66 protein-coding genes and 2 pseudogenes (1 of these 68 only partly in view) are annotated in these 55,857 nt (G+C 42.0%); 41 read left to right on the top strand and 27 right to left on the bottom strand.

Annotation, left to right across the window (positions count from 1 at the left end; all coding sequences use genetic code 11):
- The 6 genes from ACYQ3A_RS00340 to ACYQ3A_RS00315 all read right to left on the bottom strand — a co-directional run.
- On the bottom strand, positions 1–1,635 hold the 5' portion of the coding sequence (locus ACYQ3A_RS00340; protein ID WP_459894403.1) for a hypothetical protein. Its footprint begins 471 nt before the window's first position; the window shows 1,635 of its 2,106 coding nt (coding positions 1–1,635); it begins with the start codon at positions 1,633–1,635; the stop codon falls past the left edge of the window.
- Positions 1,636–1,654: 19 nt separating this feature from the next.
- On the bottom strand, positions 1,655–2,440 hold the full coding sequence (locus ACYQ3A_RS00335; RefSeq protein ID WP_459894401.1) for a TrbC family F-type conjugative pilus assembly protein: 786 nt from the start codon (positions 2,438–2,440) through the stop codon (positions 1,655–1,657).
- Entirely contained in the window at positions 2,425–3,405 is a 981-nt protein-coding gene (locus tag ACYQ3A_RS00330) for a TraU family protein (RefSeq protein ID WP_459894399.1), read from the bottom strand. The genes ACYQ3A_RS00335 and ACYQ3A_RS00330 overlap by 16 nt, the downstream gene beginning before the upstream one ends.
- Positions 3,406–3,469: 64 nt before the next feature.
- Complete coding sequence (iscB, locus tag ACYQ3A_RS00325; RefSeq protein ID WP_459894396.1) at positions 3,470–4,663, bottom strand: RNA-guided endonuclease IscB; 1,194 nt, start codon at positions 4,661–4,663, stop codon at positions 3,470–3,472.
- Entirely contained in the window at positions 4,664–4,915 is a 252-nt protein-coding gene (locus ACYQ3A_RS00320; RefSeq protein ID WP_459894393.1) for a hypothetical protein, read from the bottom strand.
- 53 nt (positions 4,916–4,968) lie between these two features.
- Entirely contained in the window at positions 4,969–5,658 is a 690-nt protein-coding gene (locus ACYQ3A_RS00315) for a hypothetical protein (RefSeq protein WP_459894391.1), read from the bottom strand.
- A 72-nt stretch (positions 5,659–5,730) separates the two neighbouring features.
- Here ACYQ3A_RS00315 and ACYQ3A_RS00310 point away from each other — a divergent pair, with 72 nt between their 5' ends.
- From ACYQ3A_RS00310 to mazF, 4 genes are read left to right on the top strand one after another with little or no spacing between them, the layout of a single operon-like run.
- The gene (locus tag ACYQ3A_RS00310) at positions 5,731–6,333 is read left to right on the top strand and encodes a hypothetical protein (protein WP_459894389.1); all 603 of its coding nucleotides are present in this window, start codon (positions 5,731–5,733) and stop codon (positions 6,331–6,333) included.
- Between the two features lie 11 nt (positions 6,334–6,344).
- Positions 6,345–9,977, top strand: a complete 3,633-nt coding sequence (locus tag ACYQ3A_RS00305; protein WP_459894386.1) for a conjugal transfer protein TraG N-terminal domain-containing protein — start codon at positions 6,345–6,347, stop codon at positions 9,975–9,977.
- 58 nt (positions 9,978–10,035) lie between these two features.
- Positions 10,036–10,272 carry an AbrB/MazE/SpoVT family DNA-binding domain-containing protein gene (locus ACYQ3A_RS00300; RefSeq protein ID WP_459894383.1) on the top strand — a complete coding sequence of 79 codons (237 nt, stop codon included), beginning with the start codon at positions 10,036–10,038 and terminating at the stop codon, positions 10,270–10,272.
- Entirely contained in the window at positions 10,253–10,603 is a 351-nt protein-coding gene (gene mazF, locus ACYQ3A_RS00295) for an endoribonuclease MazF (protein WP_459894381.1), read from the top strand. The genes ACYQ3A_RS00300 and mazF overlap by 20 nt, the downstream gene beginning before the upstream one ends.
- 13 nt (positions 10,604–10,616) lie before the next feature.
- Here the strand turns inward: mazF and ACYQ3A_RS00290 are convergent, their stop codons facing one another.
- The 8 genes from ACYQ3A_RS00290 to ACYQ3A_RS00255 form a co-directional block, all read right to left on the bottom strand.
- Positions 10,617–10,955, bottom strand: a complete 339-nt coding sequence (locus tag ACYQ3A_RS00290; RefSeq protein WP_459894378.1) for a hypothetical protein — start codon at positions 10,953–10,955, stop codon at positions 10,617–10,619.
- Positions 10,956–10,969: 14 nt separating this feature from the next.
- On the bottom strand, positions 10,970–11,275 hold the full coding sequence (locus ACYQ3A_RS00285; RefSeq protein ID WP_459894375.1) for a hypothetical protein: 306 nt from the start codon (positions 11,273–11,275) through the stop codon (positions 10,970–10,972).
- Between the two features lie 22 nt (positions 11,276–11,297).
- Positions 11,298–11,582, bottom strand: a complete 285-nt coding sequence (locus tag ACYQ3A_RS00280) for a hypothetical protein (RefSeq protein WP_459894373.1) — start codon at positions 11,580–11,582, stop codon at positions 11,298–11,300.
- Positions 11,557–11,934 (bottom strand): HEPN domain-containing protein, encoded by a 378-nt coding sequence (locus ACYQ3A_RS00275; RefSeq protein ID WP_459894371.1) that lies wholly within the window; start codon positions 11,932–11,934, stop codon positions 11,557–11,559. The genes ACYQ3A_RS00280 and ACYQ3A_RS00275 overlap by 26 nt, the downstream gene beginning before the upstream one ends.
- A gap of 139 nt (positions 11,935–12,073) precedes the next feature.
- Positions 12,074–12,586: a hypothetical protein gene (locus ACYQ3A_RS00270; RefSeq protein ID WP_459894369.1), complete on the bottom strand. Its 513-nt coding sequence runs from the start codon at positions 12,584–12,586 to the stop codon at positions 12,074–12,076.
- Between the two features lie 8 nt (positions 12,587–12,594).
- Positions 12,595–13,137 carry a lytic transglycosylase domain-containing protein gene (locus ACYQ3A_RS00265; protein WP_459894366.1) on the bottom strand — a complete coding sequence of 181 codons (543 nt, stop codon included), beginning with the start codon at positions 13,135–13,137 and terminating at the stop codon, positions 12,595–12,597.
- Entirely contained in the window at positions 13,130–13,621 is a 492-nt protein-coding gene (locus ACYQ3A_RS00260) for a hypothetical protein (RefSeq protein WP_459894363.1), read from the bottom strand. Before ACYQ3A_RS00260 ends, ACYQ3A_RS00265 begins: the two co-directional genes overlap by 8 nt.
- On the bottom strand, positions 13,593–14,609 hold the full coding sequence (locus tag ACYQ3A_RS00255; RefSeq protein WP_459894361.1) for a hypothetical protein: 1,017 nt from the start codon (positions 14,607–14,609) through the stop codon (positions 13,593–13,595). The genes ACYQ3A_RS00260 and ACYQ3A_RS00255 overlap by 29 nt, the downstream gene beginning before the upstream one ends.
- A 345-nt stretch (positions 14,610–14,954) precedes the next feature.
- On the opposite strand from ACYQ3A_RS00255, the gene ACYQ3A_RS00250 reads away from it, so the two are divergent.
- A complete protein-coding gene (locus ACYQ3A_RS00250; RefSeq protein WP_459894359.1) occupies positions 14,955–15,191 on the top strand; it encodes an antitoxin in 237 nt (78 codons plus the stop codon).
- A 5-nt stretch (positions 15,192–15,196) separates the two neighbouring features.
- Positions 15,197–15,589 carry a type II toxin-antitoxin system tRNA(fMet)-specific endonuclease VapC gene (gene vapC / locus ACYQ3A_RS00245; RefSeq protein WP_459894607.1) on the top strand — a complete coding sequence of 131 codons (393 nt, stop codon included), beginning with the start codon at positions 15,197–15,199 and terminating at the stop codon, positions 15,587–15,589.
- A gap of 32 nt (positions 15,590–15,621) precedes the next feature.
- Here the strand turns inward: vapC and ACYQ3A_RS00240 are convergent, their stop codons facing one another.
- From ACYQ3A_RS00240 to ACYQ3A_RS00225, 4 genes are all read right to left on the bottom strand, one after another.
- The gene (locus ACYQ3A_RS00240) at positions 15,622–17,331 is read right to left on the bottom strand and encodes a DUF4209 domain-containing protein (protein ID WP_459894357.1); all 1,710 of its coding nucleotides are present in this window, start codon (positions 17,329–17,331) and stop codon (positions 15,622–15,624) included.
- 260 nt (positions 17,332–17,591) lie between these two features.
- Positions 17,592–18,164, bottom strand: a complete 573-nt coding sequence (locus tag ACYQ3A_RS00235) for a hypothetical protein (RefSeq protein ID WP_459894353.1) — start codon at positions 18,162–18,164, stop codon at positions 17,592–17,594.
- The gene (locus tag ACYQ3A_RS00230; protein WP_459894350.1) at positions 18,149–19,321 is read right to left on the bottom strand and encodes an HD domain-containing protein; all 1,173 of its coding nucleotides are present in this window, start codon (positions 19,319–19,321) and stop codon (positions 18,149–18,151) included. The genes ACYQ3A_RS00235 and ACYQ3A_RS00230 overlap by 16 nt, the downstream gene beginning before the upstream one ends.
- A 12-nt stretch (positions 19,322–19,333) precedes the next feature.
- Positions 19,334–21,601 (bottom strand): type IV secretory system conjugative DNA transfer family protein, encoded by a 2,268-nt coding sequence (locus ACYQ3A_RS00225; RefSeq protein ID WP_459894347.1) that lies wholly within the window; start codon positions 21,599–21,601, stop codon positions 19,334–19,336.
- A 646-nt stretch (positions 21,602–22,247) separates the two neighbouring features.
- Here ACYQ3A_RS00225 and ACYQ3A_RS00220 point away from each other — a divergent pair.
- From ACYQ3A_RS00220 to ACYQ3A_RS00110, 23 genes are all read left to right on the top strand, one after another.
- Positions 22,248–22,610: a hypothetical protein gene (locus ACYQ3A_RS00220; RefSeq protein WP_459894344.1), complete on the top strand. Its 363-nt coding sequence runs from the start codon at positions 22,248–22,250 to the stop codon at positions 22,608–22,610.
- A gap of 49 nt (positions 22,611–22,659) precedes the next feature.
- Positions 22,660–23,220, top strand: a complete 561-nt coding sequence (locus tag ACYQ3A_RS00215) for a hypothetical protein (RefSeq protein WP_459894342.1) — start codon at positions 22,660–22,662, stop codon at positions 23,218–23,220.
- A gap of 79 nt (positions 23,221–23,299) precedes the next feature.
- Entirely contained in the window at positions 23,300–24,409 is a 1,110-nt protein-coding gene (locus ACYQ3A_RS00210; protein ID WP_459894339.1) for an SWIM zinc finger family protein, read from the top strand.
- A 48-nt stretch (positions 24,410–24,457) separates the two neighbouring features.
- A complete protein-coding gene (locus ACYQ3A_RS00205; RefSeq protein ID WP_459894336.1) occupies positions 24,458–25,114 on the top strand; it encodes a hypothetical protein in 657 nt (218 codons plus the stop codon).
- Positions 25,115–25,159: 45 nt separating this feature from the next.
- Positions 25,160–25,327, top strand: a complete 168-nt coding sequence (locus ACYQ3A_RS00200; RefSeq protein ID WP_459894334.1) for a hypothetical protein — start codon at positions 25,160–25,162, stop codon at positions 25,325–25,327.
- A gap of 52 nt (positions 25,328–25,379) precedes the next feature.
- Positions 25,380–26,192 (top strand): class II glutamine amidotransferase domain-containing protein, encoded by an 813-nt coding sequence (locus ACYQ3A_RS00195; RefSeq protein ID WP_459894331.1) that lies wholly within the window; start codon positions 25,380–25,382, stop codon positions 26,190–26,192.
- Positions 26,193–26,545: 353 nt separating this feature from the next.
- A complete protein-coding gene (locus ACYQ3A_RS00190) occupies positions 26,546–27,211 on the top strand; it encodes a hypothetical protein (RefSeq protein ID WP_459894329.1) in 666 nt (221 codons plus the stop codon).
- Positions 27,212–27,545: 334 nt separating this feature from the next.
- A complete protein-coding gene (locus ACYQ3A_RS00185; RefSeq protein ID WP_459894326.1) occupies positions 27,546–27,986 on the top strand; it encodes a hypothetical protein in 441 nt (146 codons plus the stop codon).
- A gap of 12 nt (positions 27,987–27,998) precedes the next feature.
- Positions 27,999–28,715, top strand: a complete 717-nt coding sequence (locus ACYQ3A_RS00180; RefSeq protein WP_459894325.1) for a hypothetical protein — start codon at positions 27,999–28,001, stop codon at positions 28,713–28,715.
- 79 nt (positions 28,716–28,794) lie between these two features.
- Positions 28,795–29,052: a hypothetical protein gene (locus ACYQ3A_RS00175; protein ID WP_459894322.1), complete on the top strand. Its 258-nt coding sequence runs from the start codon at positions 28,795–28,797 to the stop codon at positions 29,050–29,052.
- Between the two features lie 13 nt (positions 29,053–29,065).
- Positions 29,066–29,200, top strand: coding sequence for a hypothetical protein (locus tag ACYQ3A_RS00170; RefSeq protein WP_459894320.1), 135 nt, complete (start codon positions 29,066–29,068; stop codon positions 29,198–29,200).
- A gap of 66 nt (positions 29,201–29,266) precedes the next feature.
- Positions 29,267–29,398: a hypothetical protein gene (locus tag ACYQ3A_RS00165; protein ID WP_459894318.1), complete on the top strand. Its 132-nt coding sequence runs from the start codon at positions 29,267–29,269 to the stop codon at positions 29,396–29,398.
- Positions 29,399–29,476: 78 nt separating this feature from the next.
- Entirely contained in the window at positions 29,477–31,246 is a 1,770-nt protein-coding gene (locus ACYQ3A_RS00160; protein ID WP_459894316.1) for a hypothetical protein, read from the top strand.
- Positions 31,247–31,608: 362 nt separating this feature from the next.
- Positions 31,609–31,989: a hypothetical protein gene (locus ACYQ3A_RS00155; RefSeq protein ID WP_459894314.1), complete on the top strand. Its 381-nt coding sequence runs from the start codon at positions 31,609–31,611 to the stop codon at positions 31,987–31,989.
- Complete coding sequence (locus tag ACYQ3A_RS00150) at positions 31,986–32,318, top strand: hypothetical protein (protein ID WP_459894312.1); 333 nt, start codon at positions 31,986–31,988, stop codon at positions 32,316–32,318. Before ACYQ3A_RS00155 ends, ACYQ3A_RS00150 begins: the two co-directional genes overlap by 4 nt.
- Before the next feature lie 38 nt (positions 32,319–32,356).
- Positions 32,357–32,671, top strand: a complete 315-nt coding sequence (locus ACYQ3A_RS00145) for a hypothetical protein (RefSeq protein WP_459894310.1) — start codon at positions 32,357–32,359, stop codon at positions 32,669–32,671.
- A gap of 2 nt (positions 32,672–32,673) precedes the next feature.
- Positions 32,674–33,249, top strand: a complete 576-nt coding sequence (locus tag ACYQ3A_RS00140; RefSeq protein ID WP_459894308.1) for a TraE/TraK family type IV conjugative transfer system protein — start codon at positions 32,674–32,676, stop codon at positions 33,247–33,249.
- Positions 33,246–33,956, top strand: coding sequence for a hypothetical protein (locus ACYQ3A_RS00135; protein ID WP_459894306.1), 711 nt, complete (start codon positions 33,246–33,248; stop codon positions 33,954–33,956). Before ACYQ3A_RS00140 ends, ACYQ3A_RS00135 begins: the two co-directional genes overlap by 4 nt.
- A complete protein-coding gene (locus ACYQ3A_RS00130) occupies positions 33,956–35,188 on the top strand; it encodes a TraB/VirB10 family protein (RefSeq protein ID WP_459894304.1) in 1,233 nt (410 codons plus the stop codon). The genes ACYQ3A_RS00135 and ACYQ3A_RS00130 overlap by 1 nt, the downstream gene beginning before the upstream one ends.
- 9 nt (positions 35,189–35,197) lie before the next feature.
- Positions 35,198–35,680, top strand: coding sequence for a TraV family lipoprotein (locus ACYQ3A_RS00125; RefSeq protein ID WP_459894302.1), 483 nt, complete (start codon positions 35,198–35,200; stop codon positions 35,678–35,680).
- Positions 35,680–36,375 carry a glycosyltransferase family 2 protein gene (locus ACYQ3A_RS00120; RefSeq protein ID WP_459894299.1) on the top strand — a complete coding sequence of 232 codons (696 nt, stop codon included), beginning with the start codon at positions 35,680–35,682 and terminating at the stop codon, positions 36,373–36,375. Before ACYQ3A_RS00125 ends, ACYQ3A_RS00120 begins: the two co-directional genes overlap by 1 nt.
- Positions 36,362–38,077 (top strand): class I SAM-dependent methyltransferase, encoded by a 1,716-nt coding sequence (locus ACYQ3A_RS00115; RefSeq protein WP_459894296.1) that lies wholly within the window; start codon positions 36,362–36,364, stop codon positions 38,075–38,077. The genes ACYQ3A_RS00120 and ACYQ3A_RS00115 overlap by 14 nt, the downstream gene beginning before the upstream one ends.
- Positions 38,078–38,187: 110 nt before the next feature.
- A complete protein-coding gene (locus ACYQ3A_RS00110; protein ID WP_459894604.1) occupies positions 38,188–38,487 on the top strand; it encodes a single-stranded DNA-binding protein in 300 nt (99 codons plus the stop codon).
- A gap of 65 nt (positions 38,488–38,552) precedes the next feature.
- On the opposite strand, the gene ACYQ3A_RS00105 is transcribed toward ACYQ3A_RS00110, so the two are convergent.
- Genes ACYQ3A_RS00105 through ACYQ3A_RS00095 form a run of 3 tightly spaced genes read right to left on the bottom strand, consistent with a single transcriptional unit; the run spans position 38,553 to position 39,533 of the window.
- Positions 38,553–38,948 (bottom strand): hypothetical protein, encoded by a 396-nt coding sequence (locus ACYQ3A_RS00105; protein WP_459894294.1) that lies wholly within the window; start codon positions 38,946–38,948, stop codon positions 38,553–38,555.
- Positions 38,929–39,120, bottom strand: coding sequence for a hypothetical protein (locus tag ACYQ3A_RS00100; RefSeq protein ID WP_459894292.1), 192 nt, complete (start codon positions 39,118–39,120; stop codon positions 38,929–38,931). Before ACYQ3A_RS00100 ends, ACYQ3A_RS00105 begins: the two co-directional genes overlap by 20 nt.
- Positions 39,121–39,134: 14 nt before the next feature.
- Positions 39,135–39,533: a hypothetical protein gene (locus ACYQ3A_RS00095; protein ID WP_459894290.1), complete on the bottom strand. Its 399-nt coding sequence runs from the start codon at positions 39,531–39,533 to the stop codon at positions 39,135–39,137.
- A 138-nt stretch (positions 39,534–39,671) separates the two neighbouring features.
- Between ACYQ3A_RS00095 and ACYQ3A_RS00090 the strand changes: the two genes are divergently transcribed.
- Positions 39,672–40,862: an RNA-guided endonuclease InsQ/TnpB family protein gene (locus ACYQ3A_RS00090; RefSeq protein WP_459894288.1), complete on the top strand. Its 1,191-nt coding sequence runs from the start codon at positions 39,672–39,674 to the stop codon at positions 40,860–40,862.
- A 22-nt stretch (positions 40,863–40,884) separates the two neighbouring features.
- On the opposite strand, the gene ACYQ3A_RS00085 is transcribed toward ACYQ3A_RS00090, so the two are convergent.
- The gene (locus ACYQ3A_RS00085) at positions 40,885–41,346 is read right to left on the bottom strand and encodes a gamma-glutamylcyclotransferase family protein (protein ID WP_459894285.1); all 462 of its coding nucleotides are present in this window, start codon (positions 41,344–41,346) and stop codon (positions 40,885–40,887) included.
- Positions 41,347–41,452: 106 nt separating this feature from the next.
- Here ACYQ3A_RS00085 and ACYQ3A_RS00080 point away from each other — a divergent pair, with 106 nt between their 5' ends.
- The 7 genes from ACYQ3A_RS00080 to lepB all read left to right on the top strand — a co-directional run bounded on the left by ACYQ3A_RS00080 (position 41,453) and on the right by lepB (position 47,932).
- Entirely contained in the window at positions 41,453–42,184 is a 732-nt protein-coding gene (locus ACYQ3A_RS00080) for a hypothetical protein (protein ID WP_459894282.1), read from the top strand.
- The gene (locus ACYQ3A_RS00075) at positions 42,126–42,653 is read left to right on the top strand and encodes a hypothetical protein (protein WP_459894280.1); all 528 of its coding nucleotides are present in this window, start codon (positions 42,126–42,128) and stop codon (positions 42,651–42,653) included. Before ACYQ3A_RS00080 ends, ACYQ3A_RS00075 begins: the two co-directional genes overlap by 59 nt.
- A gap of 64 nt (positions 42,654–42,717) precedes the next feature.
- Positions 42,718–43,905 carry a disulfide isomerase DsbC N-terminal domain-containing protein gene (locus tag ACYQ3A_RS00070; protein WP_459894278.1) on the top strand — a complete coding sequence of 396 codons (1,188 nt, stop codon included), beginning with the start codon at positions 42,718–42,720 and terminating at the stop codon, positions 43,903–43,905.
- Positions 43,906–43,907: 2 nt separating this feature from the next.
- On the top strand, positions 43,908–44,279 hold the full coding sequence (locus ACYQ3A_RS00065; protein WP_459894276.1) for a hypothetical protein: 372 nt from the start codon (positions 43,908–43,910) through the stop codon (positions 44,277–44,279).
- Complete coding sequence (locus ACYQ3A_RS00060) at positions 44,273–46,930, top strand: TraC family protein (RefSeq protein ID WP_459894273.1); 2,658 nt, start codon at positions 44,273–44,275, stop codon at positions 46,928–46,930. Before ACYQ3A_RS00065 ends, ACYQ3A_RS00060 begins: the two co-directional genes overlap by 7 nt.
- A complete protein-coding gene (locus ACYQ3A_RS00055; protein ID WP_459894270.1) occupies positions 46,930–47,388 on the top strand; it encodes a hypothetical protein in 459 nt (152 codons plus the stop codon). Before ACYQ3A_RS00060 ends, ACYQ3A_RS00055 begins: the two co-directional genes overlap by 1 nt.
- A 10-nt stretch (positions 47,389–47,398) precedes the next feature.
- Positions 47,399–47,932, top strand: coding sequence for a signal peptidase I (lepB, locus tag ACYQ3A_RS00050; protein WP_459894601.1), 534 nt, complete (start codon positions 47,399–47,401; stop codon positions 47,930–47,932).
- A 6-nt stretch (positions 47,933–47,938) separates the two neighbouring features.
- Here lepB and ACYQ3A_RS00045 read toward each other — a convergent pair whose 3' ends face one another.
- Both ACYQ3A_RS00045 and ACYQ3A_RS00040 read right to left on the bottom strand, forming a co-directional pair.
- A complete protein-coding gene (locus ACYQ3A_RS00045; protein WP_459894267.1) occupies positions 47,939–49,012 on the bottom strand; it encodes a hypothetical protein in 1,074 nt (357 codons plus the stop codon).
- Between the two features lie 24 nt (positions 49,013–49,036).
- Positions 49,037–50,104 (bottom strand): hypothetical protein, encoded by a 1,068-nt coding sequence (locus tag ACYQ3A_RS00040; RefSeq protein ID WP_459894264.1) that lies wholly within the window; start codon positions 50,102–50,104, stop codon positions 49,037–49,039.
- Between the two features lie 177 nt (positions 50,105–50,281).
- Between ACYQ3A_RS00040 and ACYQ3A_RS00035 the strand changes: the two genes are divergently transcribed.
- Entirely contained in the window at positions 50,282–52,120 is a 1,839-nt protein-coding gene (locus ACYQ3A_RS00035; RefSeq protein ID WP_459894261.1) for an AAA family ATPase, read from the top strand.
- Between the two features lie 140 nt (positions 52,121–52,260).
- Entirely contained in the window at positions 52,261–53,097 is an 837-nt protein-coding gene (locus tag ACYQ3A_RS00030; protein ID WP_459894259.1) for an HNH endonuclease family protein, read from the top strand.
- Positions 53,098–53,112: 15 nt separating this feature from the next.
- On the opposite strand, the gene ACYQ3A_RS00025 is transcribed toward ACYQ3A_RS00030, so the two are convergent.
- Complete coding sequence (locus ACYQ3A_RS00025; RefSeq protein WP_459894257.1) at positions 53,113–53,940, bottom strand: tyrosine-type recombinase/integrase; 828 nt, start codon at positions 53,938–53,940, stop codon at positions 53,113–53,115.
- An 18-nt stretch (positions 53,941–53,958) separates the two neighbouring features.
- Complete coding sequence (locus ACYQ3A_RS00020; RefSeq protein WP_459894254.1) at positions 53,959–54,156, bottom strand: hypothetical protein; 198 nt, start codon at positions 54,154–54,156, stop codon at positions 53,959–53,961.
- Positions 54,157–54,627: 471 nt separating this feature from the next.
- Between ACYQ3A_RS00020 and ACYQ3A_RS00015 the strand changes: the two are divergent.
- Positions 54,628–54,747 (top strand): annotated as a pseudogene (locus tag ACYQ3A_RS00015) (transposase); the annotation flags it as partial.
- Between the two features lie 263 nt (positions 54,748–55,010).
- Complete coding sequence (locus ACYQ3A_RS00010; protein ID WP_459894252.1) at positions 55,011–55,235, top strand: DUF465 domain-containing protein; 225 nt, start codon at positions 55,011–55,013, stop codon at positions 55,233–55,235.
- 340 nt (positions 55,236–55,575) lie between these two features.
- On the opposite strand, the pseudogene ACYQ3A_RS00005 reads toward ACYQ3A_RS00010, so the two are convergent.
- Positions 55,576–55,857: pseudogene (locus ACYQ3A_RS00005) on the bottom strand (hypothetical protein); the annotation flags it as partial.

Raw genomic sequence — 55,857 nt, 5'->3', positions numbered from 1 at the left:
CCTGCCGTTGACTTTTGCACAACCTACCCGGCCAGAGAAAGCAACTTTGTTCTCCTTTAAGTAAGAATGTTCCTTGATATAGGTTCCTCTATTAATGGCTTCATCTATATTCAGTCCCTCTTCTTTGGGGCAGGTATAAACACGCTTTATGTAAGTCCATCCTCTGGGGAATTCATAACTTCCCAATTTGTAGAACTGACCGTCCGGAGAAACAGCAGTTATTTCTTCTCCGTTCATACAGACTTTCCACTTTAGGCCCATGTTAGAGGACCTAAACTCATAACAAACAGGCTTGTTGTAGTAAGTAACAACATGATAGTTTGAAACCGTTTTGACGCAGTAGTCTTCCCGAACACCGGAGTAGTTAGATACAGGAGGATAAAAACACACCCACTCTTCCTTCAGCTTACAGTCTTTTGGTATGGCTTTACAGCTGTCAGAATGACTAACAGAAACATCAGGTATCTCTTTTACATAAGCCCAAAAGCTTCCTTTTCCAGGACCGTTACATCCTCCATTATTCCAGACAGCGAAACTTACCTGAGTACACCCAGAAGGTTGCCGAACATTAAAACCGGAACAGCTGAAGGCATTCGTTCCTGACACGCTACACTCGCAATTTCCTGCTTCTAAATCACAGGTAAGGCTTCCTTGTTGGTTTTCTGTATCGTCACCATGAACATTGGTATGAACCAGAGTTTTTCCGGCCACAGTAAGATCTTCGCCAACGTCATCGGCAACGCTCCATTCAACTCCAAACTTTCCACACAAGTAGTAGGACCAACCAACACCACACTTAATACCCAGATTACTTGCCAGATAGCACCTGTAAACAGATCCATTTTCCTGTTCCATACCAATGCAAGCAGTCCCGGCAAGTTCCTTACCGTTTAGAAAGACCATTTTCGTGTTTATGGTCTGGCCAGAACCGTTAAGGTAGTTGGTTATATTGCACTCTTTCTGTATGTTCTCTGAACTGTAGGGGTTCTCTTTATAAGCCTGGACTGCCTCGTTGTTCTCAAGTTTCAGGCGAAGATTATCCTCGTCTCTCATCTCCGATTCAGAAACGGATGTAGCCTCCACAGCCTGAAAATCTCTTGTTGCGGTTGGGAAGCTAACCACATCAACAAAGTTGCGGTTCGAATAGTCAAGCATCTTCGTAAACTTATTCAAAGCCCACCGCAGCCAGCTCTCATTCCAGTGGAAATCGCAGGTCGACTCCGAAACGCAAAAACACGAAATCAACTGCTGGAAGGAATCAGCGGAAGAAACCTGACCATTTTCAAATAGATAATACCTGCAGTTCTCCCACTTTCCAAGGTCACAAACTACGTAACCGTTCTCACATATTCCTGAAACCCTTGTATTAACTTTTCCCGGAATGCTAACCCACAATTCTCCATTAGATACTATGAGCTTTATGTAATCCACCTGCTTGCCGCCAGATTCAACAGCAGCGTCAAACTCCTCACCACTTTGCGTTTTCAGTTTTGTTTTTCCGGTAAGAGCTCCTGAAAACGAAGACATGTTGTTCTTTAAAAAAGAACCGAAACTCTCAGCCGTCCTCTTACCTTCCTCGGACGAAGTACCAGCCAAGGCACTATCAAAAGCTAAAAGCAGCAATAAAACAGCCAAAAATCGCACCTCTTTTCTCCTAATCAAGTTCCCTTAACATGCGTTTAAGAAACCTGTTTTCCGTCTTGTCCTCCACAGCTCTAAGAAAGCCAAAAACTGAGTATCCGCATCCAAAGTAGCTTTCAGAACAGCTTCTGTTAGTGAGCGAACTAAACTTTGTCAGCAAAAGACACGGAACAGAAGAAACACGATACTGCCTAAAGAGAATTGGGTCTATGAGAACCTGCACTTTCTTATCCTTTAAAACGTTCTGCAACCACAGAACAGTTTTCATAATAGAAGGCTTGCCGTTATCTTCCAGAACACCGCGCATAACACCATAAGGAACAACATAAAGCTTTCCCCATTTATCAAGCTGCTTGCTAAGGAAAACATCCAGATCATCAATGTAAAGCTGAAAGTCCCTCCCCATGCTGGAACTCATGAAGACAACTAACACCCAAGGTTCAGAATTCCCTTTAAGCGAAGCTCTCTCATAAAACTCTAAGTCCTTCTGGCTGTTTGTATTGCCGGCCTTACCGGTCCAGCGTATTATTTCCTTCGTGGCGTTGGATATCTGGTCCATAAACCCCTGACTTTTTACTCTATCAACCATCTCCCTAAAGTCTATCTCTTTAGACATTTCCAAAATCCGCTTTTTACGGAGTTCAAATTTCTTTTTCAGCTCTTTAAACTCCTCGGAGTTCCCATAAGCAGACGCCTGCTTTTCTAAATTTCCAACAATGCTCTTAACATCAACCGCCGAGCCATTATCACCAGCATAAGCATTCAGCGTGAGAAAGAGGAAAATCAGAAGGCGCAACAATCCCTTTTCCTCCATATAACAAACGTATGATAGGTGTCCTTCGTAATCGGCTCCTTCAGTTCAGCCCACCAAATCTCATCCTGACCTACGGGAACACACTGAAAATCCCTTATGGGCTTAGCAAGCTGGTACTTGTATTGTTTTTTAGGAAAAATGAAGGAGAAACCGAGTCCACATAAAGCCTCAAGACCGGCAGTTTTCTTTGCTACAAAGTCTCTATGGAGCATCGCATTGACTTTTGCAACAGCTAAAGCTGCGGAAATAGTTGGACTATCCGTCTCTGAGATTGCTTTCGTTAGCGGATACGTCGTTCCCCAGTTCCCAGCACACCAGAAAAGCGGAGTTAAACCAAACTGTCTCGTTGCAGTCATGGCTCTATCGGGTAGACAGGCAAACTCTGCAATAGGATTGGCAAACAGGATTGTTTCAGGATAGACAAACAGGGCAGTAAAGTCATCATTCCAATTGGGGTCAAGTTCTGAAACATAACCGAAGTCTATACCGGTGTGTTCAAGACAGATAAAGTCCATTGCAATGCTGAGCATCTCAAAAACCGGATAGGCTATCCAGTGGACCTGCCATTGATAACGAGGCTGGTTTACTGCGTTGGAAGATTCCGTTCCACCTGCAGGAATCTTAGCTATGGAAAGGTCAAGGCAAAAGTCAGGAAACTTCCACGGCTGCTGAACCGTCTCAGCTATTCTGGCAGCCTCCCAAAAGGAAACAGTTATCCCTATCCGGGGAAAAGGAGTCATGCAAACGCAGATGGGAGAGTTCACATCAGAGTAGTCTATGTTGTTATACCCAAGAGTTACTTTGACTCCACCTATGCGAATAGGGAAAAGACACCACCAACAGACATCAGTTATAGGATTGAAAAAATCGCACGAGTCGCTCTTTGCAAAACTCCTGCCTGCAGGAATAAGTAAAGTCAGACATAAAAGCAGAGCAACCAACTTTTTCACTTTTTATTCTCCTCCTCTTAAACAGTTTAGCTTTTCTTTAGCCTTCCTTAGTCTTTGACAGTTTTTAGACCACATATATCAACCCTCTTGGTCTCCAAAGAAGTTTGCTTTTCGTATACCCAACAACAAAGTTGTCTGAAAACTTTGTCCTTATTGCTAAACCGCTCTTTTTTAAACTTCTCACACAGCCGATTACTTTTCCCTTCGTTTTGTGATAAGCACCTACAAGGTCAAAGTGTCTAAATCCTCTGTATTCATCATGCTTTTTAGTAGGATTGTTTATCTCTGGTCTTCTTCTTCGTGGAATGATGAGATAAACGGGAGAAACTATCTTGTTGCAGTTAAGCATTGCACAAGCGTCTGCATAGTGGTCTTTCGGAAGTCCAAGCTTTTCTCTCCTCTTCTTCGTTAGGTAACCAAACGTTATCTCTACTTCCTTAAATTGTTCCTTTAGCTTCCTATATAACCACAACTTACCTTGCTGGACTACGATAGGAGCTTTCAAGGAAAAAATGTTAGCTGTTATCTTTATCCTTCCTTCGTGAACAGCTTTATGACAGTCCTTACAGAGAGTAATTCCGTTCTCTACAAGGTTAGTTCCTCCTTTACTTCTTGGAATTATGTGGTGAGCTTCAAGGTTTTCCCTGCTCCCGCAAATTTGACAGGTATAGTTGTCTCTTTTAAGAACTTTCTCCCTGAAATTCTTACCCTCGTATCTCTTCTGCTGGTATTCTGTTCCCGTAAGCTTTCTTCCAGCTACTATTGAGGAAATGTCAAACTTAACCTGTTCAATAACTACTTTGGTGATGTTAAGAATTTTTCTAAGGTCGTTAAGAACCCTCAGAACAACCTCTTTCCTGTATCTAATGGAAGGAGGTAACCAGTCTTTTCCTCTTCTTCTGTTTAGAAACCTTGCGGGTCTATATCTCAATCTCTTTCTCCTATTCTTACGATACATAGCTCTTTCCTTGACTTTTCTACTCACGTCTTGTCTTAACCTTACGTTAGCTACAAAGACAACCTCTTCCTTTCCCTTTACAGCAATTCCTATCCACTTAGCTCCATCGTCAACAGCAACAGTAAACTCTCCAACGGGGTTGCTAACAACTCTGTTTAGCTGAATTGTGAAGGGAATCATCCTGTAAACCTTTGCTTTGCCCTTTTTCAGCAACAACCTTGCTCTTGCAGGAGTGGTAGGTAGAAGAGGTTTACCATCTGCATCTACCACAAAGACTTTCACCTGTTTAGTTTTCAGCATTTAAGCTACCTCCCACGAAGGGGTTATACTGCACCTCGGTGAAGTCCCGTAGTCTCTGATAGTGGTGGAGATGTTCACCAACACCGTCTCAGGTTGGGTTTCGTTCCCCACCACCGACAGGGTCCGGGACTGGTGCTCCATCCCGGAGTGTCTGTCCTTACGGACAACTACGGGACGTAGGTAGCGGGAGAGAGTTACTCTCTCCTCTTCACCTCCTACCTTCCTGTTCGGTAGGTTCAGCTTATCCCTCAACGGACTACCTCCACCTCAGACCCACCTAAACCGTGAGAGAAGCTCATAGAAGCTCACGGTTTAGGGAGGTCCAAAACCTTTCTTATGTACCAGGAAGGGAGCTCCTCCACTTTCACTACAGGCTTGCCGTCCTTTTTTACAAAAGAGACGAGAGACAAGCTCTTGCTAACGCCAAATCGCTGAGCTACAGTTTTAGTGAGGGCGTAAACAGGGTAGAGTTCTTTTTTTATGAAGTCATGAATTTCCTTTAAGTCGGAATGGCCATCGGCAATCAACGTTATTAACTTGCTTTTCTCCGTTTTCAGTAAGTACTTAACGAAGTCCCGCTGGTCCTTATTCTCAAGATTGAAGAAAACGTAAAGTCTTCTGGACCAAACAGCCTCTGGAACTTTCTCCAAAGGGTTTACAGCTGTTCCTTTCGGGTAAAGGACATTCCCGTAAGCATCCTTGATATCAAAAGGCAGATACCACGTAGGGTCAACATACCTTATCTTGTGCTCTTTGGCCTCCGTCAGCACGAAACTATCTATCGGTTTATAGCGATAAATACGCTCTTTTAAACGTTGATTCACAGCATCCCAGTCAATTTCCTTAACTTCCTGCTGGATAACCTCAAGCATGTCCCTTTCAGCTATCCGATAGGTCCTATTAATAGGTTTCAAAACATAAGGAGAACAGATTTCGTAAATCTGTTTTGCGAAAACATCACGCACACAAAGCAACGCTACAATAAGCGCTAACACCAACCCCTGCAAATTCTTCCCTGAAACATAGTTTTAATTAAAATTATGCCAAAGAGAACAGGAGGAGAACAAATGTTCCTCTTTGAGAGGGAAGGCGTAGAACTGCACGTGGAAAAGTCTGCAGTGAGGTTAAACAGCGGCATTGAATCCATAACTATAGAAATCCCTGTCCTTGTCTTTAAGAGCTTTTTATTCAGAAGTTTCTCAGCCGGGGTCAGAACCACTTACGGAGATGCCCATAGCTCTATGTACATATACAAAAGCCTCAACAGTAAATACGAGAAGCTCTGGATAAAGATTACCAATCAGAACAACTCCGGAAGCATCTATTTCTTCAGGAACGAATTATCAGGTTTAGCCCTAAGACTCAGGGAGCTCCATAACGATAAAGAAGAAATTAACATCTGTCAGGACCAGATTAGAGTCACCAGGAACAACAATATTGTCAACATAACAGACCTGAGAAACGGATACTCGTATGAGCTTTACGACCAGGAGAAAGACGTTCTCTGGGGAACATTACTGCTGAGACTTTACGGAGTCCAAAGTGATGGAATATTCGGCGACCTGTCCATTCAAGGAAACATTTTAAAGTTTCCCTTTTCAGCCAAGAAAAAGAGAATACTAAACCCGTTTAGCTTGGAAGACGCTGCAAAACTAACTGCAATTCTTTAGAGGAGAATTTCATGAGTGTAGAAATTTATACCTACGGCTATGGCGACCTTATGCAGACAGCGCTCAACGCCATAGCCGCCATAGTTTCATCATCAAATTTCAAGGGAATGCTCGCAACGGCAATAGCCCTATACCTCGCAAGGGTCTTTTGGAACACAGCCCACGGCAGATATGTTGACTTTGGGAGAATCCTGAAGAACATAACACTGATAATTGCTTTAGCCCTCTCCCTCACTCAAATAAAGGACACCGTGATAGTAACAGACAAAACAACTCCAAGCCTTTCGGGAATAGTTGATAACATTCCCATAGCAGTCTACTTGCCGCTGTGGTTTTCAAACAGAGCCGAATACGTCATAACAAGAACTTTTGAGACGGCGTTCTCTCTCCCTGACGGAGTTTCCTACAACTCAGTAGGCTACGCAGGAGGAGTAAAAAACCTGAGAGACGCAGCCTACTATATCAGGATAGAAGACGCTTACCTCAAAGAGTCCCTTGTCCAGTTTTATAAGGACTGCGTATTTGCAGCTCTTATCGAAGGACTCATAAGCCCTGACCAAGTTAAAAGAGATACCGTAAAGAACGTCATAACAGCAGCTGCATCTGCTGAACCTTCAAGAACCACAGTTTATTACAGCTCATCTTATCCTGACGGCGTTTCTAAAACCTGCGAAGAAGCCGCTGGGTTAATAAAAACCGACCTTGATAGAGACAGGGACAAAGCCTTTGCTGACCTGGCCAAAGTAATGGGATACGGAACCAATACAGCAGCCTTAGAGTCCGTTCTCGGGAGCGAGCTCCAATATTTTACGGGAATATCCTCAAACGCCAAAGATGCTGTATATCAAGAAGCTCTCCTAACAGTTTCCCATGATGCCCTCATAAGGAAAGCAGGAGAAGCCGGCCTTGACCCCAACCAGCTGGGACTAACTGTAGCAACAACAAAGGAAAAACTGTTCTTAACTAACGCATCTATGGGAGATACCATCAGGGCGTTTTTGCCGTACATAAGAGCTTTCCTTAACATCCTCTTCGTAGCCGTAACTCCCATACTAATTGTCATCGGTATAGGGATGGGCAGGCCTCTTCAGTACATCGGGACTGCCGTAATGCTTGCTGCCTTTCCCCTTTTCTGGGGCATGATAGGTTCCGTTATCAACTGGATAATTGCATCTCAGGTTAACGACCTTGCTCAGGTTATAGAGACTACCAAGTACTCAACCGCTACCATAAACATTGAGAACTATCCGGTTGTCGTATCAGCCTTGAAAGAGTGGCTCACAATAGGCGGATGGGCGTCCTCTCTGATTATCATCTTATCACTTGCTCTGTTAACAGGAAGTACATACGCCTTTGTAAGGTTCGCAGGAGGCTTTGCCTCTGGAATTGCGGGAGCTGCATCATCCTCTGCAGCCGGAGCTGCTACTGGTAACCTATCCTACGGCAACGTAAGCGTAGGAAACACTTCTGCCAACAATTTTTCAGCAAATAAATTTGACGACACTTCCATCTTCAGAACGGGCCAGCAAATCAGCCAGCATAACGACATAACCAGGACTCACGACAGAATCTTTAGTGACAGAGACAGCACCATTTACGACCACTCCACGACCTTTAGAAACGGAACTAATGCCTCAATTGATGGACAAAGCATATTCGGAACAAAATCCTATTCTTACGGAGGCGGAACAAACTACAGTGATCAAAAGCAGGCCGGGAAGGATAATATCTACAACCACCAGAAAAGCAACGGAACCGATACATCAAAGCAGGAAACCTATTCTCTACAAGATAAAGGCTCCAGTGCTGTTAGTGGAAATGAAGCATACAGACTCTCTCAGAATGCAAACTTCAACCTTAACGGGACAGAAAATCTCTTAGGAGGAAACCAAAAGTCCTACACCTACGGACTCAACAGAAACAGCACAATATTAGACGGACAAGGTTTTGGAGACAGCCAGAGAGCAAGTGATAAGACTTTAGCCACTGCAGATGGAGGATTAGGTTGGAAAGGAGGTCCAGGAAGCGGAGGAGCAGGAGGATCCTCAGGCCGTTTCCCAAGCAAAGGAGGAAATCCTTACCTCCAAGCTCTAAAGAAACTTTCACCCGATATCAATCTTAACTTAGGAATCCGAGGGATTAATGACCGAACCTATGAGAACCATGTTTCCCATGACGGAAAACTTAATAACCAAATAGGAGACTCAGAAAACACAGCCATCGTTGACCTATTTGCCAAGAAATACGGATTTAACGTATCTGGCGGAATAGGGGAAACAGGGAATCACGACATATCCGGTTCAATTAACTTCAACAACGAAAAAGCTTATCTCGCAAACACATCAACAGCCAAAGTCCACAGAGGTCATGAAGGGGATTCCATAAGCTCCACAGCAAGAGTTGGTTCAGGCGCATCTGTAAACAGACACTATAATGAGGGAGAGAACAGTACATTCCAGAAAGCCCTTATTCCAAGCCTAATTGAAAGGGCAAAACACGACCAGCTCTTTGCCAGTAGACTAAACCAGCTTATAAACACCGCCAGGACATACATCTCTGAAGACGCAAGAAGATTTATAGACATACTGGAAGACTCAGGCCAAAGCGACCAAGCTAAAGCCATATTACTCGGAGTAGCTGCTACAAAGAGTCCGGAAATAGCCAACGAGTTGGTTCAACTGGCCCAACAAAACTACAGAGATGTAAAAGAGCATGTAGAAGAAAAGATGAACCTCGTCGCAGATGAGGTTAAAACAAAAGGCGAACAGATAGATCCTAACCATTTTGACCCTCAACTGAAGGAGAAAGTTGTCAAAGGTCTCTACGACACTTCCAGGAACGCTCAACAGCTGAAAGAAGAGGCTCAAAAGGGAGTAGCTAAGGTTCACGGAAAAGCAGTAGCACAGGTGGAAAGCAGCAGAGGAAAAGCTTTAGCGAAAGAAGGTACAGTTGACCAGGCTCACAATGCTCTTACCAGAAGGTATAGCACAGAAGTGAAAAAGTTCCACAAGGAATTCAACAAGCACGAAGAGAAAGCGAACGAAACCCCATCCACGCTCCGAGCTCTCCATAACGCTGCCCAAACTAAAGAGTTCAAAACGGCAGCGGGAGCTATAGCAGTCCAGAAAGCGTACGAGGCATATAGAACCCTCGCCGAAGCCAAAGCAGCAAAAGATGTTGCCGAAAGATTAGCCAAGAGAACCAACATCGCCGATGTGCATGATTTATTCAACATCGGAAAGAAACAAGCCGCTAAGGATGCTATAAAGGATACAGTAGTTGATATGGCTAAAGGATTTGGAAAGTGGCTCGCCAGAGGAGCCACAGCAGCTGGTGGTGCTTATTTAGGAGCATTAATTGACGCTGAACCAGCAGGAGAACAAATTGTCCCTGTCAACAGCATGAACGACCTAAAGAACTTACAACCTGGGCAAGTTGGAAGAATAGGAAACTACTATATCAGTCCTCTACCTAACGGAAACTTCCTCGTAAGCAGCGAGAATGACCAAGGAAAGGAGCTCTCTCTCGCTGAAACAGCTCAGCTGGTGTTGATGGACAAGGATAAACTTGAAAAGACTGGCTCTACAAAGCTTGTTTTAAGTCCACAGGCTGCCGAAAGACTTAAAGCTAAGCTAATTGAATAGTTGCAAATTATCATGTATCTACATAATTTATACTTCAAATCTATAGGGGAGAAAGAGCATGTTTACTAAAGTTCAAAAGTGGGGAAACAGTTTAGCTGTAAGAATACCTTCTGCGTTTGCCAAAGAAATTGGTCTTTGTCCTAACGCGGAAGTAGAGTTACGACTTGAAAATGACAAGTTGGTAATTATTCCCAACAAGAGGAAGCAGTTAGAAGAGTTGTTAAAACAAATAACTCCTGAGAACGTACATAGTGAAATTAATTGGGGTGGAAGGAGTGGAAAAGAAGAGTGGTAAGTACGTCCCTGAGAGGGGAGATATTTTGTGGTTACAGTTTTCACCACAAGCAGGACACGAGCAAGCAGGGAAAAGACCTGCTCTATGTCTGTCTCCCAAACTTTATAATGAAAAGACAAGCTTAGGTTTATTCTGCCCGATAACGTCTAAACGGAAAGGTTATCCCTTTGAAGTTCCTCTGCCAGCTGATTGTCCTGTAAGAGGTGTTATTCTTGCAGACCAAATTCGTAATTTGGACTGGAGTGTTAGGAAAGCTTCGTTCATAGTAAAAGTACCTGAAAATACTTTGAAAGAGGTCTTAGAAAAAATTCAATTGCTCTTGTTCTATTAGCAAGGCAAGATGTCTAATACCTAATGCTATCCTCATAGTAGGGAGACTCAGGACAGCCAGGATCATAATACATATTGTCTGGATCATTACACCGACTATAGTAACCGTTTCCCCCATCACTACCCAAAATCGGAAATCCACGTTCCAACCCGAAAATCAAAGCAATTAAGTTATAGATAACAAGTATTACAAGTCCACCAAACATAAGCCAGAGAATTCCCCAAGCATCGTAGGGTTCCGGCAAGAATAAAGAAACGAAAGAAGGAAGGAGATGAAATAAAACCTCCATAGTTACCAAAACTTTGACAGATCTATACTGCTTTCTAACATGTTCAAGTTCCCTGCGAGTCATAATTTACCTCTTCGCTAAGGTTCAGAAGATGACGCCACAGCTTCTATCTTTTCCCTAAGCTTGACAGCCAACTCATCCGGAGGCGTAAACCACTTTCTCTTGGTAACAGGAGCTCTATCTCCAAAAAGGTGCTCATAAATCGTAGCTCCATTCTGAACTCTCAAAAGCCTGTGCTTTAAGACACTTACCACTACTTTATCCTCCGGACGCAAATTCCCTCTCTTGTACCTTTCTATCATCTGCAAGAGTTTATCCGGCTTTTTTACTAAAACGGGCATATCCCAAAGGAAAACAGTTACAATGCTTTTTACGCTATGCATTTACTGGAATACCCCACTTTCCTTACCTCAAAGTATTATTTGTTCTGGTTTCAGACACATATTCCCACTCAAAGTGCAAAGTTATGTATGGATCATATTTCTCTAAGCAATCGTAAAGAGCATTAACGACTTTCTCCCTTAGTTCCCACGAAAACGGGAGGTCCGTAATCACCCTCAAGCTCAAATCAGCACCGCTTTCCGTTTCGTCTGAAAGGTCAAGCTTTACATGTCCTTTAAGTTCAGGTACTGAATCAATACATTCCTGCGCATCCTTCAGCATGTCAACTTTTGTCGTTATCTTTAGCATCGCCGATCTCCTTCATAAACCGTTCTACAAGTTTAATGTATGACTCAACAACCCCTTTAGGAATATCCACAAGTTCGTAATCTGCATCCTCTCTCACTGAAGCAAAATCCTTAATAAGCTTTCTTTCCTCCCTTGAAAGAGGGAAAAGTCCTAACCTATCAATTTCCATCACAATCTTCCTCATCAAGGCTGAGTGACGCCATTTACCTTTTTCAGGCTTTCCAACAACAAAAACAGCTAATGACCGAAAAGAATAGTACAACCTTGAGAGAGCATCGTTGTTATAACCATTTACATAAAGCAGAAGGGCAGCATTAAACTGTCTTTCTGCTTTCTCAAAATAGTCCTTCAACTCTTCCTCCCGGAACGTGAACTACTCCTCATTAAAATGAGGAGCTTCCCGCTTCAGCGAGTGCAACCGCACTCTCCACGGGCGTAAGTACGGCTTACGCCGTGCGCTGTATCTCCCCTTTTAAAGGGGAGGATTAGCGCTAAATTTCTCCTAAATATCTCTGAACCACAAAACTCTCGTACACTCCTTCCACATACTCAGGGGAATAAGGATTACCAACCTTAAGAACCTTGTCGTAGAAGAGTTCCAGTCCAAAATCCTCTATCTTTCTTTCAACGTCCTCAATCAGTTCCGGCGGCATTTTAAAGGCTATTCCCTCCTCCTTGACAAACAGGTCTCCCCTCTTTGACTTTTGGAAAAAGAAAACAGAAATCATCTCCTTGGCAAAGGTCCAGGCAGACAGAGGAAAAACCATTTTTAGTTCAAGCGAGGAAAGCTCCGGTTTAGATACACGGAGCTCCACTCCTGCGTCAAACTCGTTTTCCTTTGGACAGAGCTCCACAGTGAAACTCCAGGGAACTTCCATCTGCTCTTCTAAAGCCGAAAACTTCCTTGAGAGCTCCCAGTCTTCACTATCCTCAACAAAAACATGAAGACTGAGAGGATTTTCTTCCTTAAGTGTTCTCGCAGCTTCAATGACCACCTTTTCCATCTAAACCCCTAATTGAAATGTTTACAATAAGGCTCATCCCTATATCTTTCCCTGCACAGCTCCTTCACCTTCCTAAACACCTTCACAGCATAATCTTTCCTACCGTTATAGTGCCAGACAGCCTCCCAAGTGTAGCCGTATCTTTTAATCATCCTTGAAAGAACGAAAGCTCCCCACTTATAGGCATAACATCTGTCAAGAAGCCATTCGGGTTCCAAGTCATACTTATCTATCCAGAGTTTATTAATCTGCATAAGACCAACGTCGTAGGTAACTGAAAGATTAGCTGCAACTTTTACAACCCAGCCGGCCCTTTCCTTGCTTTCCGGAAAAACAGAAAGCACCCAAGAATTTGATTGCCTCGTTAAAACATACGGCACTCCAGCTTCATCAAACAGCCTTTTCAGCAACTTGGCCTCTTTCGGCTTAGCCTTAATACCAACAGCAAACGGATTGGCTCCTGACTCTACGAGAGCTATAGCTTCAAGCAGCAGGGGAGACACCCCATAACGAGCGGCTGCATCCTCCAGACAGCCTCCAAAACTATTCATCGTCCCCCTTGTAAGCGTAAGGAAGAACATCAGTAAAGCTAATCCTCTTCTTAACAGGCTTTGGAGCTTCTTTAACTTCATCTTTTACCGGCTCGGGCTCCTTCCTTGCTTCATGTTCTTCTACAGCTTGAGAAGACTCTGGTATCTGAATATCCTGCTTAGGGACAGTCTTCAGAACAGAAGTTTCTTCCTCCTGTATTCCTTTAACTGGGGCTCCCACTCTCCACTTCAAAAACTCAATTATGTCAGACTCCTTCTCACGAGCATGTTTTGGAACGTTATCTCCGTAAACGAAGTAGAAAAGAGCCTTAACGAACTTTTCCGGGTCATCAGTCTTTACCTGAGTTGAAAACTCCTCAAGAAACCTTTCTATCAGCTTTGTCTTAAAACCTCTGGGGAAAAGAGAATCTACACTGACCTCTTTTCCGTTGCTCTCTATTGAAAAAGATACTCCTCTAAGCATTTTCGGCTTCAGCTTTATCATCACTCTCCTCCTCTAATGCTTTTAGGAATCCACGGACGTTTGAGAATTCTGGTTCTGGAGGAACTTCTATTCCGAAGTGTTCTTTAATTTCTTCGGGCACAAATCTCGCACCACCACCAGCAAAGATTACTTTGCCATAGGTATCTATGAAGTCCTTTATCTCTGGCTTAGCATTCAACTTGGTAATTATTTCTCTGATGTAGTGGAGTCCTACTTTTTGCTTGATAGGCCTTAGGTCTATTTCCTTTCCGCCGTATATAATGCTGTCTCTCTCAAGCCACATCTTTGCCTTCTTGATGTCAACAGGCTTTCCTGTCAGCTTTTTGATTTCCCTTGCTAAGGCGTCAGCAATCTTCATAGTTCCTTCATTCTGGAAACCCGTTGTATAACCAGCTCCTATTATCTGACCGTCTCTAACAAAAACGAGATCCACAGTCCTGTCTCCGATGTCCACTATGACAGCATTCTCAGGCGTTCCAACATCAAGCCAGATACCTACACCCTGGGGGAAAACAAAGACCTCAAACTCAAACTTCTCTCCGTTAATCTCAAAGGAAGAAGCGTAGTCTCTTATTAGCTTTTTCTTCTTCCCTTTTTTTATTCCCTCCTCAGGGTCAAAAACGACAATCTCTTTGTCAAATTCAGATAAAGCTATGGAAACGCAGACTTTTTGAGGGAGAACTTTGTTTTCTCTCATAAGTTCGTACATCAGAACAGGCGTGTAAACAACGGAAAAGTCTTCTTGATATGTATCTATCAACCTTGACTCAAACTTCTTTGCCTTCTCTCCAGCAAGGTAATAATTACCCTTGTAGTAAATGTCTGGAGTCAGAGCTCCTTCAAGACCACTTGCGTTGTCCTCAAATTGAGCAACGGCTGAAGGGATACGAACAAGCTTTAGCTTACCGTCTTCCTTCCAAGCTCCCTTTAGATACGAGTAGCCCGTATCCGTTGCAAGGAGCTCCACTTGTCTCCACTCCTCCTTCATTGCTACCTCCTCAGTAGTTTTTAGTTAAAGATAATCGGTTATCAGTATTTGTCAATTACTGATTACAAAGCAGGACTATTTAATTAGTGTCCAGTTGTCATTTATACTGATTACTGCTAACTACACGGAAATCGCTTATGTACAGTAAGGAATTATGTACTACATGTATATAAGGGAACCGTTCTTGTGATTGCGGTGCTTGGACTGAGGTTCAGTGAAAACTAACGACTGTTAACTAATTACTAATAACTGTCAATCAAGTATCAATTACCTCTTAATAAATTAAACGCCTTGAACTCTCAGTAGTTAGGTATATACTTAAAGTAAACACTTGCGAGGTAGGCAATGAAAACAACTAAGGTTTTCAAGAGCGGTAACTCTTTAGCTGTCAGACTACCGAAGGAGTTTGCGGTTAAGGAGAAGGAACTGTGTATAACGAAGGTAGGTAACAGAATTCTCCTGTTTCCACCGGATAAGAAGTGGGATGTAATCTTTGAAGAGCTTAACAGTATCCAGGAATTGCGTAATGATTTTCTGGAAGACCGAAACCAGCCGAAACCACAGGAGAGGGAACTGTTTTGATTTACATGCTTGATACGAATATTTGTAGCTACATTATTCGGAACCGACCTGAAAGCGTCAAGAAGAAATTAAAAAAGGTTGAAGAGCTCCATGAAGTAGCCCTATCGTCTATCGTTGCGTCTGAGCTACTCTACGGAGCCTACAAAAAAGGCAGTCAAAAGCTGGTAGAAGTGGTTAAACACTTTATTGACTGCTTTGTTGTCTACGACTTTGACTTAAAGGCTGCTGAGGAATACGCCTTAATCCGAGCAGATCTGGAGAAGAGAGGAATAGTTATAGGAGCTTACGATCTTCAAATTGCTGCCCACGCAAGGTCTCTATCTGCTGTGCTGGTTACTAATAACGAGAAAGAATTCCTCAGAGTAGAAGGACTGAAAGTAGAAAATTGGCTGAAATAATCATTGCAATACCTATTACCTTTTGGAACATTTCAACAATCCTCTGGCTGCATCGGCACATATACTTGGGTATACAACAAAAGATATAGAAACACAAAAAAGACTAAATACACATAGTACTTACTGGTATATATCAAACCCTCCCCATGCATCAATGCATTCCTCATATTTAATCCATATTCATACTCAAACATCAACCACAATAGGTCGTAAAATTCTTTCCCAAAATACCTCTCTATAATTTCTCTTCTATTATCTTGAGACAAGATCGCGTTTAAAGTTATTGCTTCCAATTTAAATGCCTTTCTATTAAAGATATTGATGCCATTCTTCAAAAAGAAAACCTTCAACATGTGCTCTATATTGGGTATCAAGACAAAGTTGACCAACGAATAACTTTCATCCACAAAAGATTTTATAACAGCTTCTAATAGTTCCTCTCTTTGTGGCTCATACAGAAAAGAGTTTCTATATAGCTTTAGGACACAGTCTACGAAAGCCCTCTTCCCCAAGTTCTCAATCAGCAATTCCACAACAGGTATGAAGAAGTTCATGGTAGAAATAAACAAGAGCATTTGCAATAATTGTGCCTTTTGGAATTTTTCATACTCCTCCTTTGAGTTAAGATAACCTACTCTTGCTTCAGTGATAGGTATTACGGAAGCCAAGGAATACATAATAGGGGAACTCTCTTTAACTGATTTATTTACCAGATCTCTATTTGGTAAAGAAAATGGATTGACAATTAAACCTAATGCCTCTATACAACCTTCTTCTTTCAGCTTTTCCAAAACTTTATGCTTAAGCTTCTCCAAATTACACCTTAGCTTTTCCTCAACCTCTTGAGGCAGAGTGTACTCCTTTTCTTTTAAAAGGATCTCCTCTTCTTTCTTGTAAATTTCCACCTTCAGTCTATCTATCTTATCCTTCTGCCCGGCCCTTTCAAAAAATTGAAGTGCAATATTTAAATAATGAAACCCTTTTACTCCGAAAAGTCTTTTTCCCAGAAGGTAATAACAATCGCCTATTTTTAACAAACATTCCTCATACTCCTCCCTACTAAGAAAAGAATTCCCTTTGCAACTTACGATTTCTTCTATAAGCACGTTAGCCTCATAACACATACCCTTCTCTACGTAGAAATCAAAGTATTTTAGAAATATTTCCCGTACTTTCTGTCTCTTAGTATCATCCTCTACTGCCAAATCACACAAAAGTTGAATCAACGGCATCAATATCCAGTATAGAAAGAGAGGACTTTTGTTAAAAAAGTCCTCCTCATATAGACTCTCTAAGTCAACATTCTCTAAAAGGTTTATATACTCATTCACTAGATTCCCTATTTCCCTCAATACCAGTTCATTCTTTTTATAAAACCTACTTCCCCAAAGTAAAGATAAGAAAAACACATTACAAGCAAGATGAATGATCTCTTCGTTTTTTAAATTCTGCAAATCCAGATAATAGCTTCTCAAACAATCCAGAAGCTCCTTGAATTCTTTCTCCGCTTTACGTCCATATCTAACAAATAAAACTACTAAAGTTAAAATTTTCTCAGGAAGGGAAATCCGTTCTTTCCTCAACCTTTCTTCAAGGAGGTCAATCTCCTCATCCAGCAAGCTATCTACTTCTCTCTTAAAATCACCTCCTTGTAGCTGTTTCATAAATAATTTTCGCAATACAATTACATTCCTTCCTTCAGTCTCACCCTTAAGAAAACTTGATATAGACTCAACAGACATACCACCTCCCCCCTATTCTCTTAAAATCTTCTCCATTCCTTCCTCAGAGCTCTTTGCTTCCTTTAGAGACCTAAACATAATTATAGCCTACTATAGCTTATAACAAAGTGATGATGAAAAACATAAACACTGGTAACTAAAAACTAAATAACAATAACAAAATACTGAATTAACAACTCAAACCCCATACACCACAGTAACCCAAGTTCCAAAACCAATGAAACCATTCACATTAACATAAGTATATTCGGAACCAGTAATCAACAATACCTGTTAACTAACTTCTTATTAGGTATAAACAACTCCTGATTACTGATTTCGTCATACCCTTTACCGATATAATACTCAGAAGGCTTTCTGACGACCCTCTGAGAAACAGCCTCAGCTACCTGTTCTACATCAACTCCCAACTTTTCAGGAACCAGTAGAAAGGCCATAATGGCATCTTCTCCCTTTACAAAGCCTTTCTTAACAATCCTCTTGATACCTTTGTCAAAGGAAACCTTATGCATTTTCGTTGAGGCTATATATCCGGCCTTAACAAGTCCTTCATAGAGGTTTCTCTTTATGTTCTGGGTCAAATAGCCGTTCTGATCTCTGTATCCCTTTAAAGCTTCCAGAAGGGCAACGTCTCCGTCTATGCAGGTCTTGACTATGTACTCAGGATCCAGGTAAAAACGGAGCTCTCCTTCTGAAGTTTCCGCAGGAAAGAGAAAGAGACGCTTCTGATATATGAAGTAGAAATAACCTGGGTCATCCTGAAGTCTCTTCAAAAGTTTCTCCTCAAAGTTCTTTACAAACCTTGAAATTACTTCCTCTAACCCCCCAGACATAAGGTCCCCAACCACTTCCTTATAAAATCCTTAAGTTCTGCTTCGTCTGCGTTAGATTCCTTTCTCCTCGCCCTAAAGTCCGCTTCCCTAAGGTAAGACAGGTAAGAAACCTCTTTTGAAGAAGAGTGATGAAACCTAACAGCCTTTACAACATTTTCCCACCATGAGCTATCGTAAGGCAGGCTTAAGCTTTCAGCCATAGAAGCTATAAAGTTAGCTCCATAGTCAGGATGCTTATGTGAAACATACAGAGAGTCATATTTCTTCCAGACACTCGGGAGCTTCCCTATATCATGGGTTAGCGCTGCAAATAGCAGTCCCAACTTTTCAGTAGGAAATTCAAGGGAAGAAGAAAGCCTTGCAGCCTCTTCAACTACATTAGCAACGTGGACAAGGAGAGGAACTTTCATCAGCTTCTCTGCAATCCCGTTTGAATTCACAGATAGAGCTCCAAGTGACGATGTTTCCGGTTCTTCAAGATAAACGCTGAGAATTTTCTCTACAGACGGCTCCACAGAAGTGTAATTGTTACCGGTAATTTTCTTAAAAGTTTCTCTAATTCTGTCTGCAGCGCTTTCTACCTCCTTTGGAACAGCCACTTTAATAACCGGAACATTCTGTTCTTCCTTGCTATCCTCAGTCTTTTCTTCTTCCGTCTTCTCTTCTACCTCTTTAGCAGCTTGACGCTGAACGGTGGAATGAACATTAGTAGAGGAACTTACAGGAACCTCTTCTTTCTGCTCCTCACGGGACTTCTCCTCTGCACCCCTCTCCTTTGAGGCTAAAAAGGAAAAGATAGAAGACAGAAATGAACGCAGACCGCCAAATCTTGCAACCTTTATCTCAGGAGAACGGTTTTGTTTCTTCAGCTCCTCAGCCTTCCTCTTAGCCTCAACAAAAGCTATTACCTCAAAAAGCTCCATGTCTTCTCGGAAAACGCTCTTGGCCACTTCAACAACCAGCCTGAAAACAAGAACAACGGCCAGAAAACACAGAATAGCAAAAACCACAGCTGTCAGATAGCTACTCAATATGAGCTCCTTGTGAGTTTTCCAAGTAAGTACAAGGAACAGGAAAACCCCGAGAGAAACAAGAACGTAAAGCAACTGCTCAAAGTCTCCAAAGATTACCTTGAAAAGCCATCTAAATATCCGCATAAGGACTCCCTATTAGATGTAGTTCTTAAGCAGGTTAACTATTCTCTCTTCATCCTGAACAGCTCTGAGGTCTTCAGCTCTTACTCTGAATTTCGGAGGCTTAATGCGAGGAGTTTTAATCAGGTCTACAACCTTTGAATACTCCTCATCTCGGGCGTTGGTCCTTACGAGAATTCCCATACGGGCCGGTAAATCTGAAAAAGCCTCAGGCGGTATGCGAAAAGTCTCGTTAGGAAACATTCCTGCATGGCCGTCAACACTAAAGGTCGGAAGGGCAGCAAACCGCATACCGGTCATACGAGAGGCAAACTTTTGCGTTTCTTCTTTGGTAACTCTCATAAAGAAGAAAGTGTTTATGTTATCCATAATTGTCTGGGTAAGCTGTTCTCCAACAGCTTCTACATACTGACCTATTGACTGGTGGTACATAACGAGCCCTATACCCGTTGATCTGGCCTTATCAAACAGATGTTCTATGCCGTGATAAAGAGCTGTATAAGCCTCATCAACATGGATCCTGAGAGGATAAGGAAGTTTCATTCCCGAAGTGTTTAACCTACCAGCGAGGTTATTTATCATCGCCAGAAGGACCCGTGAAAGCTGATTAGCCTTGTCTTTAAAGGTCTGTGCTCCTGTCATGACATAGCAAATAACTCTCTTACCGGATTCCAGCCTCTCTATCACGAGGTTGTCATCAGACTTCCCAACTATACTCCCAACCACTCCATGGGCGAAGTTGGCAACGTTTGTCCTAAGAGTTGAAACTACTTTGTTGAAGTAATCGGTAGGAGAATCTATCGCCTGCCTGTAGTTTTCCAGGAGGGCCATAACCTTTTCCGGGTCTCTATTTTTGTACGCCTCTATCTGCTGAGCAATCCTGGCAAGACCGTCCTGAGATATGTATTTCAATATCTCTGCGTAAGAAAACTGTTTCCTCCTGCCAAACTCTTGAGAGTGCAGGAAGTACAGGCCATTCACTATCAGAGTGGTCATTTCAAGAGCTATGTCAACAAAGAACTTGTCGTCAGACTGAATAGTTGAAACTATCGTAGAAACCACCTCATCAGGATATACATAGAATTTCAAAGGATTAATGCCAGAAGAAAGGTGAGGATGCAGAAGAGATATGAAAATGAACTCTTCAGTTCTACCAGCCTCAACTGTGGCAGACCAAACTCTGGAGAACAAGTTCCAGTCAGGCTTTGGATCTATGACTATAACCGAGTTTCCCATAAGGATGTCCTGTTCTATCAAGCTTTCGGCCAATCTCGTCTTACCCACTCCCGTTGTACCCATGATATCCGTATGGGTTGAACGTTCGGCATCGGACTGAAAGACAGGACGAATTTTCGTTTTATCATCCGGAAGGGAAGGATAAATCCTTATCCCGCAACCAAAATGCAGTTTTCTATCTCCAACCTTGCTTTTATCAAGCTTACATTCCTTTTTGTTAACCGTCTTAATCCAGTCCTTATATCCGCCCTCTGGAAGTTTCTTAAACCTGTAGATTAGAAGAGGAAGTGCTCCAAACAACGAAAAAGCAACAGCTGCAGAGAAAAAGCCATTTCTCAACTGAGGTAGGTTGTCATAAATACGGTGGTAGATTTCATTAGCAGTAAGTCCCCCATCAGCTATGTAAGTCAGATAGTGAGAAAGTTTCGCTACAAGTTCTGGAGGTAAGTTCTCCTTTGTCAGCCACAGCCCCAAGAGAACCAATAAGGTAGACTTAATGAAAAGGGGAATAGCTCGTCCCCAAACAAGTGGTGAAAGCATTCTCTTAGTAAGACTTCCAACTACAAACCTTGAAAGGTAAAGGTAGAACATCATAAAGCCTATATTTACGGAAAACATAAGGAACACAGAGAACAGCTCGTAAAAGGTATCGCCATTGTAGAGGTCTATAATCCGGAGCTCCACCAAGATAGCTATGGGAAGTAGCAGCAGGAAAATCAAAATTTCCGTCAGGCCATGTTTGAACGCCGCTCTAAACCACCTCCAGTATTCAGTAGCCTGAAAGTTATACATGAACTGCTCTAAATCCTGTCTATCCAAACCAGACTCTATGACCTTTTTCTCCCAGGCATAAGCATTTTGAACCCTAGACAGAATGCCAAAGAACGTCAGCTTCTCTTTTCCAGTAGGATCACTTGAAAAATCATTTGCAGCCTGCATACGTTGCCACTTCTCGTTCTTCTTCCTCTGTTCTTCCCAGCCTCCCTGCCATCCTGAACTTCCCTCCCAAGCAGAACGTCCCCAACCACCTCTATCATCCCAGGACATCTGTTCTCCTCCACTTGAAACCTTGTTCTGTTCTGCTTATAATAGAACATAAGAACATATCTGTTCTTTGACAGCTTGATAAGGAACTACAGAAAAGATACTTAGCAACACGAGTCCTAACAGAACAAACACGTAACTAACTGCTAACTACATAGCTAACATAGATACAGAAACATTAGGGTCTGCTCTTCAGAAGAGGGGCAGACCCTTTTTATTTTTCAGACAGACATTAGGAGGCGGACGACATACCCTTGGAACAGTTCTACGCCTTCCCGGGTACCCTCCTCGGGTCCCTTAACATTCCTGCACGCAGAAAGCTGAGCCACCAGACATCTGGTGATTGAGCTTTTTGTGTGCAACACAGACAACGACAGAACGAGAAAAACAACAAAAAGAAACGAAACATAGCATCTACCCCAATGCATAATAAAGGGGGGAATTCATTCAAGGAGGTGACTATCTAAATTGACACAAATCCTATTCAAGGAGGGGACATCATGAAAAACGTGTGCGTGATTTTCACTAAAGACAGTGTAGTACTGTCTTTCATCAACGAACAAGGAATTCTCTGTTTTATGGAAGCAGAGACAGTAGAAGATCTTATCAAATTCAATCAACAACTTGGCACTCAATTAAAGGAGGGGACATGGGACTCACGATATGGAGAAAAAAACCTACAGGAAAGTTCTTCTCTGAAGATGCGAGAAACTTTATACGCTTCAGGATTAAAGAATCTTTTGTCGAAAGAGAAAAAAACTGCATCATTGCCAGCCCAAGAACCGTCACAACATTCTTTAAAACCAAAGAAGGAAAATGGGAAGAAGACTTCTTCGGGCTAAAGCACATAGTGGAAGAAGTAGAATCCATCCTATTTGAAAAGAAAGAATTTAGTTTCGCCAAGATAGTGGTTGACGAAGAAAGCATCAAAGCTCTACAAGAGATTTACAAGACAACCTGTTTCTCCGCTGACTTTGAACATCCAACAGTTGAATTCGTATCCAATTCGTAAACCACAGCTCTACTCAAATAAACTAAAACCTATTCAAGGAGGGGACGTCATGGCCAGGAGAATCTACTACCCACTCTACTCAAGGAGCTCAGTTGTTGAATTTGAAGAGAGACCAAAAGTAAGACAAAGAAACGGATGGATCGAGAAGACAGGAGCTCTCAGGGTTCGCTTTGCAACATTGGAGGCTGGAGAAAACCACAAAAAGCTCCTGACACAAATGAATCCGGTTGAGTGCTACAAATTCTACGCAAAAGCAACAAAAGTCCTGAAAGGACAAAGTTCTCAGGAAGAAGTTTTTGTCCACAAAAACCACGACCAGCAAGATGCTCCTACTAAAAAGTTATTAATTGAAAGGTGGGAGCGAAATGGAAAAAAAGGGTTCTCCATAATACTCCTTGTTCTGCAAGGAGAACAGAGAGAACGTATCAATGTTGCATGTAGCGGAGAAGAATTAGCAGCCCTCGCTGACTGGATGAAAGAACTGAATACCATTCTCCGCTACAAAGAAGCTATCAGAGTTGAGGAGGAAGAAGGCGGAAATGAGCCTCTTCCTCAACCAGATGACGAAGTTCCGGTAGATGACGAAGAACTACCGGACGACATTTTCTAACAATCCCTTTTCCACAGCGTAAAACAGCCCGCTTCGGCGGGCTTTTCTTTTTTAACAGCAATTAAAGGAGGGGAACGCCATGCCTACACTGGAAACTCTCAGGGAAAGATTTAATACTATGCTCAGGGAGTACAGAACAGAACCTGAGCTTGAAGGACACACAATTTTAAGCACGGGAATTCAGGACTCCCAGCTCGTAGTTAGAGTGAGAAGCAACAGGGGAAACGAATATACCGTAACTATCGGTAACAATCTGTCCTGCACATGCGAAGGTTTCCGCAGATTTAGGCGCTGTAAACATCTGCTTTTTGTCATTCAGCAAATACTTAACGGTTACATCCAGATTCCAGAAAATCTCGAAGTACCTACCTTTACAAGCATAAGAAGCTTCATAAATCACTACTCTCACAGAACTACCAGCATTCCCATCTTCAACGAATGCTACGGCCTGGAAATTGAAGTAAAGCTAAAGAGTGAATATCAGAATCTCGAAATTGGAGACAGCAACCTACGAGAACTCATTTCTATGGGTCTCCTGATCGAAAGGGACGCCTCCGTGGACGTGGAGTTTAAAACCCCCATACTTGGACCATCAAGAGCCTGGAATTGGGTAACCAATCCCTACTGGGAAAGACTAACTCAATTTCAAGACAGAAGATTTCAAACCCAAGGTATTCATGTCCATGTAAACATGGACACTTTCTTTGATGTGGACAAAAGAGCAAGTTCTGAAACTTGCAAATTTCTTCATGCAGTAGCAGAAGTAATAGAAAACGCTATTGAGTTCAAAAAGGTCTTTCTAAGGCCTCCCAACCAATATTGCCGTCCTGCCCACAGGACAGAATGGTCAGATAGGTACTGTTGGATTAATCTAACTAACCTCCGAAAGAACACCGGCAAAACAATTGAAATAAGAGGATTCTGGAGTAGACCGGAAAAGCTTCCCGAAATCCTCTTCAAGGCCAAGTACATAGCAAATCTGTTCATAAAAGCCTTACTGGCATGGAGAGAAGATAACAAACCATCTCCTTCTGACTGGTTCACAAGAAGAAAAATCTTGCAACTCCTGTCACGAAAAGAACTCTATTTCACACTGATGGCACTGCACATTAAGGAGTTTCCAATCAGAGCAGAAGAATGCATGTCGGTACTTGAAAAAGGTATCAAGAATCCTCTTGAAGTGTTTTAGGGGGCACAGCCCCCTTAATTCTTAAAACCATTCAAGGAGGGGAAAACCATGGTCAGAGAGGAACTCTACAGAAGAACCATAGCCTACGCAAGGGAGTGGTTTTTACCTAAAGTCAAAGACGAAAAAGAAATCTTCTATGCTGTCCTTTACGAAGATGCAGATCCAGCAGATTTAAGACCTGACAACCCAGAAGGAGCCATAGCAGACAAATTCTATGCTATCCTCTGGTCCGTATGCGATTACCTCAAGGAAGAAAAGAAGATTGAAGGCTTTCTCAGACCTTTAGTATCTCCATCTCTCTCCGATAGATCCTCTTTACTTATACTGCTGGACGATAAAGCGATATTTACATCCGAACGAAAGTACTGGCATTACTGGGACTCCCCAGAAGAGCTTAAAGAAGACCTTGAAGAAATTTTTCACACTTGCATAAAGAACCTTGGGGAACATATCTACGTAGTAATGGTTGAAAGCTCTGAAGCACCCAACTGCCCTGGATGCTGGTGGGACAGCAGCACATTTGTATTCAGAGCTCTATCTGACAAGGAAGCTGAAGAAAAACTCAAGAAGATTAAAGAAACTGTAGCTCTTTACAAGAAAACAGGCAAAGCCTCTTTTGATCCTGAGAAGCTCGGATTCCAGCTCCTATGTCCTCAATGCTTCTGCGAATACACAGCCAAGAAAGTGTTTGACCTCAGAGACTAAAACACATTCAAGTGGAAGGCTGCTCCCAAGACGAAGCCGAAGCTATTGCCGAAATATTGGAACGTAATACACCACAACCACCTTAGAGAATTTTCAGTAATCGAAGACGAAGTAGAACTACACCAACCTACAGAAGAATTTCTCAAGGAATTTAGAAAAATCCTTGAGGAACTTAACTATTCCTACGAAACCGTAAAAGCCCCCGAACGTTAAATCATCCTCTGGGGCTGAATAGAAAAACCATAACATTCAAGGAGGGGATGTCATGTGTATAGTAATTGTCAAACCGGAAGGTAAAGTCATACCCGAAAGTCTCATAAGAGAACAGTGGACAGCGAATCCTGATGGAGCGGGATTCGCCGTAAAGTTAGAGGATGAAAAATATCCAATCTTTTTCAAAAAAGGTTTTATGAAGTTGGAAGACCTGTTAAACGACCCGGACTTTTCCCGCTTCAACTCCGAAGAATTTGAGCTCGTTCTCCACCTCAGAAAAGCAACTCACGGAAGAGTATCTCCTCTGTTATGCCACCCATTTCCGGTAATAAGCCACAACAGATTAACAGGTCATTCCCTTGCAGTAATGTTTCACAATGGAACATTTGGAGTAAGGATCCCAACGTCTTACAAAAACATCAAGTCTGACACCCTTTTCGTAGCTGAATTTGCCAGAAGGATAGGTCTCAAAAACTTCAAATACATGCTACGTTATGACATACTAAACCGTTCAGGATCAAGAGTTCTACTATGGACCAAAGAAGGAAAATTATTCAAAGGACAATGGCACGAGTATCGCGGGCTTAAGCTAAGCAAACCCATAAGAAATTATTACAACAGCTATCGCTCAAGATACAGCTCCTACAACCATCCAGGCTTCAACTTTTGGGAAGACACAGAGCCCGACTACCACATATACTTCAACGAAAGAGGAGAGAAAACCATAGCCATGGGAAACTCTGGAACCAGACTTCGGGTTCTCCGTAAGACAGCAGAAGGCATACTTCTGGAGGACGGCAGCCTTTGGGACGCCCCTCCAGAGTTAGAGGAAGTGATAGAAACAGGAGACATTATCGAATTCTAACAGCATAGCAAGGCCCGCTTGGCGGGCCTCTTAATCTAAAAACCATTCAAGGAGGTGAACCATGAAAACAGCATCTTACAGAGAACAACAAAACAGATACTTGTGGTCCCCTTGCTTTGTTTATAGTCTCTTGACCTTATCCCTCTGTATTATTTCCCACTATAAGTATCAACATAAACATACCTAAAGTCTTGTTCCATAAGACCATACTATTCTTCTACCTTCATATACCAAATCCAGGGGGGGTTTTTGAGGATAGGAGAGCAGAACAAAATCTGTTCTCCTATCTTGAAAAAGTCCTCCTGAGTTTTTATTTTTGAAAAAACAGAAATATCATTCAAGGATGTGATGTCATGGCAAGAAGAGAACACATTGAGAAACTTATCCAAAAATCAAAAGAAGCTTACTTTCCCGGCAAAGGAGGAGGCCTCTTCCTTCAGGAAGAGAGACCAAGGGTGCTCGCAAAGGATAGAGACAGGAATCCAAAATTCACAGATAGGACAGTTAACTATCTCATCCTGTACAGAGCTCTACTTAGGGCTCAAGGAGAGAAAGAAGTGACTGAAGTTGACGGTTCTTACTCTGTAAAGATATTCAACGAAGAAAAGGACCTTGTTATCAGTTTCAAGCACAACGACAGACACGGAGCTGTGGCATTTGAAAAAAACTTCAAAGCCAGAGCTCTACTAATGACCTGTGATTTCATGAAGCGAACAGTTCCTTTCTACCAAGAAAGCTTTGAATGCAAAGACGGATCTATCATCAAGATAATAAGGAAATTTGACAAAGTAATGTTTAGCTTCCTTAATACCTACATTGAAATCCCCGTTGGCGAGCAGCAGATGCTGAAGCTGTCACTACTCCAATTCTTAGCCAAGGAAGATCTGAAGCCATTCTTAGGAACCGTAATAGCCTGCTCTAATAAAGAAGGTTTCCCTGCAATCATATTTGGAATAGGAGATTACGTAGTAGAAACAAACTTTGACGTTGCTTATAGAGTGCTCTCGCTAATATCTTGAAGGGGAATGAAGATGAAAGAGAACAATAAACAGCAACCGTCAGAGGAATTCGGAAAAAGAAGTCCTTTCCATTGCTATTGCCGTTCGGTACCTGGATCTGGAACGTCTTTCCAAGCGTCTTATGCGATGTACGAAATCCTAAAGACTGTAAAGTTATATGAATTCATGAAGAAAGAGGATAATCCTGAGAACCAGCAGTGGATACAAAAGAATATTGGATGTCCTTTCTCATGTGTGCAGTCTCAAAGGACTTAAAGGACTCCCTTTCGTATGAACCTAAGAAGAAAGAGCATAACCATAAACCTTTTTCCAGCATTGTAAGGAGGAGAAAGCCATGGAGAATAAAATTAAACAGTGGTTTCCAACATTAAAACACGACATATTCACACCCCACTACAAAGTTGAGCCCTGGATTGTAAAAGAAGTTTATGAAACATTCCGTCGTTTAGAGAAACGGTTGGGACTTGTAAGTATTGACGAGCTAAGCATAGAAACAGGTCTACCAACAAAAGTCGTGATATCAGCCATACAAGAACTATGCGACTCTCCACTATCCCCTGTAAAGGTCGTCATCACAGAAAGTACGGAGTTCATTGCAGGATCAGAAGTAGAAGAACACGAGATACTAAAACGTGTGATAGAAGTTACCGGCTCTCCAACCTATGAAATAGTGCTCAATCCTCTGCTTTACACAAGGAAGCTTTTACCCGAGCTCTTACCTCCTCCCCAGTGGGAAGAGTATCCAGAGCATGACAGCTTTAAAAACTTCTTTTAAGGGAGTTGAAAGATGGTTAGAGGACTTTTCATAGAAAACGGTAATTTCATCCTAAACTCCAATGTAGCTCCTAAATTCTCAAACGTTCCTAAATGGCTTTTAGAGCAAAATCCCCAACTAAAGCCGGAGGATCTAACAGTACAGCCTGTAAAGGACATAAGAACCCTGGTAACCCAGAAACATTTTCTCATGGCCGAGGACCTAATAAAGCTTTTCATGCAATCCGTACTACCTTCTGTCCCACCAGAAGAGTGGCATAGAACAATAAGAGCAAGAAACGACAGCTTTATACTTCTATTTCAAAAAACTCAAGCCACTGTAATCTTCAGCAGGTGGAATGGGAACACCGAACAACCGGTTTTTGAAAGAGGAAGCTGGACCCTAAATCCACTCAGGGCACTAACGTTAGGAGGGAAAATTCTTGAATCCATAAGGCAAAGAGAATCTTTCTCCTACAAAGTAAGCAATAATGCTCTCGTCTTAAAGAACAAAGATGATTTTTCATTCCTAAACCCTGAAACAGGAGCTGTTTTCACACTCAACAGCTATGAGAGAGAGCTCCTCAAAAGGGCTATGGAAAGTTATTGTCTAACAGGTGGAACTGTTAGCCTTGGGAATAAACTCGGCAGAATACAGGTTTTACCTGACAACACTTTCAGGATAGGAAGCGTTATCTTGAAAAACATTCCTATTCACAAAGCTTTCGTTCTTAAAGAACTACTCGGTTAGGAGGAGAAAATGAAAAACAATCCTCGTTTTATTAGCTCTCTTCACTGCATATCCCGACTCTTTAGCAAGAGAATGCAATATGAAACTTGCAGAAGAGTGCAGTAAAGGCAAACATGCAGAATTCTGCCAGAAAAACGGAGCTCTTATATACCTACACACAATGTATACTATACTTCCCAAAGGTGCAGAAGTTTTTCACCAGTGGCCTGGAAAAATGAAGGAGCTTGCTCTTCAAACTTTTAACTCCCGTGAGTGGATAATTGAATTCTTAACTGCTTCAGGAATAGATAAAGAAAAAGCTATTAAAGCTGCTGACAGAGTCTCAAGTAGCAACTGATCCCGGAGGATACATGGAAAGGGAAATAGCAGTCCTCTTAGAAGAACAGATAGAGATTGATGAAATAATATCCTTCATCACGAAAACGAAGAAGTACCCCAGAAAATTCGTTGAAGAGAGAATTCAGAAACTGCTGAATAACTGGTAGCAAGGAGGCTTCACCTACAAGCTTTTCGCCGAGAAAGAAAAAGAAGAAAGGGAATACTTTCTTAAGATGGCCAGAGTAAAGACTATAGAAGAACTCGCTGAGACATTTGCAGAGATGGCCATAATGCTTGAAAGAGCTTTAGTCCTAACTGCTTTCTACTCAGAGAAAATCAAACAACTTAAAAGCCAAGGAAAATAATTGTAGAATTGTAAATGCGGAGCCCCCACCAGCGAGTGGGGGGCGGACAAGGAAATTCCGAATACGGAGGTGTTCTCAATGCTTAAGAATAGTATAAGTGGAAAGACAGAAAATGTCAATAAGAAAGAAGAAATCTTAGTACGCCAGAAGGAATTACCCTTTGTCATCCTACCCAAAGCAGTATTCCTCCTGAAGAGAAATCCCGAAACCCAAAGGTATTCCTTATTCAGACTGATTGTCCTCCTGGGATACCTCTACTCCCTGGCCATGACCAGCGAGAAGAAAGCCAAAACGAGCTACTCTGAACTCAAAAAGATTCTTCAGCTCAAGAGCAAATCAACAATCCAGGAACTGTTCAAATTTCTTGAGAGCGAAGGCATAGTTTCAGAGAGAGTATTCCACTTTAAAACATCCCAGAAAACAGAAATCATTCTCATTAACTCTATGGAAATACCTTACGTAGCCCAATCATGGAGCGAAGAGAAGGTAAGAGAAGACCTGGTGTTCAAAGTACCCAAGCTATTATACATTCTTCCCTTAAGTCCTTTCTCTAAAGCGGTCTATATGTACCTATGTTCCCTCCGCCAGTATGCATCCCAAAATGTCATAAGAACAACCACCCGAAAAATAAGAGAAGCTCTGCGTATGAAGAGGAAAAACATCATAGTGGCTCTCAATGAACTGGAAAAGCATTCTCTAATAAAGACAGTAAGAACCAAGAAAGAAACTCGCATAGAACTGCTATCTACCTCCAACTGGAGTTCCGAACTACTGGCCGAAGCGAAAAGAATTTTTCCTGGCCACCCATTACTATCATCCGGTACTAATAAGGAACCACAGGGTACCAATAAGGAACCACCCGGTACTAATAAGGAACCACAGGGTACCAATAAGGAACCACCCGGTACTAATAAGGAACCACATAATGAGCAGAGACCCTTGAAAACAAAGTGCTCGGGGCAAGCTTTAGAAGACAAAACAATAGAAGATAGATTAAAAGATAATATAGAAGACTTTATAGAAGACGCCACCAATAATAATAATGATGGCGGCGAAAAAGCAGAAAAAAAGCTTTCCAACTTAGATAAGAAACAAAAAGTAAGCAGAAGTACAGAACAAGAACAACAGGATAATCCAGGAAAAGAAGGTTCCGCTTATAAAGAGCCTTACGGCTCTAGTACAGAAAAGGCTGAAAAGCCGAAGTTAGGAAGGGCTAACTCTGGCTGTGTCGTGGATGAGAGAAAACGGGCAGAAATCTGCCGGAAGGTTATGACTGTTGCTGAGTTCCTTAGGGGAAGATACCCGGAATTTTTCTGCAGTCCAATGGTAGAAAGCATAGAGGATATCTATTCGGGAGTTCTTAAAGTTTACGGAGAGAACTGTGGCTATCTGCTGGCAATTATGTACGAGCTTATGGCCAGAGATAGGAAACTTGGATATGGTCCTGAAACTATTAAGAATCCTAATGGTTTTTTGATTTCTTTCGCACTTGAAAAAAGTAATTCAGACTTTAACGAGTTTTTTAAGAAGTTTCTCAGGAAGTTTGATCTGAGGGATAAATATGCTCGTCAAACTTCTTGTGTAAATGTTCTTGAGAATGATGAGGTGTTATTTGAGCGTTTAAAGTCTGCCCTTAAAGAAAGTGTGAAACCTTCGTTGTATCGTTCTCTTGAGAAGCTACTTCTGGGAGCTTATAAAGATGGCCATGTAACAGTTCTTGTGTGTAAGGATCGCATAACAGTGGATATCCTGAAGAAGTATAGTCTTCCTGTTCTGGAGGAAGCCGCTTCTGGTCCTGTTGAACCGGTTTCTGAATATGAAATTTCTGCACGCAGAAATAGAATGTAGAAAAACAAGAAATCTGTAGTTGTTCGCTTTTGTTTCGGTCAAGCAGAACAGGACGGGTCTGGGGATATATATTAGAAGAAAACTTTTAAAGATTTATTGGTATGTTAGAAGTATCACGAGATGTTCTCACTCCAGAACAGATTTTGAATCTGTATGACCGTTTACACTTTAAAGGTGATAGGGTTTATGTCCCTGATGTTGTAGCTCATAGATACGGTTTACAGGGTAGAAAACTTTCTTGCCGGGAGGTCAAAGAATTACTGGAGAAGGATTGGGATAAAGCTTCAAGGTTATTTAAGAGATATGCACTAAACGATTGTAGGCGTTTGTCTTTAGTTCTTCTGTTCCCTTAGGAGGGAATGATGATAGTGGAACTTTTAACTGCAGTTTTTCTTGTGAGGCAAGCATTTTCCGGAGTTTTCTCCCAGGCAGAAAAAGCAGTTTATTTAAATGACTCTGTTTATCCTTCTGCTTACCAGAACTTTGTTTTAACTTCCTGTCAAAAGCATGTTTTGGTTACACCTCTTAGGTGTTATCCATTTAAAACAAACGTTCTTCTTCTGAAAGATCAGGTTTCCTACTTGAAAGAGCAGATAAAGAAGAGTAGAGAGGTTTTTGTAGATGTTCCCCGGGAATACGAAAAGGTCGTAAGGTTTTATTTCGGCAACTATAAGAATGTGCATATTCAAGTCCGCCCTGTCCCTTACATCCTTTTCAAGTTCTGTAGGGAGGTAAAAAAGTGAGATTCATAAAGGATTTCCGGAAGAATCATCCTTTCCTGTTCAAGCTGGCATTGGTTGTTGTTTTTGCAGCTGCTATTACTGTTACTTTTTCTGTACTATCTACTGTTATGGCCAGTGGAGGAAACGAGTGGAATCCCCTCTGGCAGAAAGTCCAGGATTACATAACTGGAGTTCCAGGTAAGATAGCTGCTACTTTCCTTGTTGCAGCTTCCATTTTTGCGTTTTACCGTGGAATGCTGGCACAGGGCGGTGTTGCCATTCTGGCAGCGACAGGTCTTGTTCTGTCTCCAAAAATTGCAAACGCTATAGCCAACGGAGCTCTTTTTTAGTTCAGAGAGGGACAGGGCGGGTTTTAAGGAGAGGAGGTATGGAGAGCAGAAATTATGAAGATTACGTTCCGGGGCACCTGGATGATCCCAAATACGTTGGTAACTTTGAATTTAATACGTTCGTTATAGGTGTTCTAACTCTGTTTTTCTTTGTGATCCTGTTCTTTCAAGGAGAACATTTACTGTCCTTGTTTGTTCTACTTGTGGGGATACTTGTTTTGAAATACAAGGCTCAGCTTGGAAATTTCCTTGATGGTTGGATTTACTGGCACTTGGGAGTTACAAAGGTTCCTCTCAGGAAAGTAAAGGACTTTGGAGTCGTTCCCACCTTTATCAGGGACTTTGAGGAGTGAGTATGGACGGTAGGGTTCTCATAGAGAGATGGAGCAGGGCAGCTTCTGGTTTCAGGCTCTGTAGATATGTGGTTTTCCTTTTGCTGCTCTTTGTAGGCTATCTGCTGGTTCTCTACACCAAGAACATTGAGAGGGAGAGGATAATCCTCTTACCACCGGCAGTTTACAGCAAAGTTTTCATAACTAATGACTCTGCCTCTCCTGAGTACGTAAAGGAGATGGCCGATTATGTGATGTACCTGGCGACTAACTACACTCCAGATACTATAGACTCCCGTCTGAAGGAATTTCTAAAGTACGTTGAACCCTCTGCCTACCAGCGCTTAAAGAAGCAGATTAAGGGAATATCAGCAGATGTCAAGTTCTACGGACGAGTTCAGGCCTTCTATCCTGAGAAGTTTCAGATAGATCCTCATAGCAAGCAGGTCTTGGTAACCGGTAGGCTTGTAAAGTCCTATATGGGAAAAACGTTAGAGGACAAAAAGCAGACCTACGTTCTTAAGTACGTTATAAGAAACGGGGAGTTCCTCGTAACGTCGCTCTATCCTGCTAACAAAGACCAAGAGGTAAAGAAATGAGGAGACTTTTAGCAGTTATGTTTTTTCTGATTGTGCTTCAAAATGCTTTTGCGATAGAGAGAATACCGGCCTCTCCTGAAATAAGAGTTAGCGTCAGCGTTGGCAACATTCAGGTTATCCGTTTCCCAAACAAAGTTCTTGAAGCTTACGTAGATACCTCTAAGGGCATCCAGGTGCAGGCTCAAGGGAATAATTTGCTGATCAAATGGAATCCCTACTACCACAAGCCTGCCGTGATTGCTGTTACTACAGAGGATGAGGATGGTAACACTCACGACTACTCTGTTATTGCGGTTCCCGATAGGAAAAAGCCTGAGGTTGTAGAGGTTTATATCCCGGAAGAGGTTAAGGTCAGGAAGAAAGCGGTCTACTATGAGAGTTCAATGCCTTACGAGGAGCTTCTCGTAACTCTGACGAGGCAGTTTATGTCCGGGAAATATCCGGATTACTACGTAGTTAAGCCCGGGAAAGAGCTCCTTGGCCTCTTTGCTGAGATAGAGGTTTGGCAGACTGCTGAAGGGATTGGGGACAGGTTTAAGGTCCTGAAAGGTTACATAAAGAATGTTCTGAACAAGCGGATACACATAGATGAGACAGTCCTTTCTTTCCTGTCAAAGCAGTTTGACGTGAGGTCCATTTCGATTCGCCATCACCTCCTTAATCCCGGCGAAACGACCACTTTCGTTGTTGTAGTGGGGAGGAAGTAGTGGCCATTTCGGATAAGAGGAAGAAACAGTTAGCAGTAACCTTTGCGCTTTTCCTTTCAATGGCGTTGGTCCTCTACATGCTCATGGATAAGATGCAGGGCGGTGGTCAGCCTACCGTTAAGAGGGCAGAAACTTTTGAGTTTGAAGAAGTTGGAACGCGAGAAGCAATTAAAACATGGTACATAAAGGCAAACGAGCGTTTGGACAGAATGGAAGAGCAGCTGGCCGAGATATCTGCAACCCTTTCAAAGCTGAACGAGAAGCTGCAGTTTAACGAGAAGAAGATAGGCGAGCTGAATAAGTCTCTGGAGGAGATAAAGAAACATCCGCCTACTGTTCATCCTGATGCACTTCTTCCGGAAGAGCCTAAGAAGAAAGTGAAGAAGGTGGAGAAAAGCAAGCGTAAGGAGAAAGAAGTTTCTATAAAATCCCTCCCCCCTCTACCGCCGCCTCCCAGGCCTCAGACGGGAGCTCCACCTTCTCAGGGAGGCGGCATTAAGAAAGTTTCCTTTGAGAAGGAAATTCAGAAAAGGAAAAAAGAGAAAGAAAAAAGGCGATACGAGATACTCAGAAAGTTCTATATACCTTCTGGAACCTTTGTTGAGGGCATCCTTTTGTCTGGGCTTGACGCCCCAACGGGTATGGGAGCGAAGAGAGACACAATTCCTGTTCTCATAAACCTTGTTGACAATTCAATTCTTCCTAACGATTGGAAACAGGATCTAAAGGACTGTCGGGTTATTGGCGAGGCATACGGAGACTTGAGCTCTGAGCGGGTCTATATCCGTACTGACTACATGTCCTGTGTTGATGACGAAGGTAACGTTTACGACTTTAGCCTTGACGGCTATGTAGCTGGAGAAGACGGTAAGGTAGGCCTTAGAGGAAGAGTAGTAAGTAAGCAGGGAGCACTCATTGCCAGAGCGTTTCTATCTTCCTTCTTTGAGGGGGCTGGAAACGTTCTTCAGACTACTGCTACTACCACAACCATCACCGGTTCTGGAGTTGTTTCTTCTGTTCAGCCTGGAAAGATTGCAAGAGCAGGTGTTTTTGCTGGCTTTGCCGAATCTGCAAGAAGGCTCTCTGACTACTACATGAAGCTCCTGGATCAAACCTTTCCGGTCATTGAAATCGGAGCTGGCCGGAAGGTAACTATCGTGGTCCAGCGTGGGAAGTGGATACAGAGGATTGGGAAAACTGAAAAGGTTGAGAAGAAAAAAGTAAGGGGTTAAGGAGGAGCTGTGAGAAAGATTCTGGTTTTAATAGCAGCTGCAGTGGCGTTAGCTTCCTGTTCCTCAAACAAACTGGTTAAGACTGCTCCGCCTGAGCCTTCTGTAAAGGAAAGAAAGGAAATTATTAGCGTTGTTCCGGAATTTAAGGCGAAACCAATCTACGTTCCTCCAGAGGTTGTTAGGGTTCTGATAATGCCTTATGAAGATGACCAGGGAGTTCTCCATCAGGGGGAGTTTGTCTACTTCACTCTAAAGCCTGGCTACTGGACCATAGCAACTAAAGGTGAAGTCCAAAGGATCAAAAAGATGGTCAGAATAGTTCAGACTCAGAAAGGGCTTGGTTCACCGTCTGTTACTCCTGAGGTTCTGCCTATTTCCGAGGAGAAAAAGACTCCAGCTCCTAAAAAGTTGAGTTCCCCGCAAGAATCTTCTTGTGGTCCAGACTGTCAAAGAAAACTGGCGGAGATAAAGAGATATACGGAGAAGAAGTAATGCTTTCTGTCATCGTTCCTGTTTATAACGAAGAGGCTACCGTTGGATTGGTTCTATCAAGGCTGACGAGGCTTGAATTCGTTAGAGAGGTGATAGTTGTTGACGATGGTTCTACTGACCGTACTTACGGGGTTATTTCAGAAATGGAAGGCGGGAAAGTTGTTTCAGTAAGGATAGACAGGAATAAGGGAAAGGCAGAAGCGGTAAAACGGGGACTTTCTCTGGTCTCTTCTGAAACAAAAGTAATAGCTATTCAGGATGCCGATCTTGAATATCCTCCTGAGAATCTGCTGAGGCTTTACGATGCGTACTTGACTACTGGTGCTGATATGGTTGTCGGCGTAAGGACCATGGCCTGGGATGAGATAACGGGTATATCTCTCGGCTCTTTTGTAGCTAACAAGCTGATAGCCTACCTGACGGGATGCCCTGACGTCTTTTCTGGTCAGAGGCTTATTAAGAGATCGTTCATAGAGGAAGTAGGTCTCGGCTCTAAGGGCTTTGAGATAGAGACTGAACTAACGATGAAGGCCATTTTAGGTGGTTACAGAATAGTCTGGGAGAAAGTTGACTACAAGCCCCGTTCAAGGGCTGAGGGAAAGAAGATAGGAGCTTTAGACTTTTTCAGGATAATGAGGACCTACTGGTCTTTGAAGTTTTCTAAGGGGAAGGCGTGGGGCTATGGTCATTCTTGATTCTCTTACGGCCCATATAAGGTATTCGCAGGTTCTTCCCTACATAAAGGACCTGGAAAAAAAATACGGTCGTCTGAGGATACTTGATGCAGGAGGAGGAGACGGTTCCCTCTATGAGGTTCTCAGGAGTAGAGGCCATGATGTTGTTGTTCTGGATATTTCTGACAGAGGGGAAGTCAGAGCTGACCTAAATAAACCGTTACCTTTCAAGGATAGATCCTTTGACGTTGTTGTCTCCCCTGCGGTCGTTGAGCACCTTAACAACTGGGAGACGGCCCTTGAGGAGTTTAAGAGAGTAGGGAAAGCAGTTATCCTCACGACTCCTACTCCTCTTGCTAAGCCTGTTCTGGAGCTCCTTGCAAAGTTCAACCTCGTTAACAGGGATCACATAGATGACCACAAGCACTACCTGACTGACGAAGAGATAAGGAAGCACGGATACCAGACCAGGAGCTTTCTCTTTGGCCTGAACAGGCTTGCCGTTTACGGGATTGAGCTACGAGACGAGCTCTCACCCTGGTTCCACATATTCATAGTGGCCATGCTCGTTGTTCTCTTTCCGAAACTTCCTCCTGACGACCTGCTTCGGCATCTCTCTGCCTACAGGTATGACTACAACTACAGTAAGATGTTTCTTTACTCCTATGTTCCCTCTTTTGACTTCTACTATCCCTTTGACGTTGTGGCTGGCCTGTTACATCGTCTAATTGGGGATTATGCTTACATTCCCTTTCAGGTTCTGGCCGTTCTTCTCTATGGACTGGCGGCTGTTCTGCTTCTGGAAAAGACGAGAAATAACCTGAAAACCCTTGTGGTTGCATTTGTTCTTTACTTACTTGCAGATAGAGTTCTCTTGGGGCGACCTGCGGTCTTTGCGTCAGGTCTGTTTCTGCTGGCCTATGCGTTGAGGGACAGGGGCAGACTGTCGTGGCACCTCCCGATTGCCGTTCTCCTGCCCCTCGTTTACTACCTCTTTTTCATATATGTCATCCCGCTTATCGCTTTTAGAAGACTCAGGATTATTTACGTTTGTTCTTTACTCTTGGGACTGTTCTTTTGGATAAACCTTGGGGAGCTGGACTATATTCAACTAATTTTTCACATTTTGACTGCTAAGGCCAACAGGCTGATTGCCGTTGCGGAAGGACAAACCTTTGCTGTCGGGCTCCTTTCTGTTTTAGCTCTCTCGACTGTTCCTCTTCTGTTCTTCTGGAGAAAAGACATAAAGACCGTTCTTACTTCAGCTTATTTCTTGGCGTCTAATCAGATACGCTATGTTGAGGTAGTAGTTCCTCTGTGGAGCTCCTTGTTCCGGTTCCTTAAAGTAGAGAGCATACCCTGGAAACTTTCTGTTCCGCTACTTCTTTTCTTTCTAAGTCCCTACGCTGTTGTTAGCCAGCCTGAGGCTGTTTCCTTTGATCGGCCGGTTAAGGTGGCGTTCTCAAACATGCCTGAAATGTATAGGAGCGTTTACTTTTCCAAGGCAAACATTCAGGTAATTCCATCTATGGAAGTGGGCTGGATGCCTAAAGAGGTTCAGCTCTTTCTTAAGGACCTGACAAAAGGGAAACTTGACTGCTCTAAAGTTAGAGAATTCAGGCTTGATTATGTTGTGGAGGATACTCTTGCTGGCAAGCTCCCATCCTGCGTTGAGCTTGAGAGAGTAGAAGGGAAACTGAGAGTTTTGAGAGTAAAAAAATAGAGGGAGGTTGTTGTCATGGCTACTAACCGTGTGTTTCTTCTCGGAAGATTGACCAGGCATCCGGAACTCCAGTTTGTCGGCGAGAAGAAAACCCAGTCTGTAGGTTCCGGATAGCCGTTAATGAGCCTTATCGGGACAGGAAAACAGGAGAACTTAAAGAGACCACCAATTTCCCTTTGCTTGAGCTTTGGGGAGAGAATGCAAAGAAAGCTGCTGAGCGGTATGCTAAAGGAGATTTGGTCCTTGTAGAGGGTAGGTTGAGAACGGACTTCTGGGAGAACGATAATGGTGATCGGAGAGAGAGGGTTTTTGTAAGGGTTGACAGCATTAGGAAGCTTGCCGCCAGGAAGACTACGGAAGGAGAGGAAACTGTAGAGGTTTCTGAAGAGATATCTGACTCAGAGGGTTAGGGATTTTTGGAGGGGATAGTTTCCCCTCCTTGCTTTGGTTGAATTAATATGAATTTTAAGGGCTTTTACGGTTGTGATGAGGGGATATAGGAGTAAATCAATTCTAATTTATTAGAGTTATGGCTAATAGTTAGTTTAATATCACCTAACCTGAAACAGCTTTTACCTTTTTCTTCCTTATCGCATTTAACTTCGCTCCAGTTTGTTTTAACCTTTAAGTATGCTGTCAGATTACTGTACTCATTTAGAGCTTTGGGAAAACTTCTAAATGACCACTCTGTGCTGATTTTCTTGAGAATCATGCTTTTCTCATCAAAGATTAAATCAACGAAGTTAACGCCATATTTTTTGAGAGGACCGCACTTAGCTGGAGCTCCTAACCAGACTTCAGGATCTCCTATATATCTTATAAGGTAAGAGTTGGGACAGTACTCGTTTATCTTAGACTTTACGCTCTTCACTGTATCTTTTCCCAGATGAAAGATTCCTAATGTTGAGGGATATAGCACCTATAGTGGTTAGAGCAGTAGGAGGAAGTATTAAACCTACTCCTAAGTTGACAGAAAGCAAAAACAGTAGAAAAAGAACCGTTAGGGATTGAATAAAAGGAGCTAAGAAAGGATATCTGCTCAAGGCATTCCTCCTTTCTACAGTTCAGGGATCAGCTTGAAGTTATCCTTGTGAACTTTGAGTTTTTCCCCAAGTTCTATGAGTTCTATTACTGGTGATTCATGGTCAGGGTAATAGAATAAGCCTCTCCTTGCTAAATTGCCGACAGCTACTACCAGTGTTTCCACTTTGCCGGTTTTCGGTCTAACGAAAGGAAACAATCCGTTTTTAATGTTCTCCTTGGTTTCTTCAACGGCAAAGCTGGGGGTCTCTTTGTCCGTGAGAGCAAACTCTAAGAGAGGAATGAAGTTCCTAAACTGGTAGAGTTCAAATGCTTTTTCAAGTTCCTTTGGATCTGATACTTTGATTTTTCCATCAACTTCTGTGAGCTGGAGCTGGCTTTTGTCAAGAATAAAGACTTCCAACTTTGAAAACATAGGGAGAGCTCCTGAGGAGTAAGACACCTTGACAGTGAAGTTTTCATAGATACCTTCCTTGCGGTCGGAAACCCTGCTTTTTAAAGCAGGGAGGAGACCGCACTTGAAATTTTGCAAGTATTGAAGTAGTATATGAATATGAAACTGCAACGGACTCTTAAACTTGTTCTTAAACCTACTGAAGAACAAAAGAGGATACTCCTTGAAACCATTGAACAGTATAAGTTTGCTTATAATTACACCTGCAAGATAGGGTGGGAAGCTGAAACATGGAACGGAGTTGAACTCCATAAACTCACCTACTACACCGTTAGAGACAAAACCTCTCTTCCCTCCCAACTTGTAATTTCTGCAAGAGTTGTAGCTACTGAAAGTCTCAAGTCCGCAATCAAGAGGAAGAGAAAAGGACTTAAAAGCAGGTGTCCAGAAAGCAAAAATCCTGCTATCCGTTATGACAAGCGTTCCTATACTGTCTGGTTGGATAGGGAAGAGGTTTCTCTTGCTACCATTAGAGGAAGACAAAAGTTCAAGATAAAAGTTCCTGACTATTTCAAGCAATACTTGGACTGGAAGGTTACTTCCGCTAATCTCAAATACGATAAAAAGCTTAAAAAGTTTTTCCTCAATATTTCCGTTGAAAAAGATTTTCCCGGTATAGAACCTGTTGACTTTTTTGTTGGAGTGGACTTGGGACTTAGAAACCTTGCAGTAGTTTCTACCCCTGACGGAAAAATCAACAAGTTTTTTAACGGTGGACACATTAGAGCTGTATCCGAAAGGTATTACGCACTTCGCAAAAGACTGCAGTCCAAAGGCACTCCTTCTGCTAAAAGACACCTTAAGAAGCTCTCGCAGAAGGAGAAACGGTTTCGGACTGCTGTTAACCACAAGATAGCAAAGGAGATAGTTAACCTTGTTCCTGCTGGTGGAGTGATTGTTCTTGAAAAGCTCAAAGGAATCAGGAAGAGGATAAAAGTCAACAAGCAGAATAGACGCTGGATACACAGCTGGAACTTTGCACAGCTCCAGCAGTTTATTGAGTATAAAGCTCAAGCTAAAGGAATCAGAGTTGTCTACGTAGATGCACGCTACACCTCTCAAAAATGTAGCAGGTGCGGATACATCTCTCGTTCTAACCGAACTGACCAGTCTCACTTTGTCTGCAAACATTGTGGTTTCTCCCTCAATGCTGACCTTAACGCCAGCAGGAACATAGTTAAGAACTATCTGACTTCTCTCCAAAAGAGAGAAGTCAGGACTGGAGCTGGTATATCCGCTCCAGTGGGGCGCTGTCAACCGTCCCAATGTAGCGGTGCTACCACTGTGTAGCATCAGCTACAAGCCTCCGACTTTAGTCGGAGGTAGTTGACTTAATAGGGCTTTTATTAATCCCTTGTCTATGCTGTCCCCTCCGCAGACTTATTTTCCATAGTCTCCATCCCTTCTTGGTCCACCAGTAGGGAAACTTCCCCTCAGGGAGTTCCCAGTTAAAGAGTTCGTTTGTCTCTTCCATAAAATAGAGCATGGCTGTTATTGTTCCTTTCTCCGTTCTGAACAAGAAAGGGGATCTCTTGTAAAGAGTAGGAACTCCCTCTAATCTGTCCAGCTGCATGAGTGTTCTTCTGGATACACTGTATAGCTCTACTACTATAGGAACACCACTCTCCCATGGGACGACTGCTGGGAAGCTGGAGTGTCCCAAGAGAAACCTCTGTAGGGATACTCCTTTGCCTAAATACTTTGAACTCCTGAGATAGTAATGGTTTCCGTGCCCTTTCTTTAGTGTTCCATAGACTGCAACGATGTTTTTCACTGTTTTCCTCCTGTTCTCTAATATATTCCTGTAAAACAGAAATGCAATATTTAATATTTTCCCAGTTCTGCTATAGTTTTATGTAAAACTGTTCCAGGGGTATGTCATGGTGGAGCTCCCAAAAAACGCTATGAGGGCTTTAAAGCCTGAACAGAGAGAGCTTATAAAGGAGTATAAGGGCTGGCTCCTTAGAAACGGTTATAAAGAGGGAAGTGCTCAGACTTTGGGCAGGAAAGCTGCCAGGTATCTTTACCTTTGCGAGCAGGAGGGACTGGATCCTGCCGACGAGGTTTCCCTTCTCAAGGTTAAAAAGATATCCCACGACCTGGCCATTAGGGCAAAGAAGTTTGCTGAATTCCTGCAGGAACGAAAAAGAGAGCAGCTTTCCCTTGCTGGCAAGGAGGAGGCTTCTGTTCAGCCTACAGTTGTAGAAGGAACACAGCCAGAACAGAACGTAATGGATGAAGTGGTCAAGAAGCTCAACTCCCTTGAGAGCCTTTTGAGGGAAGCTTTAGCTTCCCAGTCCAAGGGAATTGTTTCCAGAGGTGAAGGTTTTAACCTTGAGATGCTTATAGGAAAGCCTGTGACAGTTAGGACTGTAGATAATAAGTTATACTCAGGAGAGCTCCTCGGATACGATGAGGACATGATATATGTTCTCTCTGTTGAGAACAGAACAGAGGAGAAACGTTTCCACTCAGGAGGCAAAAGAACTCCTTATGTTAAGAGGGTTCCACAAGAGCCTCAGTCTTTCGTTTACTCTATCAGTAGGCAGGTTGTTGAGTCGCTGGAAACTCCTGCCAGCTTCTTTGATTTTGGTTCTGAGCCTGAACGCTAACATTCAAGCTGCTTCTACCGAGGAGATCCTTGTTGATGCCGTCTATAAGCTTATTCAGCGTGTTAACCTGCTTGAGGGGAAACTGCAGGAACTCCAGTCCCGATGCCGCTGTCTGAGTACAGGTGAAAATACATGGAGTACAGGAAGTACGGGGAATACAAAAAAGGTTCAGAACGGTCCACGGCCAGATTTGTGCAGGGTGATTATCGGAACGTTTAGGAACAGGAAGGGAGCAGAAAGGTTTGCCCGGAAGTACGGGAGTAAAATTTCTGCATGCATAAAAATTAAAGAAACTACCTGCCGAAACTGGAAGTGTTTTGTTGTTTTTACTGATGTTCCCAGAGAACAGTACAGAAAGATAAAGATATTGATTCCAGACGCTTTCATTTCAAGGACTACATTACACTTACATACAGAAAAAGAACAGGGATTTTCTACAACTACAGCGGCTACAGGCGTACAGAACTGATTACAGGAACAGTTTGTTCTGGAAGACTGTTTTCATAGCTGTTCGGATTAGCAGGAGGATTGCTGTGAGAAAGCTTCTTGGCCTGCTTGTGTTCTTTAGTTTGATTCCCTGCGTGTCTATCGCTGCTACAGAATCGGAAGTTGAACAAGTGGAGACTTTACTTAAGCAGAAGCTTCCAAATCTACACTTTGACAAGGTTGAACCTTCGCCTATTAAGGGTTTGTACGAGATTCATGCTGGTAGCAACATCATTTATGTTGACCCTTCAGTGGAACACCTTGTTTTCGGTGCTATATACGACTTACAGGGAAAGAATCTTACAGACGAAAGGAGAAAACAGCTTTTCAGGCAGCTTGCCGACGAGATGGCCAGAACGTTTCCTGTTCGTTCTGCAGTTCATGTAGTTGGAAGTAAGAAACCTGCAGTCTTTCTGGTTGCGGATCCAGACTGTCCCTACAGCAGGGAGCTCCTGAAGTTCCTGCTTAGCAGGAACGTTGACTTCTTCGTTATCTTCGCCGATATGCACAGGAATTCCTATCCACACATTCTCTATATCCTATCCAGCAAGGATAAAAGAAAGGCTATTGAAGAAGTTGTTAGCGGTAAGCTTGACGATGAGGCTGATGTTCAGAAGGTGCTAAAGAGTGCATCTGAGGCAGACAAAGAGGAGACTAAACGTTTGCTCGGAAAGTGGAACCAGTGGATGCGGAAATACAGCATTAGAGGAGTTCCGTTTTCAGTTATTCCCAGAAATCAGCAGGTTGTTCAAGGGTTTCGAAGAGAAGTGTTTGAGTCCCTTTATCCGTTTGACATCAGCAAACTAAATCTTTCGGATGCGCCGGTTATAGTCGGTAGTGGGTCCGGTAAGAAAATAGTGGTCGTTACAGACCCTACCTGTCCGTTTTGTAAGAGGGCCTGTAACGCTTTAAGACATCTGGCAAAAGAAGGAAAGGCTACCTTCTACGTTTACCTGTTCCCTATTCACGGTGATTTCTCTATGAAATACATAGCGGACATAATGAATGCTCCTAAGGGAAAGAGAGCTCTTCTCCTTGAAAGATTTTTTGAGGGAAAAGCCTCTCCTTCTGGGGAGCCTATGACTCCTGATGCTGAAAAGGAATTTCAGAAGCAACTACAGGTTATCAATAAGCTTGGTGTAACAGGAACTCCAACTTTCTTCTCCTGGCCTGATGGGAAAAAGATAGTTGGAGCTAATGTCAAGGCTGTGGAGAGGATGATTGAGGGGAGGTAGTTGTGAAAAGATTTTTTCCTGTTCTGATTTTACTTTTTTCAAGCTGTTCTATCTTCTCTCCCTACTCTTCCGAGTTTTCCTGTCCTGGTTATCATCCTGGAACGTGTGCTTCCATACCTGACGTTTACCGGATGTATAAGAGGGGAGCTTTTTCAAACACTCAAGAGCCTGAGGGAACACAGGAGAGCTCTGCTTATAGACCTTTAAAGTGTGATTACAGGACTGTCTGCAGCAGCTGTGGGGACCCTCTTATAGGTGAGCGGAAGTGTTGCAGGCAGGAGAAATATTGCGTTCCTGATAGCGTTTCTAAACACATTGACTATAGAGCAGAAGCTGTAAAAGACAACGCCAATAAAGAGACGGTGATATGGTAGGTTTAAGTGGAAAACGTAAGAGAAAGCACAGGAAGATTGCGGGTTTTATTGCTACGCCGTGGAAACAACTTGTTGAGCTTTATGAGAGCATGCCTCTTTCTCAGTTTCTTCCTTACGTTGCCTACGATTTTCAAAGGGAACTCTACATACTGGCTGACGGTAGGGCAGCTGTCTGCTACGAGGTTCCTCCGCTTATCGTGGCCGGTAACGACTTTCTAAACGGTTGTCGCTCCCTGCTTTCTGAGGTTGAGGATGGAACGATAGTTCAGTTTACGATGTACGCCTCTCCTAACATCTATCCTTTTATCAATAGGTGGCAGAAAGTTGAACATGAGAATGAGGCTATAACGGAAGTTTTTAAGAGAAGGGCCAAGTTCTATGAAGAATACATTCGTAAGCCCCATCCGTTTACTGGTGTACCTTTTAGAGACTTCCGCCTCTTTATCTCAATTATCTTTCCACCTCAAAAAGTTACCAAGATAAAGAACTTTATTGACTGGCTTAAAGCCTGGAGCGGTATAGGTAAGCTTGAGGAAGAGGGAGTTGACGATTTTGAGAGGTATCTTGACCGTTGCCACGATCAAGCTGTCAGCTTTAGGGGAACTATTGAGTCTATGGGCTTTATCAGTAAGGTGCAGAAGACGTTGCCTCCAGACTTTTTCCTGGCCACTCTCCGGGAGATTTTCAATCCGTCTCACGAAATCGTTGAGAGAGCTCCCTACGACCCGGAAAGGGAAATTAGAGAGCAGATGATATTTGCCGACAACGCCATAGTCGTGGAAGACCCTGAGTTCATGAAGATAGACGGGAAGTATCTTGCTTCATGGACTGCTAAGAGCTTTCCTTCTGGATCCTTTCATATATCCCGAATGCTTGAGGTTATGGGGGCAATCCTCCACCGGGATAAGGCTAACCAGATTAAGTATCCCTTTGCCATCAGCACCACTATTTACAAACTTCCAGAGGTGGAAGAGGCAAAAATACTGGCCAAGATATATAGATACAAAAGTACTTATGCTGAAGAAGCTATCCGGAAGTCCGTCAGAATCAGGGATCAGGTTAGAGAACTTGAAATCTACGAAACGATTCGGGCCAGGAACAAGGCAGCTGCAAGGCTCGTTAAGATTCTGGTATCAGGCTTTTTCTACGTTGATGCCAGCGATAAGGAAGAGGCCAGAAGGGAGATACAGAACACTTTTAGAACCTTGAATAAGCTGTGGAGCTCCGCCGGGTTTGAGCTCCAGATAGAAAAGTTTAAAACGATTCCTACCTTTATCTATTCCCTTCCTATGGCTCCTATCAAGGAGACTATGGACTTCCTCAACAGGGCTAAGACGGTTATTATCTCGTCGGTTCCTAATCTCGTCGTGGTCCAATCTGACTGGAAAGGAACCGGTTGGTACAAGAGACCTCAGTATCCGGGTTTTATCTTCTTCTCCCGAAGGGGGCAGGTTCAGCTCATATCCCTGTGGGACTCAGAAACTAACTATAACCTCTTTATTGCGGCTCAATCTGGAGCCGGTAAGTCGTTTCTTATGAACGAGTTCATTACAAACTTTCTCGGGAGAGGAGGACTTGTTTACGGCATAGACGTTGGAAGATCCTACATGCGGGCCGTAAAGGTCTTTGACGGCCAGATGATAGTTTTTGATAGCAAGCTCTGTATCAATCCTTTTACCAACAGCGTTCTCGGAAGGCTTGACAAAATAGCTCAGGAGCTTGGTGAGGATGAGGCCAGAAAGGAAGCTACTGCTGAGCTTGAACAGCTCGTAAGACTCTTTGCAACTATGTGCGGACTTCCTGCAAGCGGATATGCAGACTATAAGGGAGTTCTGGAGCAGGCTATCCGCATAGCCTGGGAGAGAGAAGGACCAGATGCTTCCGTAAGGCTTGTAAGGGATGTTCTCCGAGAGTTTATGAAGGATGAAACGAAAATAGAAATGCGTCCTCAGATAGCAAGAATGATAGAGGCTCTTTACCCTTACGCTGAGGGCCGTTTTGCTCATTTCTATAACGGCAGGGCTAACGTTGACATCAATAAGCCTTTCGTTGTTCTGGAACTTGAGGAAGTTAACCAGTACGAGTCTATGAAGGAAGTAGTTCTTATGTCAGTTATGATGATTCTCTCCCAGAAAATCTACTTGGGAGATAGGTCTATTCCAAAATTGTTCTTTGTTGATGAGGCCTGGGACCTGCTGAGAGGGGAACACACAGCTCGCTTTATAGAGACAGGTTACCGTAGGTTCCGTAAGTATAACACCGTTGCGGCTACTATTACCCAGTCCATTCTTGACTTCTTCATGGAGGAGAACAAAGCGGTAGGTCAGGCCATTATTTCAAACTCCGAGTTTATGTTCCTTCTAAACCAGAGGGAATCCGACCTCCAGAGGGCCTACAAGGAGAACATCCTGACGATTGATGACTTTGCTAAAGAAATGCTTAGAACGGTTATGACCGAGAAGGGGAAGTATTCGGAAATATTCGTCAAGAACTCTGTCACCTGGGGCGTAATGAGGTTTATGGTTGACCGTTTTAGTTATTACCTCTACACCACGGATCCTAAGGAGACTGCTGAGATAGATAGGCTTGTTGAGTCAGGAATGAGCTTGAAAGAGGCCATTGAATTCATGATAGAGAAGGAGAAAGCCTGATGGAGGAGCAGAAGAAAGGTCTATTTGACTGGCTGTTTGCCGGAACTCCGTTTCTTCTTACAGTGGTGGTTTCCCTTCTTATATCGGGAACAATGTTCTACTTCTTGGTTCCTCAGCCTCCAAGGGTTATCTACTCGTTTGATGCTGAAAAGTTTAGAAGAGACCTAACTGCAAGAGCTGCTGTAGAGGGAGCTTCGGTTGCAGTGGTAAGCAACATAACATCGGAGCTCCGCCTTCTCCTTGACGAGTACGCTGCCCGTGGACAGACACTTGTTATAAACAGAAGAGCTTTCCTTGCTAACGGACTGAGTAACATCAGGATTGTAGACATTACCGGTGAGCTGGAGAAAAGGCTCTTTTCAAAGTACTTCTCTTCCGGAAACTTGGACAAGAGGTTGAAAGAGAAACTGTTCATTCAGGGAGAGGGAAAGGTTGACAGAAGCGTTGAGAACTTTTAGAAACCGGTTAATGGAGCTCCCTCCCTGGAAGAGAACTCTGTTTTTACCTCTGCTTATTGGCTTGTTTGCCTGTCTGTTCTGGCAGGGGGCTATTGGTATTTTTAATCACTTCTTTATTCTGGTTCATACCAGAACTAACTCCGATTACTTTACCTCTTTTGTATGTACACGGAGAACCTATTCTGTGAATGAGCTGAATGTAGGGGATTACGTTTACTTTCCCTACCGTGGAGAAAAACAGTATCCCCAGTATGGCGTTGCTAATGGAGAGCTCCTGGTGAAGATGGTTGCTGCTTTGCCCGGTATGAAAGTTAAAGTAGATGATTACCACGTTTACATAAACGGTCAGATAAAGGGAGCTGTTTTACATACAGATAGGAAAGGTAATCCTGTAGATTACTTTCACTACGATGGTCTTGTCCCAAGTGGGAAGGTCTTTGTCATGGCTCCACATTCCAGGTCGTTTGACAGCCGCTATTGGGGTTTTGTTGACGAGTCTTGGGGACTGCATAAGTGTTGGCCTTTGCCGTTATCGGATAAGTGATAATGATTAAGGAGGAGGAAGTTCTAATACAGACTTGTCAAGATAAATTAGCTCTTCGTCTGCTGATAATTCTCTTTCTCGTAGTACTCTTTGGAGTTCTTCTCCTCTTCTGTTTTTGCTTTCTTTTATTTTCAATTTTTTTGGAAGTTCTGTGTAGATAATTTTATTCCCAGCTTTCCATATTATGAGTATAGGCTCAGATGTTTGGTTAGTTTTTTTATTGAAGATTTGAGCTTCAAAATATCCTATTTTTGCAATGGTAAGTGGGCTTACTAATATCCATTTCCATACCGGCAATGCCGCAATTAGTAAGACAATTGCTCCAATTAAGACGGATTTTATCTGTTTTGTCCTTTCATGGTTTTCTTGTAAGGCCTCTTTAATTATTAAAGGGAGTATTGCAGGAGAAGAGAAAGGTAGAAAGTATATTAGGATTAGTAGAATTAAGTAAATCCAGACCATAATAGAAACATCTTGGAACTTACTGGCTGTTTTTGTTAGGAACAACGTACTTATTAGTGCTGGAAAAATCAATGAAAATGGAAGTAAAATGCTAAACCATATAATCATTGTTATAAGTAAGCCTTTAGGATGTTTGTTCTCTTTTTTCTGCATTTTAAGGAAGTCTTTGATATATAAGTAGCCGCTGATGGCTGTGAGAGTAGAAGGTATGATTATTATTAACATAGCAGCTATTTGATGCTTGGGGTTTTTGTATATAAGAAGGAGAGGGATTATACCGAGTAAGCAGCTAATTAGTGTTGTTGAAATAATTAAGCGCTTTTTGAGAGAAGGAATTTGGGGCTTCTTGTTTTTGAATAGTTCTTTAAAGTGGGATTTCGTTATGTAGAAAATTCCGAATGTGAAAGCAGGAAAGAGACCTACAGTTAAAGATATAAATAAGAACAAGTAAATTAAAGTTTGAGGGACGAGAGAAAATAATGTGACTCCTTTGGCTATAAAGATTGAGTAAAGGAATATCCAGATACCTGACAAAGCCAAGATTATGTAAGTGCAAGGTAAGATTGCACTGATAATGGCTTTACAAGTACCAAATACCTTTTCAATGGATTCCTGCATTCTACCCTCTGTTGTTTTGTTTAATTATAGTAATTTAAACACTGTCCTGGCTGTTTTCTCTCTTACCTTATTAAGCTCTTCTCCAAGCTCATTTTCCAAGAGCCTTGCTTTTCTGCCGTTCACTTGAAGGTATTCTAAGGGATTGTAGCCTTTTGCTTTTAGTAGCTTAACGAAGGCTTTGATATCCCATGAAGTCCTCTCCTGGTAAGTCCAGCCTATTTCTTTCCCTTTATATTCAATCGTTCCGTTGATGAGTTGTTTTAGCTGCTCCTGTATCATCTGAGCTTCCGTCTGGATTTTACTGTATCTGTCCAGTAGCTCCATTATGAGTTCTGCATTCTCGTGTTCAAGGGTGGTGTTGGCGCTTTCTGAGCCGTTGCAGAGTCCGTGCTGACGATAGATACAGTATTGGCACTCCCAGTTGGCACGGGGGCGGGGGTCATTTCTGAACATTCTAATTATCTCCTCAAGCTCTTCTCGGGAGATAGATTCTGTAGTTGGGAGAACAACTATGCTCTTACCCATTTTGTAGCGTGTTCTAAGGGTTGTCTTGATGACAAGATAATGTTCTATTTCCTTATCAGGGTACTGCCATTCAAGTAAAGCTTTCTGTATTTTAGCTTGCAGTATGTACTTATAGTTGATGCTTATTCTCCTGCTGTTTGGCTGGAGAATTATCAGTTCTTCTGGCCGTCCTGAAGTTTCGTTATCAAAGGAAAGAACCGTGTGTTTAAGTTCCAGTCCTACTATTTTGTTGCTGTTATACTGGATAAAGCAATCTAAGTGTCCGTCAATGGAGAAAGGTTCACCGTCAACGGTAAAATCGTAGCTGAGGACTTTCTCCTCTTCAAACCTGTTGCCGAATATCTTCTTGAGAACTTCCTTTACTGTTTTCTCAAACAGAAAGCCATCGTCTATGGCAATGTTTCTAACCTCTAAGGTTGGGTGTTGACGGCGAAGTTGGGCTTTCTTAGGACAGCTTATGATTTCGGTTATTCCGTAAGCTCCATCACGGTAAGATATTTCTCTTCCCTCCCTAACGTGAGCAGATAGTTCTGAGAGAATCCTTTCAAACTCTTGAAGAAACTCCATAGTTCCCTCCTTGGATATCGCTTAAGAAGTAATATAATCCTGTAAAACAGAAATGTCAAATCGGCGTAATGGTCCATTTCTTTTACTTTAGATGTTTAACTTTTGATAGAGATGAAACCGAAAGCCTATTGGTTATAATGCTTTTTGAGTTTTTAATTAGCAAATTGGAGGAAGAGTATGAAGTTGCTTACTTATCTTTATGTAGAGGGGTTCTATCCTTTTAATAGGCAGCATTTTAATTTACTTGGAAATTTAGATTTTGATATTATTTCTAATAAATCAGATTCGGTAGTTTTGAAGCTGAATAAATATGATGAATCGTTTTGGAGTGGATTAATAGAGTATTATCCATCTAATCAGATTTATTCCTTAATACTTGGAGAAAATGGAGCGGGGAAAACAAGATTTATGGACTGTCTGTTGTGTTTTCCCTTCGGAGATATAAAAGAAGGAAGATTGATTGCTGTCTTTTGGAATACAGATGAAATTGGTACTCAAAAAGAGTTTGAAGTTTTCGGTATATCAGACGAACCTTTTTATTTTTCCAGGAAGCAGTTAGAAGAGGGGAGGAAAGTAACTCCACATTCTTTCAAAACCAATGTTAACTTATATCAAGTTACAACTGTGATTCCTATACTTTTGTCTTCTGACATTTATTTTTTCCCCTATAGGGAGATTTTGGGGTATGGTGTCTTTTCGGATAAAGGAAAAGTCTCAACCTTAGTGTCTGAGTTTGCAAAAGCTGTGCAGAGTTATTTGAAAAAAACTTTGAAGGTTCTCTCTGGAGAGAGAAAAGTAATTGATGAAAGAAGCTTAGGATTTTTTAGTAGTGGGCACCAATTACAAGAAGGAATAGAGTCTTCTTTGAGAATTATTCGCTCCGAAAAAGTGCTTAGGATTTTGAGTATTCTAATGGAGAAAGAAGTTTTTGATGACGATATAATGGAGCTTGCACTAAATAATTTAAGTATTGAAATATATCCAAATAAAAGGTTGCTTGAGGATTTTCATTCCATGATAAGAGATGAAAAACTGAGGAGAAAATATCCGATATTAAAAAAACTTTATAGGGAATTGGAAGAGCTGTTGGGAGATTTTAGTGATAAGTTTCTGCATTTTTATGTGCTTTTTCTGATAGCTATCCTTATTAATATTTTGCTTTTTGATAGGCGGTATAACTTAATAGAAAAAGATGATTTTAATAGTAAGCTTGAGAAGTTAGAAGAGCTTTTGAGACATAGAAGATTAAGGGAATCTTTCGAGGTCTTAAGAGAAGGTATTTTTATATTCACAGGAGAGAAAAAAGAAAAGGCAGTATTTGGGGATATAGATAAGATCTTAGAGATTCTTTCTCGTTTAGAAGAATTGTTAAATACTGCTGATGAGTTGTCGTCTTTTTATTATGTAATAAATGCAACTCCAGAGTACTTGAAGAAATTGAGAGATATTTTAGTGGAGATTAAAAATGAATTCGTTTTCGGTTCACCTTTCAACATAAGAGTATTAAAAGGATTTCCTACAGGTTTGGAAAGACTATTCCTTCTCTTTGCTGATATAGAAGAAGCAGTAAGGGAAGTAAGTGTAAAAGATGTTTTGCTTTTACTTGATGAGCCTGATGTTTTCTTGCATGTTGAATGGCAGAGAAAGTTTATAGCCTGTTTATCAAGATTCTTAAGTCTTTTTGATAAGAACTTTCAGGTTATTATTGCTACACATTCGCCTTTTTTAGTTTCGGACATCCCTTCTTCTAATATCGTTCTCTTAACGAAAGATAACGGAGTTAAAGTTGAAAAGTTTTCTGAGGGAGATAGAACCCTTGCTCAAAATATTTATGCTCTGCTTGATAAAGGATTCTTTTTAAAGGTAGCGATTGGAGAATTTGTAAGGCGGAAGATTGTTGAACTGTTTCAGAAACCTGGTACTTTTAGTAAAGAATATAGGGATTGGTTTGTTGAAGAGTTGGGGGATAGAATTCTGAGGATTAAACTAAAACAAAGGTTTGGAGAGCTGGGGTGATACCTTTGAGGTATTTTCCTGAAGATGTAGAGGAAGAGTATTATCAGTATGTAACTGGGGAATTTTCCTCACAGAGGAAAGTCGAAGATTGGAATAGTAGGGCTAAATTTTTTTTGTTAGGTGGCCAAAAAAAGAGAAGTTTGAAGTCTGAAATCAGAAGATTAAGGAATAAGAAGCTTAGATGCTGGTTGGAAGAGAAATTAAAAGATATCCTCGTAGGAAGACCAGATAAACTCAGAGAGTTAGGTAAAGAGTTTACATCTGAATTTTCTAAGGCCCGAGGACTTAATAGTTTGAAGAAGTTGTTTATAGACTGGTATGAGTATCTTGCTGAGAGGAGGAAAGATTTTTCTTATTCTCTTCTTAAGGTTATTGATGTGAGTACTTGTCCTTATTGTAACAGGGAATATATCCAGCTTATTTCTTCTTCTAAGGGAGGCGTTAGGCCTCATTTTGATCATTTCTTTCCGAAGTCAAAGTACTTTATCTTTTCTGTAAGTTTGTATAACTTAATCCCGTGCTGCTATTTCTGTAATATTTCGAAAGGGGAAAAGTTTTGTAAGGATTTGAAAGGTCCCTATGAAATTGATGATAGAGATTTTGTTTTCTCATATGACATAGAATTAGATGATAAAGAAATGGGAGTTTTAGCTATTAATTTAAAGGCTATAGAGAGGGGTATAAAGGGTATAAAAATTTTTACGGAATATAAGAAAAATGTAAGATATTTTCGTCTAATAGAAGCATATATGCATCATAAAGATGTCGTTGCTGAAGTGATACTGAAGTCAAGACTTTATCCCAAGGAGTATTTTAAAATGCTGGATAGTGTTCTTGAAGGTTTGTCGTTACTTGGTTCTATTTCCGAGAAAGACTGGTATAGGCTTTTCTTTTCTGCCTACGATAGGGAGAACTTTCATAGACGTCCTCTATCGAAGTTAATCTCTGATATTTATGAGGAAATAAACAGTGGGTAGTATATTTGAACTTTGCTAATCTGTGATGATTTTTATCTTCTCTACGGCTTCAACTTTCTGCTTGTCAGCTATCTTAACATATCCCATCGTTGTTATTGGGCTTGAATGCCCCATCAGTTCTTGAATGATCTGGACAGGTATTCCTCTGCGAGATAGCATTGTTCCGTATGTATGTCTCAACTGGTGAGGGGTGACGCTTGGGTCCCCAGCTTTTTTCCCTATAGACTGAACGGTCTGATAAAGTGTTTGATAGTGCACTCCCAAGGGTAGAACCTTTTGTCTGTTTTCCCAGAGCCATTCAATATATTGGTTCTTCGGTAAAGGAATACGCCTCTCTTTCCGTCCCTTCCCTCTGACTCTTATCCAAATAACTCCTTCGCTATCTTTCTCCAGACTGAATTGGTTGACTGACAGAGCCTCACTTGCTCTTAGCCCTGCCAGTCCCATCAGTATAATGGCTGCCAGCTTCCAAGGGAAGCCTTCTTTTGCTCTTTCCTCTGCAATCCTTAGCATTTTCCAGAATACTTCTTCGGAGACAGGTTTAGGGAGCTCCCTTCTGGTTTTCGGCTTTATAAAGTCCGGGACTTCTGGAAGTTCTATCTCGGAAAAGTCCCTGAGAAACTTTCTCAAGGACTGATAGGCTGCTATCGTCTGTTCCCTAACAGAGCTTGAGATGATATTTCCTATTGCGTGGGCAATTTCAGGCTTTGAAAGGGGGAGCTCCCTGTCTCCGATAGTGGAGAGGAGTTCCTTTAAACGGCGACGGTAAGCTTGAAATGTTCTGTGGGAGAGCTTGTGCAGGGCATAAGTTTCCCACTGTTCCAAAGCCTCTTTGACAGTCATTTCTTCACTGTTTCCTTCCTAAAAGAATTTTAATTTTTCCTTTGCCTCTTCTTTGTTAGAGGCGGTGAAAACTGCTGTTACTTGAGAATCCCACGCTTTTGCTTTGTTTCTTTCCCTCATAGCTTCTTCATAAGAGGAGTAGGGGCCACATGGAACCCATTCTCCTGGAGGAGGGGGATGGGTTTGTCTAAATCCGAACCAATATTTTCTTTCCATTTTTAACCTCTCTTTTACATAGATAAGTTATCTTATCTATGTGGTTTATGACCAGTTTAGGTTTGTAGTCAAGTATCAGAATTTTTGTGTAAATTTTTGTGTATTTGTAATTTTTACATTAAAATGCTAAAAGTGGTTAATTGTAAATCAATGAATTATTGACATTTCAAAAATGGAGCTTTATTAGAGATTTACTCCTCTACTAACGCATCCAATGTCATTGCAGTCCTCCAAGGTTTATAGTTTACTGTTCTTAATGAATTTATGCAGAGTTTAAAGGAACCCCACCGGCTACTAAGCCGGTGGGGGATAAGGAGAGGGGAATCTAAAGGTTTTACGCTGGCAGAGGTTGGGAAGACCACCAACCTGAATATAAAAATTTTACTGTCTGACTGAGGTGGATCCCAAAAACCGCACCACACCCTTAGTTAAAATTTTTAAACAGGAGTCCGATGAGAAAGAGAAAAAAACTACTCGCCAGAATTCAAAGCCAAGGTAGCTATTAAAGCCATCAATGGAGAAAAGACCATCTCCCAGATAGCATCAGAATTCGGCGTTCATCCAATCCTTGTAACCAAGTGGAAAAATTGATTACCGAACACCTGATGAGGTTTATTACGGGAGAAAGGTATTAACTATGAATGATAGAATAGTGGTGCAAAATTAGGGATCCACCTCAGACCTTCTTCGTCAAGGATGGTGTTATGAATAGGTTAGAACTTCTTTTAAGACTCGCCAAAGAGTTGAGAAAAATAGAGGGAGTCAAAGAGGTAGAAGGATAATATCTCGAATATATTTTATTTATGTTTCTGCTGGTTCCTAACAGTAATAAAACAACTTAGAGAGGATAAAAGATGGTTAGAGGTGAAGAGCTAAAGGCTCTTGCAAGAAAGAAGTTTCACTACTTTAAAATCCTTGAGAAAAAGCACCAAGAACTTGATGATATTATAGATAAGATGGAGAAAAAACACGTTCTAACACCTCAAGAAGAAATTGAACTTGAGAAGTTAAAAAGAGAAAGGTTAAGGCTTCGTGACGAAATGATGCTTCTTATGAAAAAAGCCCAGGAGGATCAATAAGAGATAGAATTTTTTAAAGCTCTGAATTTCCAGGTAAATAGCTTGGCTTCTTACAATAGGATTTGTATTGGTTTTCCACAGTTAAGTGGAAAACTATGTCAATTGCTGGTAGGCATTTTCCTCTGCTGAAGGAGGATATTATCATCAGTCATCAGGGAGTATTATACATTCGTTTTGTAAAGATTTTCATCTGAGTTCTTTAAAAATCTTATTTATTAGGTTCACGACTGCTTCAACAGTAAAACGCAAAAGAACCATATATCTGTTTTCGCTACACTTAACTGTACTTAGAACGAGTTTGTTGTCCGTTCCTATCTTTAACTCTGCCGGTTCAAACTTTTTACTTTATCTTGCTATTTTGTGCTTTGTCCCTATAGAAAATCAAATTAAGGAACTTCCTAATTTCATTCACTGAAATAGCCAATCCATTTCCATTAGGTGATCTACTTAGGTTAATACCGACTATTTGACCACTTTCATTAACAACAATGGAACCATCGTAGCCTGAGTTCAGATACAGGTTATGTTCAAACACTTCAAGGCCTTTTTCTTTTCTTATGTTGAGGATTTTCCCACGTTCAACAACGAATCCAAAAGTGGTTATAATGCCAGTTAATACATT

Source organism: Desulfurobacterium crinifex, assembly GCF_054656775.1.
Note: the sequence above shows the minus strand (reverse complement) of the source record. Positions and strands in the feature narration are given on the sequence as shown.

Coding starts and splice junctions, on each gene's coding strand:
- iscB (WP_459894396.1), bottom strand. CDS start 4,663: ATGCTGAAAACTAAACAGGTGAAAGTCTTTGTGGTAGATGCAGATGGT.
- ACYQ3A_RS00310 (WP_459894389.1), top strand. CDS start 5,731: ATGTTCCTCTTTGAGAGGGAAGGCGTAGAACTGCACGTGGAAAAGTCT.
- ACYQ3A_RS00305 (WP_459894386.1), top strand. CDS start 6,345: ATGAGTGTAGAAATTTATACCTACGGCTATGGCGACCTTATGCAGACA.
- ACYQ3A_RS00300 (WP_459894383.1), top strand. CDS start 10,036: ATGTTTACTAAAGTTCAAAAGTGGGGAAACAGTTTAGCTGTAAGAATA.
- ACYQ3A_RS00290 (WP_459894378.1), bottom strand. CDS start 10,955: ATGACTCGCAGGGAACTTGAACATGTTAGAAAGCAGTATAGATCTGTC.
- ACYQ3A_RS00285 (WP_459894375.1), bottom strand. CDS start 11,275: ATGCATAGCGTAAAAAGCATTGTAACTGTTTTCCTTTGGGATATGCCC.
- ACYQ3A_RS00280 (WP_459894373.1), bottom strand. CDS start 11,582: ATGCTAAAGATAACGACAAAAGTTGACATGCTGAAGGATGCGCAGGAA.
- ACYQ3A_RS00270 (WP_459894369.1), bottom strand. CDS start 12,586: ATGGAAAAGGTGGTCATTGAAGCTGCGAGAACACTTAAGGAAGAAAAT.
- ACYQ3A_RS00265 (WP_459894366.1), bottom strand. CDS start 13,137: ATGAATAGTTTTGGAGGCTGTCTGGAGGATGCAGCCGCTCGTTATGGG.
- ACYQ3A_RS00260 (WP_459894363.1), bottom strand. CDS start 13,621: ATGATAAAGCTGAAGCCGAAAATGCTTAGAGGAGTATCTTTTTCAATA.
- ACYQ3A_RS00255 (WP_459894361.1), bottom strand. CDS start 14,609: ATGAAGGAGGAGTGGAGACAAGTGGAGCTCCTTGCAACGGATACGGGC.
- ACYQ3A_RS00250 (WP_459894359.1), top strand. CDS start 14,955: ATGAAAACAACTAAGGTTTTCAAGAGCGGTAACTCTTTAGCTGTCAGA.
- vapC (WP_459894607.1), top strand. CDS start 15,197: ATGCTTGATACGAATATTTGTAGCTACATTATTCGGAACCGACCTGAA.
- ACYQ3A_RS00240 (WP_459894357.1), bottom strand. CDS start 17,331: ATGTCTGTTGAGTCTATATCAAGTTTTCTTAAGGGTGAGACTGAAGGA.
- ACYQ3A_RS00235 (WP_459894353.1), bottom strand. CDS start 18,164: ATGTCTGGGGGGTTAGAGGAAGTAATTTCAAGGTTTGTAAAGAACTTT.
- ACYQ3A_RS00230 (WP_459894350.1), bottom strand. CDS start 19,321: ATGCGGATATTTAGATGGCTTTTCAAGGTAATCTTTGGAGACTTTGAG.
- ACYQ3A_RS00225 (WP_459894347.1), bottom strand. CDS start 21,601: ATGTCCTGGGATGATAGAGGTGGTTGGGGACGTTCTGCTTGGGAGGGA.
- ACYQ3A_RS00220 (WP_459894344.1), top strand. CDS start 22,248: ATGGGACTCACGATATGGAGAAAAAAACCTACAGGAAAGTTCTTCTCT.
- ACYQ3A_RS00215 (WP_459894342.1), top strand. CDS start 22,660: ATGGCCAGGAGAATCTACTACCCACTCTACTCAAGGAGCTCAGTTGTT.
- ACYQ3A_RS00210 (WP_459894339.1), top strand. CDS start 23,300: ATGCCTACACTGGAAACTCTCAGGGAAAGATTTAATACTATGCTCAGG.
- ACYQ3A_RS00205 (WP_459894336.1), top strand. CDS start 24,458: ATGGTCAGAGAGGAACTCTACAGAAGAACCATAGCCTACGCAAGGGAG.
- ACYQ3A_RS00195 (WP_459894331.1), top strand. CDS start 25,380: ATGTGTATAGTAATTGTCAAACCGGAAGGTAAAGTCATACCCGAAAGT.
- ACYQ3A_RS00190 (WP_459894329.1), top strand. CDS start 26,546: ATGGCAAGAAGAGAACACATTGAGAAACTTATCCAAAAATCAAAAGAA.
- ACYQ3A_RS00185 (WP_459894326.1), top strand. CDS start 27,546: ATGGAGAATAAAATTAAACAGTGGTTTCCAACATTAAAACACGACATA.
- ACYQ3A_RS00180 (WP_459894325.1), top strand. CDS start 27,999: ATGGTTAGAGGACTTTTCATAGAAAACGGTAATTTCATCCTAAACTCC.
- ACYQ3A_RS00175 (WP_459894322.1), top strand. CDS start 28,795: ATGAAACTTGCAGAAGAGTGCAGTAAAGGCAAACATGCAGAATTCTGC.
- ACYQ3A_RS00170 (WP_459894320.1), top strand. CDS start 29,066: ATGGAAAGGGAAATAGCAGTCCTCTTAGAAGAACAGATAGAGATTGAT.
- ACYQ3A_RS00165 (WP_459894318.1), top strand. CDS start 29,267: ATGGCCAGAGTAAAGACTATAGAAGAACTCGCTGAGACATTTGCAGAG.
- ACYQ3A_RS00160 (WP_459894316.1), top strand. CDS start 29,477: ATGCTTAAGAATAGTATAAGTGGAAAGACAGAAAATGTCAATAAGAAA.
- ACYQ3A_RS00155 (WP_459894314.1), top strand. CDS start 31,609: ATGATAGTGGAACTTTTAACTGCAGTTTTTCTTGTGAGGCAAGCATTT.
- ACYQ3A_RS00145 (WP_459894310.1), top strand. CDS start 32,357: ATGGAGAGCAGAAATTATGAAGATTACGTTCCGGGGCACCTGGATGAT.
- ACYQ3A_RS00140 (WP_459894308.1), top strand. CDS start 32,674: ATGGACGGTAGGGTTCTCATAGAGAGATGGAGCAGGGCAGCTTCTGGT.
- ACYQ3A_RS00135 (WP_459894306.1), top strand. CDS start 33,246: ATGAGGAGACTTTTAGCAGTTATGTTTTTTCTGATTGTGCTTCAAAAT.
- ACYQ3A_RS00120 (WP_459894299.1), top strand. CDS start 35,680: ATGCTTTCTGTCATCGTTCCTGTTTATAACGAAGAGGCTACCGTTGGA.
- ACYQ3A_RS00115 (WP_459894296.1), top strand. CDS start 36,362: ATGGTCATTCTTGATTCTCTTACGGCCCATATAAGGTATTCGCAGGTT.
- ACYQ3A_RS00095 (WP_459894290.1), bottom strand. CDS start 39,533: ATGTTTTCAAAGTTGGAAGTCTTTATTCTTGACAAAAGCCAGCTCCAG.
- ACYQ3A_RS00090 (WP_459894288.1), top strand. CDS start 39,672: ATGAAACTGCAACGGACTCTTAAACTTGTTCTTAAACCTACTGAAGAA.
- ACYQ3A_RS00080 (WP_459894282.1), top strand. CDS start 41,453: ATGGTGGAGCTCCCAAAAAACGCTATGAGGGCTTTAAAGCCTGAACAG.
- ACYQ3A_RS00060 (WP_459894273.1), top strand. CDS start 44,273: ATGGTAGGTTTAAGTGGAAAACGTAAGAGAAAGCACAGGAAGATTGCG.
- ACYQ3A_RS00055 (WP_459894270.1), top strand. CDS start 46,930: ATGGAGGAGCAGAAGAAAGGTCTATTTGACTGGCTGTTTGCCGGAACT.
- lepB (WP_459894601.1), top strand. CDS start 47,399: ATGGAGCTCCCTCCCTGGAAGAGAACTCTGTTTTTACCTCTGCTTATT.
- ACYQ3A_RS00045 (WP_459894267.1), bottom strand. CDS start 49,012: ATGCAGGAATCCATTGAAAAGGTATTTGGTACTTGTAAAGCCATTATC.
- ACYQ3A_RS00040 (WP_459894264.1), bottom strand. CDS start 50,104: ATGGAGTTTCTTCAAGAGTTTGAAAGGATTCTCTCAGAACTATCTGCT.
- ACYQ3A_RS00035 (WP_459894261.1), top strand. CDS start 50,282: ATGAAGTTGCTTACTTATCTTTATGTAGAGGGGTTCTATCCTTTTAAT.
- ACYQ3A_RS00025 (WP_459894257.1), bottom strand. CDS start 53,940: ATGACTGTCAAAGAGGCTTTGGAACAGTGGGAAACTTATGCCCTGCAC.
- ACYQ3A_RS00020 (WP_459894254.1), bottom strand. CDS start 54,156: ATGGAAAGAAAATATTGGTTCGGATTTAGACAAACCCATCCCCCTCCT.
- ACYQ3A_RS00010 (WP_459894252.1), top strand. CDS start 55,011: ATGGTTAGAGGTGAAGAGCTAAAGGCTCTTGCAAGAAAGAAGTTTCAC.